Origin of the sequence: Bacillus sp. JJ1532, from assembly GCF_036965085.1 — a bacterium.
Taxonomy (GTDB): domain Bacteria; phylum Bacillota; class Bacilli; order Bacillales; family Cytobacillaceae; genus Cytobacillus.
The window spans coordinates 130,662-183,756 of sequence record NZ_JBALOW010000003.1 but is presented as its reverse complement, the minus strand read 5'-3'; the positions used below and the strand labels follow the sequence as shown (position 1 = coordinate 183,756).

Annotated in this window: 51 protein-coding genes and 1 riboswitch; of the genes, 8 read left to right on the top strand and 43 right to left on the bottom strand. The window is 39.8% G+C overall.

Annotation, left to right across the window (positions count from 1 at the left end):
* Positions 1 to 137: 137 nt before the first annotated feature.
* Together trxB and V7122_RS02245 are read right to left on the bottom strand one after the other, a co-directional pair.
* Positions 138 to 1,088 (bottom strand): thioredoxin-disulfide reductase, encoded by a 951-nt coding sequence (gene trxB, locus V7122_RS02250; protein WP_335525677.1) that lies wholly within the window; start codon positions 1,086 to 1,088, stop codon positions 138 to 140.
* A 116-nt stretch (positions 1,089 to 1,204) separates the two neighbouring features.
* Positions 1,205 to 2,707 (bottom strand): tetratricopeptide repeat protein, encoded by a 1,503-nt coding sequence (locus tag V7122_RS02245; protein ID WP_335525676.1) that lies wholly within the window; start codon positions 2,705 to 2,707, stop codon positions 1,205 to 1,207.
* Between the two features lie 272 nt (positions 2,708 to 2,979).
* On the opposite strand from V7122_RS02245, the gene V7122_RS02240 reads away from it, so the two are divergent.
* Complete coding sequence (locus V7122_RS02240) at positions 2,980 to 3,225, top strand: hypothetical protein (protein WP_335355286.1); 246 nt, start codon at positions 2,980 to 2,982, stop codon at positions 3,223 to 3,225.
* Positions 3,226 to 3,704: 479 nt separating this feature from the next.
* On the opposite strand, the gene V7122_RS02235 is transcribed toward V7122_RS02240, so the two are convergent.
* From V7122_RS02235 to hprK, 24 genes are all read right to left on the bottom strand, one after another.
* Positions 3,705 to 4,157 carry a hypothetical protein gene (locus V7122_RS02235; protein WP_335355285.1) on the bottom strand — a complete coding sequence of 151 codons (453 nt, stop codon included), beginning with the start codon at positions 4,155 to 4,157 and terminating at the stop codon, positions 3,705 to 3,707.
* Positions 4,158 to 4,285: 128 nt separating this feature from the next.
* Positions 4,286 to 4,735, bottom strand: coding sequence for a class I SAM-dependent methyltransferase (locus V7122_RS02230; protein ID WP_335525675.1), 450 nt, complete (start codon positions 4,733 to 4,735; stop codon positions 4,286 to 4,288).
* Positions 4,736 to 4,957: 222 nt separating this feature from the next.
* Positions 4,958 to 5,452 carry a DinB family protein gene (locus tag V7122_RS02225; protein ID WP_335344030.1) on the bottom strand — a complete coding sequence of 165 codons (495 nt, stop codon included), beginning with the start codon at positions 5,450 to 5,452 and terminating at the stop codon, positions 4,958 to 4,960.
* 259 nt (positions 5,453 to 5,711) lie between these two features.
* A complete protein-coding gene (locus V7122_RS02220; RefSeq protein WP_335344024.1) occupies positions 5,712 to 6,107 on the bottom strand; it encodes a hypothetical protein in 396 nt (131 codons plus the stop codon).
* Positions 6,108 to 6,359: 252 nt separating this feature from the next.
* Positions 6,360 to 6,545, bottom strand: a complete 186-nt coding sequence (locus V7122_RS02215) for a hypothetical protein (protein WP_335344023.1) — start codon at positions 6,543 to 6,545, stop codon at positions 6,360 to 6,362.
* Positions 6,546 to 6,789: 244 nt separating this feature from the next.
* Complete coding sequence (locus V7122_RS02210; RefSeq protein ID WP_335525674.1) at positions 6,790 to 7,854, bottom strand: cytochrome-c peroxidase; 1,065 nt, start codon at positions 7,852 to 7,854, stop codon at positions 6,790 to 6,792.
* A gap of 407 nt (positions 7,855 to 8,261) precedes the next feature.
* Entirely contained in the window at positions 8,262 to 8,903 is a 642-nt protein-coding gene (hisIE, locus tag V7122_RS02205; RefSeq protein ID WP_335344021.1) for a bifunctional phosphoribosyl-AMP cyclohydrolase/phosphoribosyl-ATP diphosphatase HisIE, read from the bottom strand.
* The gene (hisF, locus tag V7122_RS02200; protein WP_335344020.1) at positions 8,900 to 9,658 is read right to left on the bottom strand and encodes an imidazole glycerol phosphate synthase subunit HisF; all 759 of its coding nucleotides are present in this window, start codon (positions 9,656 to 9,658) and stop codon (positions 8,900 to 8,902) included. The genes hisIE and hisF overlap by 4 nt, the downstream gene beginning before the upstream one ends.
* A 1-nt stretch (position 9,659) precedes the next feature.
* Positions 9,660 to 10,388, bottom strand: coding sequence for a 1-(5-phosphoribosyl)-5-[(5-phosphoribosylamino)methylideneamino]imidazole-4-carboxamide isomerase (gene hisA, locus V7122_RS02195; protein ID WP_335344019.1), 729 nt, complete (start codon positions 10,386 to 10,388; stop codon positions 9,660 to 9,662).
* Positions 10,385 to 11,023: an imidazole glycerol phosphate synthase subunit HisH gene (gene hisH / locus V7122_RS02190; protein ID WP_335344018.1), complete on the bottom strand. Its 639-nt coding sequence runs from the start codon at positions 11,021 to 11,023 to the stop codon at positions 10,385 to 10,387. Before hisH ends, hisA begins: the two co-directional genes overlap by 4 nt.
* Complete coding sequence (gene hisB, locus V7122_RS02185) at positions 11,024 to 11,611, bottom strand: imidazoleglycerol-phosphate dehydratase HisB (RefSeq protein ID WP_335344017.1); 588 nt, start codon at positions 11,609 to 11,611, stop codon at positions 11,024 to 11,026.
* Between the two features lie 238 nt (positions 11,612 to 11,849).
* Complete coding sequence (gene hisD / locus V7122_RS02180; RefSeq protein WP_335344016.1) at positions 11,850 to 13,121, bottom strand: histidinol dehydrogenase; 1,272 nt, start codon at positions 13,119 to 13,121, stop codon at positions 11,850 to 11,852.
* A gap of 12 nt (positions 13,122 to 13,133) precedes the next feature.
* Positions 13,134 to 13,781: an ATP phosphoribosyltransferase gene (gene hisG / locus V7122_RS02175; protein ID WP_335344015.1), complete on the bottom strand. Its 648-nt coding sequence runs from the start codon at positions 13,779 to 13,781 to the stop codon at positions 13,134 to 13,136.
* Positions 13,778 to 14,962, bottom strand: coding sequence for an ATP phosphoribosyltransferase regulatory subunit (locus V7122_RS02170; protein WP_335344014.1), 1,185 nt, complete (start codon positions 14,960 to 14,962; stop codon positions 13,778 to 13,780). Before V7122_RS02170 ends, hisG begins: the two co-directional genes overlap by 4 nt.
* A gap of 188 nt (positions 14,963 to 15,150) precedes the next feature.
* Positions 15,151 to 16,050 (bottom strand): ABC transporter permease, encoded by a 900-nt coding sequence (locus V7122_RS02165; RefSeq protein WP_335344013.1) that lies wholly within the window; start codon positions 16,048 to 16,050, stop codon positions 15,151 to 15,153.
* Positions 16,051 to 16,062: 12 nt separating this feature from the next.
* Positions 16,063 to 17,070, bottom strand: a complete 1,008-nt coding sequence (locus tag V7122_RS02160) for an ABC transporter permease (protein WP_335344012.1) — start codon at positions 17,068 to 17,070, stop codon at positions 16,063 to 16,065.
* A 62-nt stretch (positions 17,071 to 17,132) separates the two neighbouring features.
* On the bottom strand, positions 17,133 to 18,773 hold the full coding sequence (locus tag V7122_RS02155) for an ABC transporter substrate-binding protein (protein ID WP_335344011.1): 1,641 nt from the start codon (positions 18,771 to 18,773) through the stop codon (positions 17,133 to 17,135).
* A gap of 44 nt (positions 18,774 to 18,817) precedes the next feature.
* The gene (locus tag V7122_RS02150; RefSeq protein ID WP_335344010.1) at positions 18,818 to 19,786 is read right to left on the bottom strand and encodes an ABC transporter ATP-binding protein; all 969 of its coding nucleotides are present in this window, start codon (positions 19,784 to 19,786) and stop codon (positions 18,818 to 18,820) included.
* Positions 19,767 to 20,780, bottom strand: coding sequence for an ABC transporter ATP-binding protein (locus V7122_RS02145; RefSeq protein WP_335525673.1), 1,014 nt, complete (start codon positions 20,778 to 20,780; stop codon positions 19,767 to 19,769). Before V7122_RS02145 ends, V7122_RS02150 begins: the two co-directional genes overlap by 20 nt.
* Before the next feature lie 469 nt (positions 20,781 to 21,249).
* Entirely contained in the window at positions 21,250 to 21,783 is a 534-nt protein-coding gene (locus V7122_RS02140; RefSeq protein ID WP_335488288.1) for an acyltransferase, read from the bottom strand.
* Positions 21,780 to 22,433, bottom strand: a complete 654-nt coding sequence (ppaX, locus tag V7122_RS02135; RefSeq protein ID WP_335344428.1) for a pyrophosphatase PpaX — start codon at positions 22,431 to 22,433, stop codon at positions 21,780 to 21,782. The genes V7122_RS02140 and ppaX overlap by 4 nt, the downstream gene beginning before the upstream one ends.
* Positions 22,417 to 23,370, bottom strand: a complete 954-nt coding sequence (locus V7122_RS02130) for a nucleoside recognition domain-containing protein (RefSeq protein ID WP_335525672.1) — start codon at positions 23,368 to 23,370, stop codon at positions 22,417 to 22,419. The genes ppaX and V7122_RS02130 overlap by 17 nt, the downstream gene beginning before the upstream one ends.
* A 108-nt stretch (positions 23,371 to 23,478) precedes the next feature.
* Complete coding sequence (gene lgt, locus V7122_RS02125; protein WP_335344426.1) at positions 23,479 to 24,297, bottom strand: prolipoprotein diacylglyceryl transferase; 819 nt, start codon at positions 24,295 to 24,297, stop codon at positions 23,479 to 23,481.
* Between the two features lie 148 nt (positions 24,298 to 24,445).
* On the bottom strand, positions 24,446 to 25,372 hold the full coding sequence (gene hprK / locus V7122_RS02120; protein ID WP_335344425.1) for an HPr(Ser) kinase/phosphatase: 927 nt from the start codon (positions 25,370 to 25,372) through the stop codon (positions 24,446 to 24,448).
* A gap of 414 nt (positions 25,373 to 25,786) precedes the next feature.
* Between hprK and nagB the strand changes: the two genes are divergently transcribed.
* Positions 25,787 to 26,512, top strand: coding sequence for a glucosamine-6-phosphate deaminase (gene nagB / locus V7122_RS02115; protein WP_335525671.1), 726 nt, complete (start codon positions 25,787 to 25,789; stop codon positions 26,510 to 26,512).
* A 200-nt stretch (positions 26,513 to 26,712) separates the two neighbouring features.
* Positions 26,713 to 27,414 (top strand): N-acetylmuramoyl-L-alanine amidase, encoded by a 702-nt coding sequence (locus V7122_RS02110; protein ID WP_335525670.1) that lies wholly within the window; start codon positions 26,713 to 26,715, stop codon positions 27,412 to 27,414.
* A 22-nt stretch (positions 27,415 to 27,436) separates the two neighbouring features.
* Here the strand turns inward: V7122_RS02110 and V7122_RS02105 are convergent, their stop codons facing one another.
* The 7 genes from V7122_RS02105 to V7122_RS02075 all read right to left on the bottom strand — a co-directional run bounded on the left by V7122_RS02105 (position 27,437) and on the right by V7122_RS02075 (position 35,876).
* The gene (locus V7122_RS02105) at positions 27,437 to 27,808 is read right to left on the bottom strand and encodes a phage holin family protein (RefSeq protein WP_335525669.1); all 372 of its coding nucleotides are present in this window, start codon (positions 27,806 to 27,808) and stop codon (positions 27,437 to 27,439) included.
* Positions 27,809 to 27,841: 33 nt separating this feature from the next.
* Positions 27,842 to 28,957: a DUF4097 domain-containing protein gene (locus V7122_RS02100; RefSeq protein ID WP_335344421.1), complete on the bottom strand. Its 1,116-nt coding sequence runs from the start codon at positions 28,955 to 28,957 to the stop codon at positions 27,842 to 27,844.
* Between the two features lie 35 nt (positions 28,958 to 28,992).
* Complete coding sequence (locus V7122_RS02095; protein ID WP_335488294.1) at positions 28,993 to 29,313, bottom strand: DUF4870 domain-containing protein; 321 nt, start codon at positions 29,311 to 29,313, stop codon at positions 28,993 to 28,995.
* Positions 29,314 to 29,520: 207 nt separating this feature from the next.
* Positions 29,521 to 29,865: a hypothetical protein gene (locus V7122_RS02090; RefSeq protein WP_335344419.1), complete on the bottom strand. Its 345-nt coding sequence runs from the start codon at positions 29,863 to 29,865 to the stop codon at positions 29,521 to 29,523.
* Between the two features lie 154 nt (positions 29,866 to 30,019).
* Positions 30,020 to 32,899 (bottom strand): excinuclease ABC subunit UvrA, encoded by a 2,880-nt coding sequence (gene uvrA / locus V7122_RS02085; protein WP_335525668.1) that lies wholly within the window; start codon positions 32,897 to 32,899, stop codon positions 30,020 to 30,022.
* A gap of 7 nt (positions 32,900 to 32,906) precedes the next feature.
* On the bottom strand, positions 32,907 to 34,886 hold the full coding sequence (gene uvrB, locus V7122_RS02080; protein WP_335525667.1) for an excinuclease ABC subunit UvrB: 1,980 nt from the start codon (positions 34,884 to 34,886) through the stop codon (positions 32,907 to 32,909).
* 312 nt (positions 34,887 to 35,198) lie between these two features.
* Positions 35,199 to 35,876: a GntR family transcriptional regulator gene (locus tag V7122_RS02075; protein ID WP_335344416.1), complete on the bottom strand. Its 678-nt coding sequence runs from the start codon at positions 35,874 to 35,876 to the stop codon at positions 35,199 to 35,201.
* A 449-nt stretch (positions 35,877 to 36,325) separates the two neighbouring features.
* Between V7122_RS02075 and brnQ (V7122_RS02070) the strand changes: the two genes are divergently transcribed.
* Complete coding sequence (gene brnQ / locus V7122_RS02070; RefSeq protein WP_335355522.1) at positions 36,326 to 37,672, top strand: branched-chain amino acid transport system II carrier protein; 1,347 nt, start codon at positions 36,326 to 36,328, stop codon at positions 37,670 to 37,672.
* Between the two features lie 51 nt (positions 37,673 to 37,723).
* On the opposite strand, the gene V7122_RS02065 is transcribed toward brnQ (V7122_RS02070), so the two are convergent.
* Positions 37,724 to 37,957 (bottom strand): CsbA family protein, encoded by a 234-nt coding sequence (locus V7122_RS02065; protein WP_335346367.1) that lies wholly within the window; start codon positions 37,955 to 37,957, stop codon positions 37,724 to 37,726.
* Between the two features lie 176 nt (positions 37,958 to 38,133).
* On the opposite strand from V7122_RS02065, the gene V7122_RS02060 reads away from it, so the two are divergent.
* Together V7122_RS02060 and V7122_RS02055 are read left to right on the top strand one after the other, a co-directional pair.
* Positions 38,134 to 38,406: an alpha/beta-type small acid-soluble spore protein gene (locus V7122_RS02060; RefSeq protein ID WP_335525666.1), complete on the top strand. Its 273-nt coding sequence runs from the start codon at positions 38,134 to 38,136 to the stop codon at positions 38,404 to 38,406.
* A gap of 157 nt (positions 38,407 to 38,563) precedes the next feature.
* The gene (locus V7122_RS02055; protein ID WP_335525665.1) at positions 38,564 to 39,118 is read left to right on the top strand and encodes a hypothetical protein; all 555 of its coding nucleotides are present in this window, start codon (positions 38,564 to 38,566) and stop codon (positions 39,116 to 39,118) included.
* Positions 39,119 to 39,431: 313 nt separating this feature from the next.
* Here the strand turns inward: V7122_RS02055 and V7122_RS02050 are convergent, their stop codons facing one another.
* The 4 genes from V7122_RS02050 to V7122_RS02035 all read right to left on the bottom strand — a co-directional run bounded on the left by V7122_RS02050 (position 39,432) and on the right by V7122_RS02035 (position 45,806).
* Entirely contained in the window at positions 39,432 to 41,009 is a 1,578-nt protein-coding gene (locus V7122_RS02050) for an acetolactate synthase large subunit (protein ID WP_335525664.1), read from the bottom strand.
* 138 nt (positions 41,010 to 41,147) lie between these two features.
* On the bottom strand, positions 41,148 to 42,737 hold the full coding sequence (locus V7122_RS02045; RefSeq protein WP_335525663.1) for an amidohydrolase: 1,590 nt from the start codon (positions 42,735 to 42,737) through the stop codon (positions 41,148 to 41,150).
* A 50-nt stretch (positions 42,738 to 42,787) separates the two neighbouring features.
* Positions 42,788 to 44,110 (bottom strand): branched-chain amino acid transport system II carrier protein, encoded by a 1,323-nt coding sequence (gene brnQ, locus V7122_RS02040; protein WP_335525662.1) that lies wholly within the window; start codon positions 44,108 to 44,110, stop codon positions 42,788 to 42,790.
* Between the two features lie 328 nt (positions 44,111 to 44,438).
* The gene (locus tag V7122_RS02035) at positions 44,439 to 45,806 is read right to left on the bottom strand and encodes a sigma-54 interaction domain-containing protein (protein WP_335355525.1); all 1,368 of its coding nucleotides are present in this window, start codon (positions 45,804 to 45,806) and stop codon (positions 44,439 to 44,441) included.
* Positions 45,807 to 46,347: 541 nt separating this feature from the next.
* Here V7122_RS02035 and V7122_RS02030 point away from each other — a divergent pair.
* Together V7122_RS02030 and V7122_RS02025 are read left to right on the top strand one after the other, a co-directional pair.
* Positions 46,348 to 47,097: a hypothetical protein gene (locus V7122_RS02030; protein ID WP_335346105.1), complete on the top strand. Its 750-nt coding sequence runs from the start codon at positions 46,348 to 46,350 to the stop codon at positions 47,095 to 47,097.
* 45 nt (positions 47,098 to 47,142) lie between these two features.
* Positions 47,143 to 48,384 (top strand): polysaccharide deacetylase family protein, encoded by a 1,242-nt coding sequence (locus V7122_RS02025; protein ID WP_335346104.1) that lies wholly within the window; start codon positions 47,143 to 47,145, stop codon positions 48,382 to 48,384.
* A 751-nt stretch (positions 48,385 to 49,135) separates the two neighbouring features.
* On the opposite strand, the gene V7122_RS02020 is transcribed toward V7122_RS02025, so the two are convergent.
* From V7122_RS02020 to V7122_RS02000, 5 genes are all read right to left on the bottom strand, one after another.
* Complete coding sequence (locus V7122_RS02020; protein ID WP_335525661.1) at positions 49,136 to 49,408, bottom strand: HU family DNA-binding protein; 273 nt, start codon at positions 49,406 to 49,408, stop codon at positions 49,136 to 49,138.
* Positions 49,409 to 49,519: 111 nt separating this feature from the next.
* Positions 49,520 to 49,732 carry a DUF2187 family protein gene (locus tag V7122_RS02015; protein WP_335348125.1) on the bottom strand — a complete coding sequence of 71 codons (213 nt, stop codon included), beginning with the start codon at positions 49,730 to 49,732 and terminating at the stop codon, positions 49,520 to 49,522.
* Between the two features lie 144 nt (positions 49,733 to 49,876).
* Positions 49,877 to 50,098 (bottom strand): hypothetical protein, encoded by a 222-nt coding sequence (locus V7122_RS02010; RefSeq protein ID WP_335355496.1) that lies wholly within the window; start codon positions 50,096 to 50,098, stop codon positions 49,877 to 49,879.
* A 149-nt stretch (positions 50,099 to 50,247) separates the two neighbouring features.
* Positions 50,248 to 50,331: riboswitch (cyclic di-GMP riboswitch) on the bottom strand.
* Between the two features lie 261 nt (positions 50,332 to 50,592).
* Entirely contained in the window at positions 50,593 to 51,096 is a 504-nt protein-coding gene (locus V7122_RS02005; protein ID WP_335348126.1) for an arsinothricin resistance N-acetyltransferase ArsN1 family A, read from the bottom strand.
* A gap of 341 nt (positions 51,097 to 51,437) precedes the next feature.
* Complete coding sequence (locus V7122_RS02000; protein ID WP_335348127.1) at positions 51,438 to 52,631, bottom strand: PDZ domain-containing protein; 1,194 nt, start codon at positions 52,629 to 52,631, stop codon at positions 51,438 to 51,440.
* Between the last annotated feature and the right edge of the window lie 464 nt (positions 52,632 to 53,095).

Sequence of the window (53,095 nt, the reverse complement as noted above, 5' to 3'; positions counted from 1 at the left end):
GGACAGGTTTTCTAGTTTCACGCATTTCCTGTCCAATAACCTCTCCTTGTTGGGAAGGTTCGTTTCCTGTCCAATAACCTTCCCACAAAAAAAGCCGCTCCCGGACATTCATCCAGAGGCGGCTTTTCCTAAAAAATTTATGCTTGTATCTTTAATTTTTCCCTTAGCTCTTCCACATAGTGCTGAACACTTTGTGCGGCGATGCTGCCGTCTCCTGTTGCGGTTACGATTTGACGGAGCTGTTTTTCACGAATATCGCCCGCTGCGAAAATGCCTGGAACCTTTGTTTCCATGTTCTCGTTCGTTTCAATATATCCGTTTTCGTTTGTAATCCCAAGATTTTCGAAAGGCTTCGATAGTGGAAGCATACCAACGTAAACAAACACACCATCTGCTTTGTATTCTTGCTCTTCGCCTGTTTTAGTTGACACAAGAGTAAGGCTTCCTACCTTGCCGTCCTTCTCGTTAATTTCCTTAACCGTATGACTCCAGATAAATTCAATTTTATCATTGTCGAAGGCACGCTTCTGTAAAATCGCTTGGGCGCGAAGCTCATCACGGCGATGGATAATCGTTACCTTTGTAGCAAAGCGAGTTAAGTAGACGCCTTCCTCAACCGCTGAATCTCCGCCTCCGATTACGACAAGCTCTTTCCCTTTAAAGAAAGCACCATCACAAACCGCACAATAAGAAACGCCGCGGCCGCCTAATTCCTTTTCGCCTGGGGCACCCAGCTTCTTATACTCGGCACCGGTTGTAATAATCACAGCGCGGGCTTTGTATTGCTTAGAGCCTGCCACAACAGTTTTATACTCTTCCCCATCGATAATTTCCTTAATATCGCCATATGCATATTCTGCACCAAACTTTTTAGCGTGCTCAAACATTTTCGTTGATAGATCTGGACCTAGAATATGATCAAAGCCCGGATAGTTTTCAACCTCTTCTGTGTTTGCCATTTGCCCGCCTGGAATACCGCGTTCAATCATCAGGGTGGACAGGCTGCCTCTAGATGTATATACAGCCGCGGTCATCCCAGCTGGGCCCGCTCCGATTATAATAACATCATAAATTTTTTCTTCAGACACGTTGCTTCACTCCTTCAATAAAATAGCCTACTTCGACATATATTCGGCTATATCAATTAGACATATTTTTATTATAGCCTTCCTACATTCATCCTATAAAAATTAGGAGAATATGTCTAAATATCTGCTCGTGAAGAAGTAATTGTTTTCAGAAGCTTCACATACTTGCCCAAAGTGGAGGACGAGATTCCGTACTTTTCAGCTATGTGCTGCTGAGATCCTTTTCCCTCTCTCGCTTTGATCCAAGTATATTCAACAGCTGCTGCCCATGCTGCATCATTTTTTATGAGCTGATTTTGATTAATGGCCTCAACAAAAACGGTAAACCACATTAGAAATAATCCTGCTTCGACCGTGCCAATCGGGTGGTAGTCCTTATACAATAACGCGGCAACATCATGAATGGGGGTTGATTTTCCTCCCTTACGGATAAAGGATACATATTCCCTCTCCAAATGGGAGAATTTAAAGTTTTGATTCATTTCCTTTGAAGCCAGCAGTTGTTCTTTTCCATCTGACATGGCCGTTAAGAACAGGGCCAATAGACGCTCTTCAATATGTTCACTATCCAGCTTTTTAAGGATGGAAGCATGATGATTTTCAAATCCGCTTTTTTGCGCCTTTTCATCATTCCAAGGCTCGAAGCCAGCTTTATCTGGATTTAATTCAACCGCTTTTTCCCAGGCTGATTTTGCGATTTGTTCTCTCCCGGTAAAATGGGCAGCATAAGACAGCCAATAATAAAAAGCCCCATCTCCATCAAAGCCTTTTTTCTGAAGCCTTCTAAGCCAAGAAAAAGCGGATTCGTACTCGCCAATTAATGCTAGTGTGGCCCCAAGCTTAAATTGGTGCTCAATGGATAAGGGATTAATTTTTTTCAGGACCTCTTTAAGCACCTTTACTTCCTTATAATCCCGCTCGTAAAAGGCAAAAACAAGCTTGTTACACAAAGCATGCAGGTTCCCTGGATTTTCTTCAAAAACCTTGTCTAGAATATCAGCAGCCCTTTGAATTTCACCGAGGTAAAAATACGCAAGGGCCAAATTGTTATAAGCCGACCAATATTCGGGATATTCGTCTATGACAGAGTTCAGAATTTCAACGGCTTTTGGAAAATGACCAGATTCCAACAGTTCTCTGGCCTCCTCCTGTTTCGTAATGAGATCATCCTGCTCGTAAAGCTTCTCATCCATATCTTCCGCTTCCATCGTCAGCAATTCGAGAAGATCAATCGTTTCCTCGGCAAATTCTCCATCCTCGTCTAAATCCATATATATATTCGCATGGTGATAAGCATCCTTAAAGTAACCTAGATGAGCATAGTTATTGGCAAGAAAATAATGGCATTCCACCATATCCGCATCAAGCTCTTCAATAATTTCCAGAAAAAGCTTATTCGCCTGCTGGTACTCACCTAATTCCGAACAAATAACAGCTAATTGGCAGACAATCATGGGCTCATAGGGCTCTAGCTGTACCGCGCGCTGTAAATATTTTTTTGCTTTGTAAAGATCCCTTTTGTGGTAAGCCTTCAAGCCTTTTGCAAAATAATACTCACCTGTCGGGTTAAATAATAGTAATTTTCCTGTTGTTTGTCTTGCTTTAGAGTCTTTGCTCATGAAATCCTCCACTTTCTTATTAACTCAAGTAGTATATCACAAGAACAAGCTGTTGGAGAAGGGATTGGAGAATATTAACTTATTTAGAAAGCCCCTCTTATGAAGTGCTTATTTAAGTACAACAAGGTAAACCTTTGCATACAAATAGCAATAATGCCTTATATGAAGGTAATAAATTGTAACATGCATTTTTTTGAAAATTTTAAAGTAATTTCTAATTGTATCTGTTATTTTATTTTTATACGAATGATCTAAACATGAGGTGTGACATCATGAAACGAAATGTAAGGATACAGGGAATCGGGTCCTATTTGCCGAAACGGTTAGTAACGGCTTCAGAAATTGATCAAATGATTGGTGCAGAGGATGGCTGGTCGGAAAAAAAATCTGGGGTGAAGAAGCGGCATTTTGTTAAAGATGAAACGGCTTCGTTTATGGGAGCGGAAGCAGCTAAGCTTGCTCTACAAGACGAACATATGTCCTTTTCCCAAATTGCGCAGGGCTATTCAAGACATTGAATACACGTTCTTCTATAATAAGCATCTTCCGCTGAAATCAAGATGGATTTGGGCATTTTTGAAAGGATTGATGGACTGGGTTGTCGAACCGATGGCACGGAGGATGAAATTTTAACGGTGCTTAAATTTGGAAATCCATCATATTAATGCGATATTTTCGTTAGAACCACCCCATTGTCTTGACTGCTAACCACTATTCATTAGGTTAATTGGAGGATAGATGGATGGATATACGGTTCCGAGCTATACAAGTATCTTCAAGTAAACGGGATGGACAGTGGAGGATTATCATCATTGCCTGAGGACGGAAACCAGTACGAAATATTAACGAACATTAGTGATATGATAGTATCAATATATCAACGACTTTCTGGATATTAATCTATTCAAGAATTAAATGAGGAGCAGACTTCACACCTGCTCCTCAACTGCAGATCCCTTTTCAGCATCTACTGCATTATACATATGCTGTTTTTTTGCTAAACTGAATCACAGGAGAGGACTCTTCCTGTATCAATGATAATATCACTTTCCTGAACAAACGTGTCTCCATCTTCATCTACTAGATTGATTCCTCTAATAAAAACATTGGCAGCACCGTCCACACCTAATCCAAACGAGGATAATACTGATTCCCCACTGAATGTTTCACCATCCGTTGTTCCTGTTGCGGAGGTTTGTAAAAACTCCGATTCTTCCCCAAATCTACAAGATGGGGCTGCAACAGGTTGAGATGTAAAGCTGAAATTATTTTCAACGTTTACATCATCCCTATATGAAAAATTGATAAAGCTTTCATTTAGTTGGCAGTTAGAACAAATATTTGCATTTATTGTTATCGTGCCTGTGTGCTCAACTCCGTTAATTCTAACATCTATAGGGATTATTGTAGCAGTCGCAACCCCATTGCAAGTACATCGCCGAATTCCCACCAATTCACCTCTTTTCTGTACAAGATGCTGTATGGTATTCAGAAACAAGTAATGATGATTGGACAAACTCTATACGGTTGAACTAATCCGGCCAGAATAACTTGCCCGTCCTTTATAATACTTTTACATTATCGCTTTGTTATGACTATTACTCCGCCACAGTGAGAAAGCGGATAAAATTCACAATTACAATCATTCTTTAATGATGAATGGATCTCATTAAACACAAAATAACATTCATCATGATCCCAGTAATCAATACTCTTTCGCCGGCATTCTTCAAGATTCTCCCTTGTTTCAAAAGATATATCGCCAATAAATAACTTACCATTTTCTTCAAGAACGGATAGCAGAGTTTTTATGAATGATATTTTTGCTTCGTCTTTTAAATGATGCAATGTATACGTGCTTACAATTGTTTCATATTTATTATTTTGAAACTCAGGAGGAATTCCATTTGAAATATCCCATTCTATTAAATTTGCTTTCGGCATTTTAGATTTAGCAATTGAAATCATTTTTGATGAAAAATCTAAGCCATCTATTTGATGTCCATTTTCATATAATTTACTTGTCAATACTCCTGTCCCAAACCCAATGTCTAAAACTTTAGAGTTCTTTTTTTCATGACTTCATTAAAAATAGTGTTAAGAATCTTTTTGTAGCCAGCGAAAGGATAGCGGTTAGTTTCTTCACTAGCCTGAACCGTCTTATCATAATTATCCACCCATAAATTAAATCCTTAATTGTTTAACATGAATGCCCCTCCAAAAAGTTTTATTAAATTACGAGCATTCAGTTTAATCAAATGGATTACTCGTATTAACCCCAGTGAAATTCAATTTCCTCCCAATAAAATTCGCTTGGACTGGAACAAAATTTAATTCCCTTGACCAAACAGAAAGTTGACCAATATGATGAATTTCGTGGGCGACAATATGGTGTAAAATTTCATCAGTTGTATACTTGTCATGGTCCCATGGAACACTCACAATATCATCCTTTATATAGCCAATATTTGTCTCTAAAAAATCTCTTATTTCCTTTCGCAGTTCATCCGAGAGAGATTTAACCTTTTGAAGGGTATCGTAATCACTAAACTTGAATACTCTATCCTCTTTTTTTTGAATCCCCCTTACCCAGCTATATTCCACATCAATAACGTGAAAAAGTGTATATAGTATACTTTCTACACCCCCAACACGTTTTTTATTTAACTCCTCTGCCGTCAGCTGCTCACACCAATGAAACCATTCATCTCTTATCTGCCAATTGTATTCAAAGAATTTCCTTATTTTAAACACCTCGATCTATTTCCTCGCTCTCTAATAGGGATTTGCTTTTCAATCAAAAATTCCTTCTTTTTGAATGTCATTCATTACGGCATAATTGCCCAGTTGCGTAGAATCAGCACTTTTCAGTAATTTTTTATTCAAACTTTCTAAACGACAAAAATCGTTCCCCAAAAAATTAAGGAAACGCCATTCTACACCATATATTATCTTGATTTATCTACAAACACTTTTTGGTGAGTGTGTTGAAAAAAGTTAAATCTTATTCAATAGAAGGTTTTGCTTTTCTCTCGAATATACTCGTAAAGTTTTTTCTATAATAAAACATCAAATAACCATGAGCGATGGTTAGCACTACTGCTAAAAGGAGTAACGAATGGTCCAGAAACAAATGAAGTAAGAAAATGTTTACTACGATTGGGGATAAAATTGCAATGGCCAATGGGGTGAATTGATTGAATAAGAGTAAAATTCCACATATAACCTCTAAAGATTTTTCCACAATTAAAAGATATTTAAATTCGAATAATGCCATGGCTTGAGGACTTGTTGGTACAATTGGATCTAATCCAAAGATAACAGCATAACCATTTAAACCTGCCCCCAAGAAAACAACACCTAAAAAATATCTGCTTACTTGCATAAGGATTTTATTCAATTTGCGCACCTCCTAGTAAAGTGTATTCGATTTAAAACAATATAGGCTTCACAGTTACCAAAAGACCGCCACCTATATAAGTAAACCGTTCAGTTTTGAGGTGCATTTCACAAAAATGACAATAAAAATAGGGTGAAAACTGACAACAGTTTTGACACACCTTTTTTATTGTTTATAGAGTTTTTTGACACTGTAAATCTAAAATGTCTTATTAAGCACTTGTGAATTGAACAAGACACATAAATAAAAGATTCAATTATTAACTTCGTTTTTGTTCTTTTTAGTCCTATATAATAGAATAGCTGAGAAGATGATTACAATTGCTCCGATTATCCCAACTAATATGGCTATCGGTTGCGACATAATAGGGAATCTCGATAATGCTACTAATATTAACCCTAAAACAAGCAAAATTACATTCTTTGTGTCTCTACTCATTTAATACACCCCCTATAATTACTATTTCGCAAACTTAATTTACGTTATATTTAATGTCCTATTTTACAATCATTATTCTTTAATTTTATTATGTCATTTCATCTGTCAATTTTCTATAAAGTTTTAAAAACCTTTATAGAAATGGAAATCGGCACAGGTTAAATCCTGTGCCAATTTCCATTTAATCAAAATGCACCTCAAAACGGAACCCTATACTATATAAGGATCCGTCTTTTTGTTCGCACTAATTTAAAGGAATCTCTGGTGTCTCAACTTTTGGAAGCTCGCCGCTCAAGCTCTCTAAGAAAGCAATAAGTGCATTAACTTCACTTTCAGTTAAATTTAAAGGACTCATTTGGACACTTTTATTCGGATGGTCCCCTCCGCCTTCATTATAGTATTGGACAACGTCCGTTAACGTTTCTAGGCTTCCGTCATGCATAAACGGTGCAGTATGGGCAACACCTCTTAAACCGGAAGTTCTAAATTTCCCTTTATCTTCTTCTTTCCCTGTTACATTGAAACGGCCATCATCGCCGGACATCCCTAAATTATAATAGTTATGATCTGATAATAATGGTCCTGCGTGACAAGAAATACATCCTGCTTTTCCGACAAATAATTTCATTCCATCTTTTGCATCAGCACTAATTGCATCTTCTTCCCCTTGAAGATAACGATCAAATGCCGTATCGGAAATAACAATTGTCCGTTCAAATGCAGCGATAGCCTTTGCAATATTATCAGCTGAAATTTTATCATTAAAAACCGTGTTAAATTGCTCTACATATGTAGGTACACCATTTAATTCAATAACTAATTCATCCAAGTTTTGGTTCATCTCGACTTCAGATTGAATTGGACCTAAAGCTTGTTCTTCTAAACTACCTGCTCGCCCATCCCAGAAATTAGCTGCATAATAGCCAGAATTGATGATTGTTGGACTGTTTCTTGGACCTTTAAAACCTTCAAAACCAATAAACTTTTCCATTTCATCCCCGAAGCCTGCTCCTGGAGCATGGCATGACATACAGCTCTGTACGTTGTTCCCGGATAGTTGTGGGTCATAATATAACGTCTTTCCTAACTCTACTTTTTCATCAGTCATTGGATTGTCTGCTGGAATCGGCATCTCACCTAATGGCTCGAACTTCGCTTTCGCTGCCTCTAGCTCTGGGTCTTTAACATCTTCTTTCACTATTGCATCTTTGTTAGTGTCTTCCGGTACTGCCGCACCTTCATTCTTGCTACAAGCGCCAAGGATTGCAAGAAGTAACATGACTAATAAAACATAGCTAACTTTTTTCATAAAAATGCCCTCCTATATTTCACTTTGCGAAATTGGAAGTTTAGGGTATTTTTTCCTCCAACTTCAAATTAATTATATTATTAAAATTATTCTTATTTACTAGTCATTTTCGAAAACATTGTGACATATTTCACAATGTTACGTTTGCCCGTTATTTATATTGAAAACATAATTAAATCAAAATTACTCTTAGTAGGTACAAATAATGCAAAGGGCAATAAATCTTGTGGAAAACGATTCTATCGTAGAAAAACACCAGTGACTTCGGAACAATCAAAGAAAAGCTCCTGCGATGACTAATCACAGAAACTTTCCTTTTTATCCACCCCCGAAGAAAAGCTATACTAAAAAAACCAAATCATTATGTGATTTGGTCTCCTCATTCATACCCTATATATGCGCTTCCTCTATTCAGCTGATTTCTTTTCATGTCTTTTATCCAAAACACTCAACACTTCTTTAAACGGAAGCTCCTGCTCTCTAAGTAAAACGAGTAAATGATAAAGCAGATCGGCCGCTTCCCATTTTAACTCTTCTTTGTCGCGGTTTTTCGCGGCGATGATGACCTCAGCTGCTTCTTCTCCAACCTTTTTTAAAATTTTATCTACGCCTTTTTCAAATAAATAAGTCGTGTAGGCTCCTTCAGGTCGTTCCGCTTCCCGCTCTTTAATCAATTTTTCAAGAGACAAGAGAATGCTATAATCTGATAGGCTGCCAGCAGATTCGCCCGATTGATAAAGGCTCTCCTCAAAACAGCTTACTGCCCCAGTATGGCAAGCAGGTCCAGCTGGAGCTACGAGCAACACAATCGAGTCTTTATCACAGTCAAATTTCATTTCAACAATTCGCTGGGTGTTCCCGCTTGTTGCTCCTTTATGCCAAAGCTCCCGTCTAGAACGGCTGAAAAACCACGTTTCACCTGACTCGATTGATTTTTCAAGAGATTCCCGGTTCATGTAAGCTAATGTCAAAACTTCGCGTGTAGTCGCATCCTGAACGATTGCCGGGATGAGGCCTTTTTCATCAAATGATAGCTCCTCGATATTCATCGGACAGGCACTCCTTTTTCCTTTAAATAAGCCTTCACTTCAGCTACTGACGTTTCTTTATAGTGAAAAATTGAAGCAGCCAACGCCGCATCTGCTTTCCCCTCCACAAAGGCTTCGGCAAAGTGCTCCGCGTTTCCTGCACCTCCTGAAGCAATAACCGGAATCGTCACCGCTTCACTAACGGCTTTTGTTAAAGCAAGATCAAACCCATTCTTCTCTCCATCTGAATCCATGCTTGTTAGCAAGATTTCGCCAGCACCAAGCTTAGCCACTTCCTTCGCCCACTCGATGACTTCCCATTCGGATGGCGTCCGGCCCCCGTGAGTATATACACGCCATGATCCAAGCTCTGGATCGTACTTGGCATCAATCGCGACAACGATGCATTGTGAACCGAAAAACTCGGCTCCCTCTGTAACCAAATTCGGATTGTTAACCGCAGCTGTATTCAGAGAAACCTTATCTGCCCCTGCTCGTAAAATTCTTTTCATATCCTCTAATGAGTTGATGCCGCCGCCAACTGTAAACGGGATCGCCAATTCAGAAGCAACCGCCCGAACGACCTCAACCATCGTTTTTCGGCCTTCAACGGAAGCAGATATATCTAGAAAAACAAGCTCATCAGCCCCTTGCTCATCATAAAAACGGGCAAGCTCCACTGGATCACCTGCATCACGAAGCTGCACAAATTGAATTCCTTTCACAACGCGGCCCTCTTTTACATCTAGGCATGGAATTATGCGTTTTGTCAGCATGTTACTTCACCTCTCCCAATGCTTCCTTCACTGTAAAGCGCCCTTCGTAAATGGCTTTTCCGACAATGGCGCCTGTTACCCCATCATCGTAAAATTCTTTTAAACTAGTTAAATCAGAAAGCTTACTGACTCCCCCAGAAGCGATAACACTTTTTCCTGTTTCTTTTGCCAACAGTCTGACTGCTTCAATATTTGGACCGGCAAGCATGCCATCTGTTGCAATATCTGTAAAAATAAACGTCTCTGCTCCGGCATCCGCGAAGCGTTTACCTAACTCAACCGCCTTCACTTCAGAAGTGTTCAGCCAGCCGTGCGTTGCTACATAGCCGTCCTTTGCATCTAAGCCTACAGCAATTTGATTGCCATATTTCCTGATCATTTCAATCGCGAAATCTGGTTTCGAAACAGCAACGCTTCCGATGATCACACGGGAAATTCCATTTTCCAAATAATGAGCAATATCGGTTTCGGTTCGAATGCCGCCGCCAATTTGAATATGAGTCTTTAGCTCCTTGGCTGCCTTTATAACAGAAGCGTCATTGACTCTTTTTCCATCCTTTGCTCCATCTAGGTCGACCATATGGATCCAGCTTGCTCCTTCATCTGCAAACTTTTTTGCCATATCAAAAGGAGAATCCCCATATACCGTTTCTTGATTATAATCTCCCTGTAGCAAGCGGACACACTTGCCGCCTCGCATATCAATTGCTGGATAAATGGTAAAGCTCATTTTTCGGTCATCCTTTCCCATACAATTCCAGTAAAATTACTTAAAAGCTCCATGCCTAATTGTCCGCTTTTTTCTGGATGAAATTGCATCCCATATATATTTTCTTTTCCGACAACAGCCGGGACTTTTACATCATAGCTGCTTTCCGCGATAACGACGCTCTTATCGTCTGTATCTACATAATAAGAGTGAACGAAGTATGCAAAATTTTCATGTACTGATTGAAGAAGCGGCGATGGCTGAACAAAAGTAAGACGATTCCAGCCCATATGCGGGACTTTATACGGCACTCCGTCCTCTGAAACTCCAGGAAATCTTCTCACAGAACCCGGCAGCAGCTGAAGCCCCTTTGTCAGCCCGTTCTCTTCACTTTCTTCAAATAATAGCTGCATGCCTAAACAAATCCCAAGCAGCGGTTTCCCAAGCTGTACGTATTCTTTTATCATGCTCGCTAATTCCAATCTTTCTAAAAGCTCCATCGCATCTTTAAAGGAGCCTACACCAGGAAGAATCAGCCCATCTGCCTTTTGCAGTTCTCCTCTTTTTTCAGAAATAAAGTAAGAGGTGTCTAATCGCTCAAGTGCCTTGCTGACACTAAAGAGATTACCCATTCCATAGTCAATAATCCCGATCATTTACAACAGCCCTTTCGTAGATGGCACTCCTTTAATGTTAGGGTCAATCGTTGTCGCCTCATGTAAAGCTCGTCCTAATGCTTTAAAAATCGCTTCAATTATATGATGTGTATTTTGACCATAGTGAACAATCACATGCAGATTCATTCTTGCTTCAAGGGCAAGCTTCCATAGGAATTCATGCACAAGCTCTGTATCAAAGGAGCCCACCTTTTGGCTTGGAAACTCCGCTCTCATTTCGAGGTGTGGGCGATTACTTAGATCAATGACCACCTGCGCCAGCGCTTCATCCATCGGCACAAACGCATTTCCATATCGTTTAATTCCTTTTTTGTCGCCAAGAGCTTCCCTTAATACTTGTCCAAGGCAAATGCCGATGTCTTCTGTTGTATGGTGATCATCCACTTCAATATCACCTTTTGCATCGACTGTTAAATCAAATTGCCCATGCTTTGAAAAAAGGTCAAGCATATGCGTCAAAAACGGGACTCCCGTTTCCAGCTTGCTAGCTCCCTGCCCATCAATATTAAAAGCCAAATATATGTCCGTTTCATTCGTTTTCCTTTTAATTTCTGAAGTTCTTGTCATGTTTTCTCCTCCTGGCGGGACTTGGGGTGATTTTATAACTACCTTCACGACTGACTTTCTGTGCGGAAGGGCGTTTTAAACCTTTTATAACTACCTTCACGATCAATTTTTTGTACGGAAGGGCGTTTTGAACCTTTTATAACTACCTTCACAACTCGTTTTCTATACGGAAGGGCGTTTTGAACTTCTTCTGTCCCGATTTGTGATAAACCTAGGACAAGGGACTCCCCCCTGACCTTTATTTCTTCAATCTTATATCAATTGCGCGTGCATGGGCTTCGAGGCCTTCAAGCCGGGCAAATGCCGAGATTTTTTCCCCGTTTTCTTTTAGGGCTTTTTCACTGTAATAAACAATGCTGGATTTCTTCTGAAAATCCTCTACATTAAGCGGACTGGAAAAACGGGCTGTGCCGTTTGTTGGCAATACATGATTAGGGCCGGCGAAGTAATCACCAACAGGTTCAGGACTAAAGCGTCCGAGAAAAATCGCTCCTGCATGTCTGATTTTTCCTAGAAGCTCGAGCGGATTTTCCGTTACAATTTCTAAATGCTCGGGAGCAAGGCTATTAATCGTTTCAACTGCTTCTTCCATTGTTTCTGCCACATAAATCGCTCCGAAATTTTCAATCGATTGTGCAGCGATTTCCTGACGAGGCAGTGAAGCCAATTGCTTCTCCACTTCAGCTGAAACAGCCTTTGCCAAGCTCTCTGATGGGGTGACGAGGACACTGCAGGAAAACGCATCATGCTCGGCCTGCGATAATAAATCGGCTGCCATTTCATCTGGTTTTGCCGTATCATCTGCTAAAATCGCAATTTCACTTGGGCCCGCGATCATATCAATATCGACATCGCCAAACACTTCCCGTTTCGCCAAGGCAACAAATATATTTCCTGGCCCCGTGATTTTATCTACAGGTGCAATCGTTTCCGTTCCATAAGCCAATGCCGCAACAGCTTGAGCACCGCCCACTTTATAAATCTCCTCTGCTCCAACCTCCTGAGCAGCTACTAGAACCGCTGGCGGAAGCTTCCCTGTTTTTTTATCAGGGGGAGAAGTGATAACAATTCGTTTGACCCCTGCAACCTTGGCAGGCAGCACGTTCATGAGCACTGAGGATGGATAAGCAGCTGTTCCGCCTGGCACGTATAGGCCAACTGAATCTAGCGGAGTTACCTTTTGTCCAAGAACCGTACCATTTTCTTCGGTTGTCATCCATGATGGGCGCAGCTGTTTTTCGTGAAAAGACCGAATATTTGCCGCAGCCTCTCGGATTATTCCCAAAATCCGATCATCTATTTCTTCATAAGCTTCCCTTTTTTCATCCTCCGTAACAGCAAAATGAGTTAAGGTGATCCCATCGAATTTTTCCGTAAAGGCTGATAATGCGGCATCTCCATCTGCTCGAACCTGCTCAATAATGCCCTTCACAATCGCCCGCTGTTCTTCTGTTCCGCTATCGACAGACCTTTTGATGGACACACCTTCATTTATTTTCAAAATCCGCATTCGTTTCACTCCTTAGAGGGCATCAAAGCTCTGCAATCTTTTCACTTCACTTAAACGTTCGACAAGCTCACTGATCCGATTATCCTTCATTCGAAAGCTTGCTGGATTGACGATTAATCTGGAGGTGATGTCGACTATCCGCTCATATTCAATCAGGCCGTTTTCCTTTAACGTTCTCCCCGTTGAAACAATATCAACAATCCGGTCTGCTAAGCCAATTAATGGCGCCAGTTCAATCGACCCGTTCAGCTTAATAATTTCAACCTGCTCCCCTTGCTCACGGAAATAAGCTGCCGCGACATTCGGGTATTTCGTTGCCACCTTAGGGGCTACGTTATTCATTTTCGTGTTTGGGACGCCTGCCACAGCGAGGTAGCACGCACTTATTTTCAAATCAAGCAACTCGTAAACATCACGCTCTTCCTCAAGCATGACATCCTTCCCCGCAATCCCAAGGTCAGCGACCCCATGCTCTACATAGGTTGGGACATCCATAGGCTTTGCTAAAATAAACCGAAAGCTTTCTTCCGGCACATCAATAATCAGTTTTCTTGAATCATCAAACTCTGGGGGGAGACGAAATCCAGCTTGGCGAAGCAGTTCAACCGCGTCTTCAAAAATTCTCCCCTTTGGCATAGCGATGGTTAAAGCATCCTTCATATTCCTGTCTCCCTCCCCGCTTTGCCGACTAAAAAGGTGATGTCTTCATATTGATTCGTACATTGATCAATGTCCTTCACCCCATTGATATCTTGTAAAACTACTCTTTTTCCAATGCTTCTCTGCTCCTTAGCAACTTGATAAGCTTCCTTCCGCCGTTCCGGACTAAATAATATACAAGTGGCTTGTGGCTCCATTTCTTCGTCCTTAAGGGCCTCAAGCAGGCGGTCAATTCGTATGGCAAAGCCAGTCGCTCCGGTTGCCTTCCCGAATTTTTGCAGTAATTGATCATAACGGCCGCCGCTAGCAATCGGAAAACCAACATTACCCGCATATACCTCGAAAAGGATTCCCGTATAATAGCTCATATGACTCACAAGTGTTAAATCAAATTTCACCTTTTCCACGAGCCCATAGTCATCCATCATTTCATATAACTGCTGGAGCTGAAGAACATCCTTTCTGCCCAAGTCATTCTCAAGGAGGCTATAAGCCATTTCAATCACTTCTGCTCCGCCTCTTAGCTTTAGAAAATCTAGCAGCCGTTGCTTATCAATCGATGAGAGACCGAGTCCCTTCACATGCTCCCGGTAGCCAACATAGTTTTTCTCATATAAGAATCTTGTCAACGCATCAACTCTTTCCTCTGTTCCTAAGATTTGCAGAAAAAGAGTGCGGGTCAATCCGATATGCCCAACAGAAAGCTGAAAATCCTCAAGCCCAGCTTCCTGTAAGGAACTTATAATTAAAGCGAGCCCTTCTGCATCAGCACTAATCGTATAATCGCCAATGCATTCTACCCCAATTTGTTCAAATTCCGCCGGCCGTCCGCCCTCTCTTTGCTGGGCGCGAAACACATTGGCTGAATAAGCAAGGCGGATAGGCAAATCATTTTTTAACAAACGCGAAGCGGCTACTCGCGCAATCGGAGCTGTCATATCTGGGCGAAGGACAAGTGTGTGCCCTTCTTGATCCAGCAGTTTAAATAATTGCTGATCTAATATCGCTGAAGCTGATCCTACTGTTTCATAGTATTCTAGTGTTGGAGTTTCAATAAACTGGTAGCCCCAGCGCTCCATTTCCTCTTCAATCGAAGCTCTTACCTTCCGTTTTCGATTAAACAAATCTGGCAATGTATCTCTCATCCCTAAGGGCTTTTCAAACATAAACAAGCGGCTCAAATCCGTTCACCTCGTATCTTAAATAGCTAAATGCTTTAGTTCGCTAATATGGTAGTAAGTTAAAGATTATTTTATCGCTTATAATTACTTACGTCAACCATTTAATAACTATAATTTTCGAGCAATATCGAAAATTGAAGCAGGATTTTTGTACAAAAAAATAGAGACTCTCTAATAGAGTCCCCATCTTATTGCTTCATTTTCGGATCGAGGGCATCTCGAAGTCCATCTCCCATCAGGTTGAATCCTAATACAGTCAGCATAATAGCCAGCCCTGGGAAAATTAATGTCCAAGGTGCTTGTGTGATATAGTTTTTAGAATCGGCAAGCATTTTCCCCCACTCCGGTGTTGGAGCCAGCGCGCCCATTCCAAGGAATCCTAATGCAGCAGCCTCTATAATAGCAGTGGCAATCGCAAGTGTTGCTTGAACGATAACAGGGGAAATACTATTCGGCAAAATATGACGAAAAAGAATTCGAGTATCCTTCATCCCTACTGCACGTGCTGCCATAATATATTCATCTTGCTTCACGCTTAGCACCTTTGACCGAACAAGTCTTCCGAAGTTCGGGATGTTAATAACCGCAATTGCGATTAGCGCATTTTGTAAAGATGGGCCTAAAATTGACACTACTGCAATGGCCAATAAAATGCTCGGAAACGCAAGCATTATATCAAAAATTCTTGAAATAATGGCGTCTACCCAACGACCATAATAACCAGCGATAATTCCAAGAATGGTCCCGAAAAAGACCGACCCTAACACAGAGAAAAATCCTACCCAAAGGGAGATTCTTGCTCCATATAGAACACGTGAAAAAATATCCCGGCCGAAATCATCAGTGCCAAACCAATGCTTGCTAGAGGGGGCTTGCATTCTCTCTGCTATAACCTGGTCCCTAAAGCTATACGGAGCTATATAAGGAGCAATAATCGCTAAAATAACAAAAAAGATAACAATTCCTAAACCAACTAAAGCCAATCGGTTTTTACAAAATGACAGCCAAGCTTCCTTCCAAGGAGGAATGAGCTTTTCTTCAGAAGCAACTGGCGTAGTATTTGCCGCATTTTTTGCAAGTTCAGCCATTAACAATCCCTCCTATTTGGTATATTTAATTCTTGGATCAACGACTGCATATAACAGATCAACGATTAAGTTTATCAAAACAAAAATGGCTGCAATCACTAATATACCTGACTGGATAACTGGATAATCTCTGTACCCGATTGCATCATATAAATACCGGCCAATGCCAGGCCAGCCAAATATCGTTTCCGTTAAAATCGCTCCGCCTAAAAGCAGCCCTGTTTGCAAACCAATTACAGTTAGAACTGGAATGACCGCATTTTTTAATGAATGCTTATAAACGACCCAGAACATTCTTAAACCTTTGGCTCTAGCCGTACGAATGTAATCGGATTTCATAACCTCAAGCATCGTGGCACGCGTCATTCTTGCAATAATAGCCATCGGTATAGTCGCAAGAGCAAGACTCGGCAAGGTTAGATGTTTTAAAACTGTTGTAAACTGATCAAATCTTCCTTGAATTAACGTATCAATTAAATACAAATTGGTAATGGAGGATACTGGGTCCCTTACATTCTCTCTTCCTGTTGTTGGAAACCATCCTAATTCGTTAGAAAATCCCCATTGCATCATTAACCCCAGCCAAAAGATCGGCATGGATACCCCAATAAGTGCAAAGACCATTGCAACGTAATCAAACCATGATTTCGAGAACCAAGCACTGATAATCCCTGCATTCACACCAATAAAAACGGCAATAATCATAGCAACAAGTGTTAACTCAAACGTCGCTGCCAAGAACGGCCATATTTCCTCGTTTATGGGCCCCCTTGTCCTTAGTGAGGTTCCTAGGTCACCATGTAACAGGTTATTAAGATAATCAAAATATTGTAAGTACCAGGGCCTGTCCAAGCCTAGTTCTTTCGTTAATACCGCGATTGACTCCTTCGTTGCCCTTTGTCCAAGAATGATTTGTGCAGGGTTACCTGGAATTGCATGAATAATGGCAAAAACAATGAGTGTCATTCCAAATAATACAGGTATTAATGAAAAAACACGGCGTACCGTATATGTAAGCATTTGTTGTCACCTCTTTTATTACTAAAATAAGGAGGGAAAATTCCCTCCCCATTTTATGATTATTATTTAAATTCCACGTTTGTTAATGCTTCAGAGCCAGTTGGATGCGGCAAGTAATTTGCCACGTCTTTCGCAGCTGCTAATAATGGCGTAGAGTGTACGAGCGGAACCCATGGTGCATCATCATGGATGATTTCTTGCGCTTTTCTGTATAATTCATTACGCTTTTCTTGTTCAGGCTCTGTTTGAGCTTGAATCAAAATATCATGAAGCTCATCATTGCTGTAATAAGAATAGTTATTGCTTCCGATGCTATCTTTGTCTAGCAAAGTATAAAGGAAGTTGTCTGGATCCCCATTGTCCCCTGTCCAGCCAAGCATGAACATATCAAACTCACCTTTTGACGCTTTGTCTAAATACGTTGCCCACTCAACAGATTGGATATTAGCTTTAACACCGATTTTGCTTAAGCTTTCTTGAATAAGCTCAGCAACCTTTTGTGCCTCAGGCATATATGGACGTGCTACAGGCATTGCCCATAGATCGATTTCAAAGCCATTTTCATAACCTGCTTCTTTCAACAAAGCTTTTGCTTTTTCTAAATCATATGGGTATGGTTCGATTGCATCATTGTAGCCTTCAATTGAAGATGGCATTGGATTAACTGCCGCGTCTGCCTTTCCTCCATAGAACGCGTCAATAATCGATTGCTTATCAACTGCATGGTTAATAGCTTGACGAACAAGCTTATTATCGAATGGTTTGCGATTTGTGGTTAAACCGATATACCCAACATTCATAGATGGGCGTTCGATAATTTGTAAATTGTCATTACCTAATACAGTTGCTTCATCTGAATTATTAAGACCATCCATTAAGTCAATCTCGCCTATTGCAAGAGCGTTCAGACGAGCAGTGTTTTCTGGAATTACACGGAAGATAACTTTATTTAGCTTTGGATAGCCATCTTTCCAGTATTCTGTATTCTTTTCAATTGTAATCCTATCATTTTGCTTCCATTCAACGAATTTAAACGGACCAGTTCCAACTGGATTTTCTCTGAATTTATCTCCATACTTTTCAACAGCTGCAGGACTCGCCATGCCAAACGGTGACATCGCAATGTTCTTAAGGAACGGAGCCTGTGGTCTAGTTAGATCAAATTGAACAGTATAATCATCAACAGCCTTCACTTCTTTAATAACATGTCCCTCTTCACCTTTATATCCGCCAAACATTGAGTAGTACGGGAAGCTCTCCTCATTCCCATTCATCCAGCGGTTAAAGTTAAATACAACCGCTTCTGCATTAAAGTCAGTGCCATCATGGAATTTTACACCTTTGCGAAGTTTAAAAGTGTAAGATAAACCGTCATCAGTAACTGACCATTCTTCTGCAAGCCCTGGATTAACCGTAGTATCTTGATCGCCATACTCCAATAATGTTTCAAAGATATTTTCTGTTACTTTGAATGTTTCACCTTCTGTTGTTGAGATTGGATCAAGAGAAGTAGAATCTCCGCTACGTCCATAAACGAGTGTGTCTTTTTTCGCGGATTCGCTGCTGCCGCTGTCACCGCTGTCAGTGCTGTTAGTGCTGTTAGTGCTTCCAGCAGGTTCATTTGATTTGCCGCTGCAGCCAACTAGAAACATACTAATGGCTAATATAGAAATCAGCAGCATTTTGAAAGTCTTTGTCCTCATGTGCATTTTCCCCCATTTTTTTTTTATATCATAAGTGCTGCTTGCTACTTGTTATACAAGTGACATGCAACATAATGACCGTTTAGATTGTGTTCCTCTGGTCTAGTCGTTTTACATATATCCATACACTGTGCACACCGAGTATGGAATGCACATCCTGATGGCGGATTTGAAGGGCTTGGAAGCTCACCCTGAATTAATATTGTTTCCCTCTTCATATCAGGATCCGGTATAGGAACCGCAGAAAGAAGCGCCTGTGTATAGGGATGCTTCGGATTCTCATACAGCTCTTCACTTTCGGCCAACTCTATTAATCTACCTAAATACATCACACCAACCCGGTTGCTAATATGTCGGACAACTCCTAAATCGTGGGCGATAAATATATATGTAAGCTGAAATTCCTTTTGGATATCTTTCATTAAGTTAAGAACTTGGGCTTGGATCGAAACATCGAGTGCTGAAACAGGCTCGTCTGCGATAATAAGCTTGGGCTTTGTCATAAGAGCTTTAGCAATTCCAATCCGCTGGCGCTGCCCACCGCTGAACTGGTGCGGGTATCTTTTCGCATGGTAGCTGCTCAAGCCCACAACTTCAAGCATCTCCTTAACTTGCTTTTTTCGTTCCTCTTTCGTACCGATGCCATGTACAATTAATGGTTCCTCTAATATCTGCTCAATTGAATGGCGCGGATTCAATGATGCATATGGGTCTTGGAATACCATTTGGATATCCCTGCGTGTCTTTCTAAGTTCTGATTTACTCATACTTGTAATCTCTTTATCTTCGAAAACAACCCTGCCGTCGCTTGCTTCTATTAATCGCATGAGCAGCCTTCCTGTTGTCGATTTCCCGCAACCGCTTTCACCAACGATTCCAAGAGTCTCTCCCTTATTCACATAAAAAGAAACATCATCGACAGCCTTCACTTCTCCCTTTTTCCTGCCTAATATCCCCCCCGTTATCGGGAAATACTTTTTCAGGCCATTTACCTCAAGAAGTAACTCCGACATGTTCATCACTCCTCTCCCTCAATGTATGTAGTAAACACCGGACCTTATGCCCATCCGTCTCCATTATATTTAATTCAGGGGATTCTTCATGGCAGCGGTCAAATACCTCCGAACACCTTGCCGCAAACCTACATCCTTTATGAACCGTTCCGGGTGTCGGTACATTTCCTGGAATACTATAAAGGCGATCTTTCTTTCCTCTTAAATCAGGCACTGATTTCAACAGACCCTTCGTATATGGATGCTGAGGATTCTTCAAAATCGTTCGAACATCCCCCTGCTCAACGATTTGGCCTGAGTACATTACTATCACTAGTTCACAAATTTCTGCAACTACACCTAAATCGTGAGTGATGAGAATGATAGATGTGTTAGTTTTTTCGTTTAAATCCTTCATAAGCGCAAGAATTTGTGCCTGGATTGTTACATCAAGAGCAGTTGTCGGCTCGTCCGCAATTAACACCCTCGGATTGCAGGCCATCGCCATCGCAATCATCACTCTTTGTCTCATTCCGCCAGATAACTGATGCGGATACTCAGAGATAATTCCTTCCGCTCTTGGGATTCCAACAAGCTTAAGCAGTTCTATGCTTCTAGCCTTTGCCGCACTTTTTGATGTTGCAGTATGTAAACGAATAGCCTCCATTAACTGGTTTCCAATTGTAAAAAGGGGATTCAGTGAAGTCATTGGCTCCTGAAAAATCATCGAAATTTGATTCCCGCGGATTTTTCTCCATTCTTTTTCAGAGATATTTTTTAAATCCTTTCCTTCAAAAATAATTTCGCCGTTTTCAATTTTACCCGGAGGAGAAGGAATCAATCCCATCGTTGTTAATGAGGTTACACTTTTCCCGCTTCCTGATTCTCCAACAATTCCTAAAATCTCACCCTCGTTCAATTCGAAACTGACTCCATCAATTGCTGGTACAAACTTTTTTCCTGTTTGAAACGATACCTTTAAATCCTTTATTTGAAGAATAGGTTTTTTACTCATATTCACACCTACTTTAAATTTCTTATTTTATTATAACGTCACAAATATTATGAATATGCCAAATCTTTTAATAATTATGACATATGTGAGTAAAATGGTTTGTCGAAATTTATCCTGCGAATAGATTTTTTTACTCCCTAAATTGAGAGCCTAGCTTTCTAACTAGGAAGGCGATTTTTTACACAAAACCAATAACAATACTTAAACGAATATATTTTCTTTTTTGCTATTCTATTACTCATCGTATAAAAAACTTTTTTAATTTATTTATTTAATTACCTTTTCCATTCATTAAAGGAGTCAATTTGATGCTTACAAACAGTTGTAAAAGCTTTCAGCTAATACCTTCATCGTTATCTCGGTAAAGCGTTAAAGTAGCGGTACATAGGACAATCTGGATTAAAGGCTGTTCTATTACTGACAATAAAAAGCTCCGGCAGCCATAAAGGCTTACCGGAGCATTTTTCACTTATTTTATTCCCCCATAGATCGGATCGTCTGCCCACCGTTTTTCCATTTCTTCCGGTGTATAGATAATCCGCATGGGATTTCCGCCGACGAAGGAGCCAGCAGGTACATCCTTGTGCACTAGTGTGCCGGCTGAGACGATGGCGCCGTCTCCAATTTTGATGCCAGGCAGGATCGTGGAATTGGCACCGATCATCACTTCACTGCCAATTTCCACCGGCCCCAGTCTATATTCTTTAATCAAATATTCGTGTGCGAGAATCGTTGTGTTGTAGCCGATAACCGTGTTCCTGCCGACACTGATTTTTTCGGGGAACATAACGTCAAGCATCACCATGAGGGCAAATGACGTCTGTTCACCAACCTTCATTTTCAGAAAGGTGCGATAAAGCCAATTTTTCATCCCCAAGAAAGGGGTGTAGCGAGCTAGCTGAATGACAGCGAAGTTTTTCACTACCTTCCAGAATGGAACGGTTTTATACACATGCCAAAGGGAATTGCCTCCCTCTACTGGAAAGCGTTCCGTTCTCCTCATCCTTTATTAACCTTTAAAATATCGAGTAAATCTTCCATATGATCTATTAGATAATCTGGATCAAATCCTTCTAAAAACTGTTTCCCTTTTAAACTCCACGCAACGCCAACAGTTTGGGTGCCCGCATTTTTCCCTCCTAAAATATCATGGGAATTATCGCCAACCATCATCGCTTCTTCTGGATTTGCTTGGAGCTGTTCTAATGCTTTTAAAATCGGCTCCGGATCAGGCTTCGGATTTTGAACATGATCTAAAGCAACGACCACATCGAAAAATTGATCGAGCTTTGTTAGAGCAAGGCCCATTTTTACCGTTATCATCCCCTTCGTAGTGACAATCCCGATTTTGTAGCCTGCTTCCTTTAAAGTGCGAATCGTTTCAAAGACGCCCGGAAATTCCTTTACAAGCAGGTCATGATTCGTGATATTGAAATCCTTGTAAGCTTCAATCATTTCCTCCACTTTTTCCGGATTAACCGATTCAAATGTTTCCCTAAGTGTCGGTCCCATGAAAGGCAATACATCCTCCCGCTTATAGCGATCCGGATAATAGCTTCCTAACACATGTAAAAAAGAAGATATGATTAGTTCATTTGTATCGATTAATGTCCCATCTAAATCAAATAAGATTGTATTAACTTGAGTGCTCATATACGGTTTCCTTTCTTTTTTCCAAATCTATTCGGTTCCAGATGAATGAAACAATTAATGTTAATAAAATGGCAACCCCTAAGCGAATGAGCAGAAGGGGAAGCACCGGTATGCCGAGCGGAACAAATATCAACGTATCTTCCACAACGGCATGACAGGCGACCAGGAATATAAATGCAATCGTTACATCCTTTTTGCTGACCCCGTCCTCTTTTACCGCCTGAATCATAACTCCCGCTCCGAAGGCAAGACCGAATAATAATCCAGCAGCTAGCGTGGTTGAGGTGTTTTCTTTCATCCCTAGCGCTTTCGTGACAGGCGCCATCCATTTTGAAAAAACAGCCAGCCAGTTTAAATCCTTCAAAAATTGAATAACAATCATGAGCGGAATGACAATGATGGCAAGCTGCAATATGCCTAGTCCCGCCTTTTGCAGGGCATCCAGCAGAATGGCTGTCCAGCCCGAAAGCTCCTCTTCCTTAACCGGAATCATCCCATATTTCGCTATTTCCGAACCACCATGCCAAACTAAATTAATGGCGATGGCAGAAATGATGGCTAATCCAACTCTAACAGCCACAATGATCCAGAGCTTCACACCAACTTTCGCCGCTACACTGGACTCAATCAGCAGGTTATGAGAAAAGGACAGCATTACAGCAATAATAAATACTTCCTTGACTGTTAAATCCAATGTTAATATGGCTCCAATTCCAGCGAAGAGATTCAGCATATTCCCCAAAACGAGAGGAATCGCTGCATCACCTGGCAAGCCAATAAGATTCATCAGCGGCGTAATCAGCTTTATGATCCATGGCAGGACAGGGGTGTGCTGTAGAATGGCGACAATTAATGTGACAGGAAAGATAACTTTCCCCAACGTCCAAGTTGTCTTTAAGCCGGCCTTTATCCCCTTTTTGGACGATTCAAGCAACATTTCTTTTCTCCCTTTTTCTTTAATATCGGTAACTTTCGCAAATAAATTGGTCGAATTAATACTTATAGCGTCAGTTCCGATTTTTTTCCGACTATACCTTTAATAACGTTATGCACCATTGTCTAAATAACGCACTTTTGCATAACCTTTCATCCGTCTTAATACTAGTAAAATAATGGCACCCACGATAAGGACAATGGAAATAGTTTGTGCCACTCTCAGCTGCTCAGTGAGCATTAAACTGTCTGTCCGCAGGCCCTCGACAAAAAAGCGGCCGATTGAATACCAGATGACATAGCTGAGAAAAAGCTCCCCGCGGCGCAGATTGACTCTTCTTAATAACAAGAGGATAGCAAATCCGGCAAAGTTCCAAAGCGATTCATATAAAAAAGTTGGATGATAGTAAGTTCCATTAATATACATTTGATTAATGATGAATTCCGGCAGGTGCAAGCCTTCAAGGAAAGATCGAGTCACTTCCCCGCCATGGGCTTCCTGGTTCATAAAGTTTCCCCATCTGCCAATAGCCTGCCCTAATATAATACTAGGGGCCGCAATATCCGCGAGCTTCCAAAATGAAACATTTCGCTTTTTGGCAAATACGTAGGCGGTGATCACAGCTCCAATCAAGGCTCCGTGAATAGCAATGCCACCTTCCCATATTTTCACTATGTCGCCTGGGTTTTGACTATAATAGCCCCATTGAAAAATAACATAGTAGATTCGTGCCGATATAATCGCAATCGGAATGGCAAAAAGCATTAAATCTGCAAATAGGTCCTTCTGCATTCCCCTTTTCTCTGCTTCCCTCATTACTAGAATTAAGGCTAAGGCAATGCCGACACCGATAATAATCCCGTACCAGCGAATCTCAAGCGGCCCTAGAGAAATCGCAATCGGGTTAAGCGGCTGTATCATTGATTCCATAGTCATTGCTCCTTTATAGTTCAATTTTTTCTAACCAAAACTTAATAAGTGCGGTAATCCTTTAGGTGGCGCATTTTTACAAACATGTCCACCCGAGAAAAAATACAAATCCATCAAATTGTCCACGAACGGTGCCTCGCACCTAAGCTTATTCTTTGCTGTCATCCATGACGTCTGCGAGGCGACTACTGAATTGCTCTGCGGCATTAACGCCCATGCGTTTCAAGCGGTAATTCATCGCTGCCACTTCAATAATAACTGCCAGGTTTCGTCCAGGGCGAACCGGAATCGTGATCTTGGGAACATCCATATCAATGATTTTCATTTTGTCTTCATCCAGCCCAAGCCGTTCATATTGCTTTTTTGAATCCCATATCTCTAGGTCCATCACGATCGAGATTCGTTTATTGCTTAGAACAGCCCCAGCCCCAAACAATGTCATCACATTAATAATCCCAAGACCGCGAATTTCCAGTAAATGCTCGATTAGTTCTGGTGAAGTGCCGACAAGGGTATATTCATCCTCCTGTCTAATTTCCACACAGTCATCAGCCACTAACCGATGTCCGCGTTTTACAAGCTCTAAGGCCGTTTCGCTTTTACCGACCCCGCTCTTCCCTGTAATGAGCACTCCGACCCCGTACACATCGACAAGTACGCCATGGACGGCAGTTGTCGGAGCCAGTTTACTTTCCAGATAATTCGTCAGCAAACTAGAAAATCTCGTTGTTTTTTGGGTCGTTCTTAAGAGGGGGACTGATTCGCGCTTTGAAGCGACAATTAACTCTTCAGGAACCTCAAGGCCTCTTGAGATGATAATCCCAGGTGTAATGTCGGTGCATAACCGTTCAAAGCGAAGCTGACGATCGATCACTCTTAACTTTTCAGTGAATGTGAGCTCTGTTTTTCCAATCAACTGTATTCTATCTGCCGGATAGAATTCGAAATATCCCGCTACTTCAATACCGGGCCTGGAAATATCACTCGTAGTAATCGGCCGGTTGATCCCCTCTTCCCCGCTAATTAACTCAAGGCCAAATTTATCTACAATGTCTTTAGTACAGACCTTTGCCATTCCCATTACCTCCTATTGAAAAGGGGTGGAGCTGGAGCTGCCATGCATGTAACCCCCATTACTACAATAAAAATTAGCTATCCTACATCGTCTTGTTCAGAAATTCAGTTACATATGGTGAGAAATTTTTAGCATATCATCTATTTTAGCACTTTTTAATAAAGAACCAAATTCTACAATCTGAAACACGAGAAAAAAATGCGCCTGTTCGCGCTCATTTTTCCATTTCAAAATAGACAGCATGATATAAATGATTTTATAATAAAATGAATATGATCCACGATAGATATATTGTTTTTCTATAAAAAATTTCAAAAAGATGATGAATGAAAGCTATTCTTGGTGGCAGCCTTCCTAGTAATAACAGAATCAAGAATATGGAATAAGAATGAATGACACCTAAGGAGGAACCGAATGAAAATTATCAGAACCACCAGCTATGAAGAAATGAGCTTGAAAGCAGCGGAAATCATGATTGACCGAATCCGAAATAATCCTGAAATCACACTTGGTCTTGCAACTGGCAGTACACCAAAAGGGGTTTACCAAAAGCTAATCGAGGACCATGTGCAAAACCAGACTTCCTATAAAAAAATTACAACCGTCAATCTGGACGAGTATGTTGGAATTGATGAACATGATCCGAATAGCTACCATTATTTTATGAAGGAACAGCTTTTAGACCATATTGACATCCCGCCTTCACAAACACATCTGCCAAATGGGATGGCAGAGAATTTGCATGAAGAATGTGCAAAATATGAGGCTTTGATTGAATCCTTTGGAGGAATAGGATTACAGTTGCTTGGCATCGGAGAAAATGGGCATATCGGTTTTAATGAACCCGGTACACCGTTTACTAGTAAAACCCATATGATTGAGCTTGAGGAAAATACGCGGCAAGCGAATGCAAGATTTTTTAATTCTCTTGAGGAAGTTCCTACTCATGCCGTTACGATGGGAATTGCTACGATTATGGCTAGTAAAGAAATTATTCTGCTTGCTTCAGGAAAGTCCAAAGCCAAAGCGATTAGCCAGTTGATAAGCGGGGAGATTGATGAAAGTATTCCTGCCTCAGCGCTTAAGAACCACCCGAATTTCACCATTATTGCTGATGACGAAGCATTAAAATTTGTATAAAGTAAAACTTCTATCAGTGGGGATTTACAGCTTCTTAATCTGTGATAAACATCTTGAAGAGATGGCATATGATGCTGTCTCTTTTTCTGTTTTCCCCTGCACCCATGTCCTTTTCAAGCTTTCATTCATATTATAAGGGTAGATAGCTTAATTTTTACAGAATGTAGCAGTTTCGAGAAAAAATAGAAAGGAGCAGCGAAATGAAAATAATGCTGGATGCTGGTCATGGATTTAATACGGCTGGAAAACGCAGCCCGGATGGTATGCAGGAGTATGAATTTACAAGGGCTGTAGCCAATTATGCACGGCCTCTGCTAGAAACCTATCAAAATACCACTGTTTATTTTGCACACTCAGACAATCTGGATGTCCCTCTTCAAGAGCGGACAGATCAAGCGAATGAGTTAGAAGTCGATGTATATGTGGCGATTCATGCAAATGCCTATGGAACGACTTGGAATGCAGCAAATGGGATTGAAACCTATGTGAATATTGGAAAGCCTAAGGATGCCTATGAACTCGCTCAGAAAATCCAACAGAATTTAGTGATTGCCACAGGATTAAGCGATCGCGGGGTCAAAACTGCCGATTTTCACGTTCTCAGGGAAACTAATATGACGGCTGTCTTAACGGAATGTGGTTTTATGACAAACCGTCAAGAAGCTTCCTTATTGCAGACCGAAACTTACCGGAAAACCTGTGCCGAGGCAATCGTAAAGGCTCTCACAGATCAATACAACCTTAAATTAAAAACCAGTGACAGCACCAATAAGGAACAGCCTTCAGCAAAAAATGGACTTTATAAAGTCCAGGTCGGTGCCTTCAAGGACAAGAAAAACGCAGAGGAACTGGCACAGGCTTTAAAAAAGCTTGGATATTCACCGTTCGTTTATTTTGAATAAAGAAAAGAGGCTGACAGATGAGTCAGCCTTTCTTTTTCTTATCTTTAGCAGGCTCAAGCACTGCTTTTTGAATGATTAAATTCGCTATGGACATGATCACTGCCATGAGTAAAGCTGTTCCAAAACCCTCGATTTCAAATGAACTTCCCATAATGTCGTCAGTAATCATCAGCGTGACCGCATTGATAACAAACAGAAACAACCCTAACGTTACTAAAGTGACTGGCAATGTTAAAATGATTAAAATCGGTCGAACGAGGACATTTAATATCGAGAGGATCGCACTTGCCCCAACAGCTGCACCGAAGCTTGATACATAAAAGGATTCATCTAAAAAACCTGCTATCGCCACAAACAGTATGGCATTAATTAGTACTCCTGCAACCCATCTCATATTAAAACACCCCGTCATTTAAGCTCTCTATGTTTAAAAATCAACTGATTTTGCTTTATTGATATGAATGGCACCTGTTTTCGTTTCAGCTTTTAGCCGTAAAGACTGCTCTGATTGGTTTACGGATTGGAAGCGAAGCACTTTTTGAATCACATCGCTTTTATCCTCAACGATTTGGATCCCGTCTAGATTGACATGCAAGCTTCCGAAATTTGTTTTTAACTCTCCATTAACTGTTAAATGATTCGGAACTTGCAATTCAATTTTCCCAGCCACAGCCTTCGCATCAATGACATCACATTTACCATCCTGAACAGCGCAGAAAACATCGCCATTAATAGAGTGAAGATCGATTTTTTCAAAAGCGCCATCCACATGGATTGCTCCATTCAGCGTTTCGACTTCAATTTGTTCAATATGGCTCTTTTGAATAGTAATTTGTCCATTAGCCGTTTCGACTTCAGTATACTTGCCATTCATATTTTGAATTGAAATTTTTCCATTAGCCGTTTTGGCTTTAAAGGTATTTGCCGTTAATTGCTGGCTGTCGATGGACCCATTAAACAGGCGAATCTTTACCTTATCATATTCCGTTTGAGGAATATAAATAACCGCATCTACTTTCATCCACTTTTGCTGTGTAGCAAAACGAAGCTTTTGACCCTCAACCGCAAAAGTAACATCATTTAAAAAGTTCCGTCGTGCTTCTTCCTGAGTTTCTACCCGGTACACCTTCGCCTTGCACTCAATTCGCACGTCCTTCTGGTCCCAAGGCAGAACCTCCATTTTTCCATTCGCAATATCCACATCTACATCCTTGAAGGAAACATCCCCTTGTTGGAATATATGTGTTATTTCTACAGATTGACCAAAGTTAAAGTCCAAATCCATGTCCTTGATTTTTTTAAAGGCCGAGTCTACAAAATCCAAAATTTTATCCTTTGCAGATTGAAACTTGTAATTGAATGGCTCTTCTTTTTTCGCTTCGTCAAATTTTACAGCAGTAGAAATCTCCTGAAAAAGGTCACCCTTCTTGCCTTCCGCTGATTTACCTGTTTTCTCAAGCTCTTCTAATAGAAAAAGAGCCTCATCCACAGTCAGCTTGCCATCTTCCACCATTTTAAGTATCCGTTTGCGTTCAGCTTGCATATCGATCCCTCCAGCTAAATATGTTTATTTTTATGCTAAAAAGTGTTTCCCGTAAAAATCTGGATGCCTTTAATTATATTCCAAACTGCTACAATGAGACTAAGAACAACCGTAAATAGGACACTCCCGATGAACAGGATTGGAAACTCTGAGTGATTCATCCCTATCTGTGTAATCGCTGCGTAAACAATCACTGGAACCGGGATCAGCAAAATGAGATGGGACAAAAACGCCTTTTTCGCGTGATACTTCGTTCTTTGATCCTCCGTTGCAAAAAATAAAACAAGCGGAAAAAGAATCCCTGCAAACAAAACACTTAAATAGCTTAGTCCTGATAATACTTTACTCGTCTCCATTGCCAACAGCTCCTTCCCCACTATTTACGAAAATAGATAGAGAAGGTTTCACTTTTTATAAACTCATTTATAAAAATTTTTCTATTTGTCCTTTCTATATGATTACATTTATGAAACAAAAAAAACCGTCTATAATTATGACGGCTTTCCAAATTCATGATAGCAGATTAACTTGCTGCAAGTATTCCCATTGATTGAGGTTTAACTTTATTTAAAGGCCGCAACTAAGTCGATTCGAGGGGCTTCCTTTCTTTTTACCTCATCAATCTTATGGACAAACATTTGAAACACCTTTCGTTTTTCATCTAGATCCTTTATGTACTCTCGTAGCTCGTTATATTTTTCTTCAAATGGCTTATGATATCTTTCACGGATATTTTCAATGATTTCATCGTTCACAGTCGATTGGATGACCTGCTTTGTGATGCCATATTTATACGTATAAACCTTTAATTCCTTCATGATTTCTTCATACTCTAGATTGATCTGGTCAAGAACTTCCGAAATATCCTCTTTCCACTCTTCTAAAGATTTCTCCAAATATGCTTCCAAGTTAACCCTCCTCAATATATTTTTTTACGGATAGAGTTGTCCTTGTCCCCATTATAACGGAATAGATTTACACGAACGTTTCTATTGGATTACAATGCGTTATCATTGGAATAAAAAACAGCACTGTTCACACAGTGCTGCATCCTAAATTATATTATACGTTCGATACACTAGCTTCCTTCTCTTCAATTTGCTTTTGCATTCTTAGTCGATCGCGTTCTAAGATGGGTTTTAGATATTTTCCTGTATAGGATGCTGGAACTTCGGCTACCTGTTCAGGAGTACCGGTGGCGATGATCGTTCCGCCTTTGTCTCCGCCCTCTGGTCCGAGATCGATGATATAATCTGCCGCTTTAATGACATCTAAATTATGTTCAATAACTAAAACGGTATCTCCGTTTTCCACGAGACGCTGCAGGACAACGAGCAAGCGAGAAATATCATCAACATGCAGACCAGTAGTCGGCTCATCCAGAATATAGAGCGATCGCCCAGTTGAACGGCGATGCAGTTCAGAGGCAAGCTTGACACGCTGAGCCTCACCACCGGAAAGAGTGGTGGCAGGCTGCCCGAGCTTTACATAGCCAAGTCCAACATCATAAATCGTTTGGAGCTTACGGCTGATTTTTGGTATATTTTCGAAAAACACGACCGCATCCTCCACAGTCATGTCGAGAATTTCAGAAATGTTTTTTCCTTTATATTGAACTTCCAGCGTCTCCCGATTATATCGTTTGCCATGACAAACCTCGCATGGGACATATACATCAGGCAGGAAATGCATTTCAATTTTGATGATTCCATCTCCACGGCAAGCTTCACAGCGTCCGCCTTTTACGTTAAAGCTAAAACGTCCTTTTTTATAGCCGCGGACCTTTGCTTCATTTGTTACTGAAAAGACATCACGAATATCATCGAACACACCCGTATAGGTAGCTGGGTTTGAGCGCGGTGTCCGGCCAATTGGCGATTGGTCAATATCGATGACTTTATCTAAGTGCTCAATCCCCTTTATTTCCTTATGCTCCCCAGGCTTTGTCTTCGCTCTATTGAGCTTTTGCGCCAAGGATTTATGAAGAATTTCGTTGATTAATGTACTTTTCCCTGATCCGGAAACACCTGTGACAGAAATGAAAGTACCGAGTGGAATTTTGACACTGACATTCTTCAGGTTATTTTCCTTTGCCCCTTTAATTTCAATAAAACGGCCATCATTTTTTCGGCGCTCGACCGGAAGCGGAATGAACTTTTTCCCCGAAAGATACTCACCCGTCAAAGATTGAGGATCATTCATAACTTCCTCTGGAGTTCCGGCAGAAATAATTTCTCCTCCGTGGACGCCAGCGCCTGGACCAATATCGATTAAGTAATCAGCCGCCATCATCGTATCCTCGTCATGCTCAACAACAATAAGCGTATTTCCGATATCACGCATATTTTTCATCGTGTCAATTAAGCGGTCATTATCACGCTGATGCAGGCCAATCGAAGGCTCATCCAAAATGTAAAGCACACCCGTTAATCGTGAACCAATTTGAGTAGCTAACCGGATTCGCTGGGCTTCCCCTCCTGATAGCGTTCCTGCAGCGCGGCTTAAAGTCAGATAATCAAGTCCTACATTGACTAAAAAGCCAAGACGTTCTTTTATTTCGCCAAAAATCAGATTGGCGATTTTCATTTCTTTTTCAGATAGTTTCAGATGTTCAAAGAAATGATAGGCTTCCTCTACGGACAGCTCTGTTATTTTGCCGATATGTTGATCAGAAATGAGAACAGCAAGTGTTTCCTTTTTTAAACGATAGCCTTTACATGCTGGACATGGCTTCTGGCCCATATATTTTTCCATTTGCTCACGAATATAGTCAGAGCTTGTTTCTTTATAACGGCGCTCGACATTTCTGATAACCCCTTCAAATTCAATGAGCCCTTCTCTAACTTGTCCAAAATCATTTTCGTAATGGAAAAATATCTTTTCTCCATTGGAGCCATATAAAATTTTTTCAAGGAGATGCTCAGGAATGTCCTTTACCGGAATATCCATTTCAATCCCATAATGGGTACAAACAGCCTCTAGCAGCTGAGGATAGTATTGTGAACTTGTCGGCTCCCATGGTGCAATAGCATGCTGGCGCAATGATAAATCCGAATTAGGAATAATTAAATCCACATCGACCTCGAGCTTAGATCCAAGCCCATCACATTCAGTACAAGCTCCAAATGGGCTGTTAAAGGAAAACATCCGCGGCTCTAGCTCCCCAATAGAAAATCCACAATGAGGACAGGCGTGATTTTCACTAAATAGCAGCTCTTCTTCGCCAATAACATCAATAAGCACTTTTCCGCTTCCAAGCTTCAAAGCTGTTTCAATCGAATCAGCCAGACGAGCAGAAACGCCGTCTTTCACAACAATTCTGTCTATAACTACCTCAATTGAATGTTTTTTATTCTTTTCAAGCTCAATTTCCTCGCCAAGATCAAGCATATCTCCATCAACTCTGACCCGGACAAACCCTTGCTTCTTTACTTCATCCAAAACTTTGACATGTGTGCCTTTTCTTCCAGAAACAATAGGGGCAAGCACTTGAAGCTTTGTTCGCTCAGGGTATTCAAGAATGCGGTCCACCATCTGTTCAATCGTTTGGGAAGAGATTTCAATCCCATGATTTGGACAAGTGGGACGCCCAACTCTTGCATATAATAATCTTAAATAATCATATATTTCCGTCACTGTTCCAACGGTCGAGCGGGGGTTTCGGCTCGTTGTCTTTTGATCAATCGAAATGGCCGGAGACAATCCTTCGATGGCATCTACATCGGGTTTATCCATTTGTCCAAGAAATTGGCGTGCATAGGCAGATAAGGATTCCACATATCTGCGCTGCCCTTCTGCATAAATCGTGTCAAAGGCAAGTGAGGACTTTCCAGATCCAGAAAGCCCTGTCAGCACAACTAATTTATCCCTCGGAATGGTGACATCAATATTTTTCAAATTATGTGCTCTGGCGCCTTTTACAATTATATTTTCCATCGCCATTTATACGTCATCCTTCCGCTTTCAGCTCTAAAATCAAATCACGAAGCTCAGCAGCACGTTCAAAATTGAGTGCTTTTGCTTCTTCCTTCATTTCTTTTTCCATTACTTGAATTAGTTTTTCTCTTTCCTTCTTATTAAGCTTGCCAATTTTTGCTGATACTTTATATTCTTCCTGATCCTCCGCAGCAATTGTGGCACGGATTACATCACGGATTTCCTTTTGAATCGTTTGAGGAGTGATGCCATGCTTTTGATTGTATTCTTCTTGAATGGAACGGCGCCGTTTTGTTTCGCTAATCGCTAATTCCATTGAATTTGTCATTTTATCTGCGTACATAATCACATGACCGTTTGCATTTCGCGCCGCCCTACCGATTGTCTGTATAAGTGAACGCTCAGAACGGAGGAAGCCTTCCTTGTCTGCATCAAGAATGGTCACTAATGAAACTTCCGGAATATCAAGCCCCTCTCTCAAAAGGTTGATTCCAACTAGAACATCATAAGTACCAAGGCGCAGCTCACGAATAATTTCAATTCGCTCTAAGGTTTTAACTTCAGAATGCAAATATTGCACCTTAATGCCGATTTCCTTTAAATAATCCGTTAAGTCTTCTGACATTTTTTTCGTCAAGGTGGTAATAAGCACACGCTCATTTCGCTTGATTCGGTCTTGGATTTCTCCGATTAAATCATCAATTTGCCCTTCAATCGGCCGAACTTCGATGATTGGATCAAGCAGCCCAGTCGGCCGGATAATTTGCTGAATCATTTCCGGTGTGTGCTCAATCTCGTATGGGCCAGGAGTTGCAGATACGTAGACAATTTGGTTAATATGCTTTTCAAATTCATTAAACGTCAAAGGCCGATTATCTAATGCTGAAGGCAGGCGGAAACCATGTTCCACGAGCACCGATTTTCTCGCCTGGTCCCCATTATACATCCCGCGAATCTGCGGAAGGGTGACATGGGACTCGTCAATAACGACAAGCAGGTCCTCTGGGAAAAAGTCCATTAATGTATACGGCGTAGAACCTGGAGGCCTTAAAGTTAAATGTCTTGAGTAGTTTTCGATCCCAGAGCAAAAGCCCATTTCTCTCATCATTTCAAGATCATACCGAGTCCGCTGTTCAAGGCGCTGAGCCTCGAGAAGCTTATCATTCTCTCGCATTTCCTTCAGCTTGACTTCCAATTCTTCCTCGATGCTTTGAATGGCCACTCGCATTTTTTCCTCACGAGTTACGAAGTGGGACCTTGGAAAAATCGCTACATGCTCGCGGTCCCCGATGATTTCGCCTGTCAGTGAATCCACCTCGCGAATGCGGTCAATTTCATCCCCGAAAAACTCCACACGAATACAGCGCTCATCCTTTGAAGCCGGGATAATTTCCACTACATCGCCGCGCACTCGGAAAGTCCCGCGCTGAAAAGCGATATCATTTCTTTCATATTGAATATCCACAAGTCTGTGGAGAAGCTGATTTCTTTCAATCTCCATTCCTGTTCGAAGAGATAAAACAAGCTCCCTGTATTCTTCCGGAGAACCTAAACCATAAATGCAAGACACACTGGCAATAATAACAACATCTTTCCGTTCAAATAATGAAGAGGTCGCTGAATGGCGAAGCTTATCAATCTCATCATTAATACTTGCATCTTTTTCGATAAATGTGTCGGTCTGTGGTACATAAGCTTCTGGCTGATAATAATCATAATAGCTGACGAAATATTCAACCGCATTATCCGGAAAAAATTCTTTAAACTCACTATAAAGCTGGCCAGCAAGTGTTTTATTATGAGCAATAATCAGAGTTGGCCGGTTGACCTCTTTGATCACATTTGAAATTGTGAAGGTCTTTCCAGTCCCAGTCGCTCCTAGTAATGTTTGATGCTTTTTGCCGGATCTGAGCCCCTTAACAAGCTGTTTAATCGCTTCTGGCTGATCTCCTTGGGGAGTATATTTTGAGACTAGTGTAAATTGGTCCTTCATAAGAAGCCTCCCATTTTTTCTTCTCTATTAAAAAACCTAACATCCTTTAAGCAGGTGTAGGGGATATGTGTTTTCTCAGTTGATTAAATATATGAATTTACGTAAAACATTCTATAAACATTCTACCACAAAGCAATGAAAACTAACCACTAATATACGAACGGATATTCGATTATTTTTTAAAATATATTAGGGAAGGTACTAATTATAGGAAAAGGGGAGGAATTTTTAGCGAGGATTTTGTTAATCAACGTATTAAATGTTTTCACCAAATACAAAAGCCTGCCAAAACAACGGCAGGCTAATATTTTTCTATTTATTATTTTTTTCATTCTCCTGTATTGAGTAGAATATCTCAATAGCTTTAACGACATTGTTTCGGGCAATGCGGGAGGCCTCTTCTTTATTTTTCTCTTCAAGGGCCTTCAATATGGCTTCATGCTCCTCAATAGACTCCGGAGTTAGAATAATGGAGTTGTGAAAATAAAGCCTGCGCACATGTGACAGAAGATTTGAAACGGTACTAGAGATATACGAATTGTCGGTTACATCGACAATGCTTTGGTGAAATTCTTCATCAAGTTTTAATGCCGCGTAAGAATCACCCGATTTTACAGCCTCTGCAAATTGATTATTAAGCTCACGAAGAGATTCAATCTGTTCCTGACTAATAATCGGTGTCGCTAATTCTGTAGCTAAAGCTTGCAGCGCTCCTAATGGCGGCAAGATTTTGCTAATATCCTCTTGGTTTACTGATGTAACTTGAGTTCCCACTCCGGGGTACATTTCAACAAACCCTTGAAAGCTGAGCAGCTGTAAAGCCTCTCTAATGGGAGTTCGGCTTACGCCTAAGCTTTTTGCAAGATCCGCATCATGCAACTTTTCTTTAGGATGCAAAGTCCCGTCAATAATCCATTCTAGAATTTGAGAGTAGGCACGCTTTTTTGCGGACATCCGAATAGGAGTGGAATAATTAGCAGGAATCGGCATATAATTACCCCCTTCGTCATTTTAGAAAATTTCATCATGCCTATAAGTTAAACGCTTACATTTTCAGATAATAGTTTTATTATATTAGACTAATAATAAGAATACAATATATTACAAATAAAATACAACCATTTCCCCTATCAATCTTGTAAAAAGTATTTTTATATAATTTTATTTTCAGAAATATATTGCATACACATAGTCCATATGATATATTTTCTTTAATAAAATTATCAGCCTTTGTATTTTGAGCAGGATGAAAAGAATATTCAAATAATTTTATCTCCTTTGAAAAAACAAAAATCAGACGTTTGCTTTTACTCAATTTACAATAATAAAAATATTATAATAACTTACTGATCTGATTTGGGATTCATAGATGAATAGACAAAAAAATCTCCCTATCAGAACTGCAGTCCATTATTTATGTAAACAGGAGGGAATTCATTATGTCATCAAGAGGGTCATTTTCATTTTTGATTGCTGCAGGTTTTATGCTATTTGCTTTATTCTTTGGGGCTGGGAACTTAATTTTCCCCGTCATGCTTGGGCAAATGGCAGGTGAAAATGTGTGGGCAGCTAATGCCGGATTTATCGTAACTGGCGTAGGCTTGCCATTTCTAGGAATATTAGCTTTAGGCTTTTCAGGTAAAAGTGATTTGCAATCATTAGCAAGCCGTGTGAACCCAGCTTACGGAGTTTTCTTTACAGTGGCTCTATATTTATCAATTGGTCCATTATTTGCTATACCAAGAACAGGCACAGTTTCTTACGAAATTGGCATTAAACCATTTATTGGTGAAACGAACAGTGTCCTGCCGTTAATCATTTTCTCCATTATCTTTTTCGGAGTTACGTTATTCTTTTCATTAAAGGCTTCTAAGCTTGTAGATATTGTTGGAAAAATATTAACGCCATTATTATTAATTTTTATTGCCATTCTTATTGTTGTAGTATTTATTAACCCAATCGGACAAATTCAAGCTCCTACTGAAACTTATATGGAAAATGCCTTTTTTAAAGGATTCCAAGAGGGCTACTTGACGATGGATGCACTTGCTGCGTTTGTATTCGGTATCATCGTCATCAATACAATGAAAGATAGAGGCGCACAAACGAAGAAACAAATTATGACTTCTAGTATGAAGGTTGCTTTCATTGCAGCTGGCCTATTGGCGGTCATTTATTCATCCCTTGCCTATATGGGCGCATCTAGCGTTGAAGGACTTGGGCATTTAGAAAACGGTGGGGAGATTCTTGCTGCAGTCTCTACCCATTATTTCGGTTCATTCGGGAAAGTGTTATTAGCGCTTATTGTTATTGCTGCGTGTTTAACAACAAGTATTGGTCTGATTACAGCATGTGCTTCCTATTTTAATAAACTAGCACCAAGTATTTCTTATACAAAGTGGGCTGTTATCTTCTCCGTTTTTAGCACGGCGATTGCTAACTTTGGATTGTCTACTTTAATTTCAATTTCCGTTCCAGTTTTAGTAGCGCTTTATCCATTAGCTATTTGCTTGATGGCATTAACGTTTCTACACCCTATTTTCAAGGGCAAAACAGCTGTTTATCAAGGCAGTATTTTAATGACCTTTATCGTTAGCTTATTTGACGGATTAAACGCGGCTGGCATCGAAATTAAAGCGATCAATGATTTATTTACAGCGATCCTTCCAGGATATTCTGTAGGAATTGGCTGGATCATTCCTGCCATCATCGGTGGAATTATCGGATATGCGTTTAGCTTTGGAAAAAAAGAAAGCTTAAAAGCATCAGCAATTGAAGGAAAATAAAAGATATAAAAAGGCGATTCTTTTGTAATGAAGAATCGCCTTTTTTTCATATTAAGATCTTTTGTGGATATTTTCCTTCATTCTATTTGCATACCAGAAGCCAGCAGTCAGTGAAAACGCATCGACAACAATGAGCCATATTGAATCTGTATAGCCTTTATAAACTGAAGCTGCAATTAATGCTACCGTCAATACAAGACCAATCACACGATTATATGCCACTCTCGTAAACAGCACCACTAGCAGTCCCGGCAGCAGCAGAGCTGATAGGTATTTTAATAACAATGATTACACCTTCTTTTTCAAAATGATCAATTAGAAAAGCCAAAGGCACCATTCTTTCCTATAAGATAACATAGAATCCCCTATTTCGATAGGTTTTACAAGATTATTCCACAGGATAAACCGATTAGATCCGCACACACTATTGGTAAATTCGCATATCAAGGAGGCCGGAAAACATGGCTAGAAGAAAGCGGCGCCCTCTCGTACCAGATTCAAGAGGAGCTTTAGATCAGTTCAAGAATAAGGTTATGGCCAATGAAGGATACCAAGTGGACAGAGAGAACCCCGACCATGTAAAGTTTGAAGTAGCGGATGAAGTGGGCGTGCCCCTGCAAAAAGGCTACAATGGCCGCCTTACCTCAAGAGAAGCTGGAAAGGTCGGCGGAAAAATCGGCGGGAGCATGGTGAAAGAGCTTGTCCGAATAGCACAGGAACAGATGAAAAAATAAGCGGACGGTTTGTAAAACTGCCTATTTAGGAATTTGCCTCCTAAATGGTCCTATTAAAGATATGATGGCAATTCAAGGTCGAAATCTTATTTACTAAAGGATATATATAATAAAAAGGATTTCCGTGAATATAGTGGATGGCATAGGGAGGTTTGCCATGCACTATTTTAAAAAAGATATGAACGAAATACAAGCTGCTTTTAAAAAATGGCCTAGGGCGAAAAAGATTGTGCTACTCTCTCTTTTGAGCAGCATCGGGGCCATTTTTCAATCGGCAGGAGGATTTTTACCGGGAGTTGGTTATTTCATTAGCCCCTTGGCTACTGCACCTATTATTGTTTGCTCTATTTTTTCGATTCCACTCGGTCTGGCTTCCTACATATTAACAGCTCTATTACTTCTGATATTACAGCCTGCCGAGTTAATTGTTTTTCCTTTTACAACGGGGCTATTGGGGCTATTAATCGGGATTTCCTTTCACCTGTTTCGAAAAAGGTGGATTCATATTTTGAGCGGGGCGGCAGGCCTAATGATTGGAATCTGCCTATTATTATACGGATTGAAATTCCCTGTATTAGGGCCAGCCATTTCCCATCAATTTAGCGTTTCGATTATCGGCTTGATTTTTATTTTCTCTACTTTTTATAGCTGGATCTGGGTTGTTTTAAGCACTAGGCTCATAAAAAGAATCCGAGGTATACTATTTTCGTAAGCTTTCAGATGATACCTGTTTCAGGGAGTTTTTCTAATAGACTAAAGTCAGTGATAAACTCCCCAGTTGATGACCGTTCGGAGCGATTTTTTACGGTGATGGTCATCAGATTACCAAGCTGATGACCGTCCAGAGCGTTTTTCCGCGGTGTTGGGCATCAGGCTGCACAACTGATGACCGTTCGGAACAATATTCAACACCAATGGGCATCAGGCTCCCCAGCTGATATCTGCTCAGTATAATATCCACGATGACTGGCTTCGTTTGTCCAGATTGATGAACTCCCAGAGGGGATATTCCCCAGTAACAGCATTTATCCTAAATTAATTTCAATCAGAGTTAGTTCGCCCTGCTTTAACGCCTCATTGAGTATGCCCTCGAATTCGAGTATATCCGCAGTCCGCACTCCTTTAATACCAAAACTTCTCGCAAGCTGTACAAAATCAGGGTTTCCAAAAGCAGTTCCAAAATCATTGCCCAGTTTTTTCATCATCATTTGTTCTTCCAATTTCAGCTTCGAATCGTTAAGGACAATGATCACAAAGGACAATCCTAATCTTGCCGCTGTTTCGATTTCTGCAAAGTTCATTAGGGCTCCCCCGTCACCCGCTATGCAAATGACCGGATCAGTTGGGCATGCCAATTTGGCTCCAATGGCACCTGGAATGGCTATCCCCATTGAAGCCAGTCCGTTGGAGATAATAAGCTTATTCGGCTTCTTCGGCTGATAAGTCCGGGCTATTGATACTTTATGTGAACCTACATCCGATAGGATAATCGTATTTTCACATGTACGCTTTTCAATGGCTTGCAAAATGGATGTAATGGATAAAGAAGAATTGGCTTCTTCATTCAAATGGTAGGCCCGTTTTATTTGCTCCCGTAAATTCCCAGATGGCTCCCACGGCTTCGGCTTGATTTCAAACTCGTTAAAAGCCTGCAAAGTCCTTTTAACATCTCCAACCAATTCGCTTTGAATAGGATAATATTCATCCGATTCAGCCAGAACGGCATTAATATGGATAACTGGCACCTTCTTTTTATTCCATTCCTTAGGAAGCCGCTCCACAAAATCATATCCGATAACCATAAGCAGATCAGCCTCCTCGATCCCCGGCAGCACCTCATCCTGCTCGCTGAAGCCAAACGTAAAATAATTTAGCGAATGATCTTTAGGCATAATCCCTTTTGCTTTCATGCTATGAGTAACAGGTGCCTGAAGATGGTCAATGAATGCTTGCACCTCTTTCACGGCTTCACCCCTAATCACCCCATGCCCGATGATGATAAATGGCCTTTGGCTATTGTTGATTTGGTCAATAGCTGCTTTGATCTCTTCATTTACGGGCGTATAGACTGGCAGCGGTTTGACAGTCATCGCATTGCCAGGAATTTTCTGAGCAGCAAAATTTTCCGGTAATTCCACGATGACAGCGCCTGGCTTTTCCATTTTTGCCTTCTGAAAGGCTTTATTTACTACCTCTGCAATCGTTAGGGAATCCTTAATTTGAATGCTCCATTTCGTTGCCGGCTCGAATATTTTGACCAAATCCAAATATTGATGGGATTCCTTATGCTGTCTTTCCAATCCAGCCTGTCCGATGAATGCCACGGCAGGTGAGAAATCAAGAGTTGCACTCGCAATCCCCGTTAATAAATTCGTTGCCCCTGGCCCCAATGTAGACGTACACACCCCTGCTTTTCGAGACAGCCTCCCGTAAACATCAGCCATAAAGGCAGCTCCTTGCTCATGCCTCGTATTCACAAATTGAATTTGCTTAGATCGGGAAAGGGAATCGATGAAATCCAGCGTTTCTTTTCCCATGATTCCAAAAATATATTCCACTCCTTCATTTTCTAAACATCGAACAAGAACATCAGTCGCTTTCATATGATCCTCCTAAATAGATTTACCACTTGCATGAATAGATTGGTTATTTGTAGTTTTGCCTATTATTCTGGAATCATTTATCGTGACTGAATGAAAAAAGGAGGAAGCAAATTGTCACCAACTCGCTTCCTCTCATTATTATTTTTCAAATACCTTTTCCCCGCCCATATAGGTCGCTTTTACCCTAACCTCATCAATCTGTTCAGTGCTCACTTCAAGAATATCCTTATTCAATACGATAAAGTCAGCCTCATACCCTTGCTTTAATTGGCCGATTGCCGGAATACGTGTGATCTCCTGAGCGGCACGTGTGTAAAGCTCAATTGCCGTTTCCACATCTACGCGCTGATCCTTGCCTGTGTCTGTTCCATCATACGCCACACGTGTAACAGCTGCCTTGATGCTGACAAAAGGATCAACCGGATCTACCCATGCCGTTGCTGGCGCATCAGAAGAGAAGGCTACCTTAATGCCTGCATCCAGCATCTTTTTAACTGGGTAAGTCGTTTTTGAACGCTCTGCCCCAAGATTATTTAAATAGCTTTCGATTTCAGCAAAAAGGAAAATCGGCTGCGGAACAAAGGCAATGCCCATTTCAGCCGCACGCTGAATCGCCTGTTCTGTTGGCATTGCCGCGTGCTCGATGCGAATAGAAGGCGCATCCTCCAGCCAGCCCTTTTTCCCGTAAAATGTATCAACGATCAAGTCGATCGCTTGCTCACCCATCGCGTGAACGACTAATTGCACACCATACTTTTCTGCCGCCTCAGCCGCTTCAAGCAATTCTTCTCTAGAAGTTGTAGAAATGCCGCAGTTTTCATCATCACCTAGGAACGGAGGGTTGACCCAAGATGTTCTGCCAGACACACTGCCGTCTGCAAACAGCTTAATTCCGCCTATATGAATGGGGTTTTCTCTATTTGTCTTATATTCGTCCAAGATCATTTTCTTCTTTAAATCCTCCCACATATAGTAGAGGACAGTCCGCTGTTTCAGCCCGTGATCTCGCGCTTCATTATACATGTCTAAGTAGTCAATAGGCTTGTTTAATGCCATAAGATCCGTAATGGCCGTAATCCCCCGCTCGAATAAAAACGGACTTAACTTAGCAAGAAGTGTTGCATTTTCTTCTATCGAGCGAGCTGGCATCGCATTTAAGACAATATGCCTTGCACTTTCTCGTAAAATACCTGTCGGTTCACCTTTTACGTCGCGATCAATTTGTCCTCCTGGAGGATTTGGTGTGTACTTCGTAATCCCCGCCATCTCCAAAGCCCTGCTATTGACGGAGATAATATGGCCGCATGTACGTGTTACTACAATAGGAATATCAGGAGCCGCTTTATCTAAATCTGAACGAAAAGGCGCGCGCCCATCCCTTAGCTTTCCTTCATCATAGCCCCAGCCTTCAATCCATTCGCCAGAGCCTATAGATTCACTCCGTTTGCGAATCGCTTGAACCATATCATCAATGGAATAAACAACTGGAGCCATACAGGCAACCTGCTTAGCGGCATTCGCTAAATAAAGTGGATGTAAATGCGCATCAATAATTCCAGGCATAACACGGCGATCTTGAAGATTGACACGCTCTCCTTCCAGTTCAACCAAATCCCCTTCATTGCCAATCCAAGCGATACGCCCTTCGCTCACAATCATTGCGCTAGCATAGGGCTGATCTGGATTTGATGTGAAAATTCGCCCATTATGAAAAATTGTTTTATTCATAACTCCCTCTCCTTACCATTAATGTCTTCACTAGTTGAACGTGATCCACATTATTCATTTTCTAAAAGTTCTATCGTAGGGTCCTGATCTTTTTTTACAGAAATAGTTTTATAGATAAATGTTCCTAAAATAAATCCAATGATGGCGGGTACAAGCCATGAAAAACCGTTTGCACTCAATGGAAGCATAGAGATAAAGCTTTGTACCGCCGAAATATGAATGCCGATCGCTCCTAATGTTTCTAACACACTAACAATAAATGTTAAAAGAATCGCTCCACGATAGGAACCAGGATTCGGGATTACTTTTCGGAATAAACCAAGGAAAACTAGAACAATGGCTACTGGGTATAGTGCTAGGAAGATTGGCAGGGTATAGTTAATAATTTTTTCTACTCCCATTGTTCCGATCGCAATTCCTGTTAAACAAACAACTAACGCCCAAACACGATAGCCAAATTTATTTTTCGTTAAATCATTTAGAAATTCAGCTATAACAGCAATAACACCGATGGCAGAGGTTAAACATGCTAATGCGATGGCGATTGATAGGGCAACTGCACCGCTACTCCCTAATAGGTGGTTAACTAATTCAGATACGAGAGCTGTACTATCCATATCATTTGGGAACATTCCGCTGCCGGAAGCCCCAATGTAAAGCAACCCGCCATAAACAATCAAAAGGCCGGCACCCGCAATCAATGTTCCAGTAATCGCAATTTTGCGCATCCCTTTTCCTTTATAGCCATAGCTCAAAATCGCAGCGATAAAAATAGGGGCACAAAAAATCCCAGTAACAACATCACCTGTCTGATAGGCACTAATAAAGGCATTGGAAAATGGCGATTTCAAATCTGTTGCAACAGGAGTTCCAATTGGATTAAATACTCCTTTTCCAACAATATATAGAAGAATTAGCACTAATAAAGGCGTTAAAAACTTCCCGATTTTTTCTATAACATTAGATTTATCCATGGCAAAATAAAAACTTATTGCAAAAAAGACGATAATTGTAACAATGGATGGTACTTGAGGAAATAAAGTGTAAACACCAAGCTCATGAGTAGTAGCTGCCATGCGAGGAATGGTGACAAACATACCAATCCCAACCATGAGCAACAGATTAAAAGCTTTATAGAACCACGGACTGATGGGTCTCGTTAATTCTTCAAACCTGCCTCCTGCGTTTAAAATGGCGATGACAGCTAATAATGGGAGTGCAATTCCCGTAACACAGAAGCCAATCAGCGCAGGAATCCAATTCGTGCCCGAGGCGTTGCCAATAGACGGAGGAAAGATTAAGTTTCCTGCACCGAAGTAAATGGCGAATAAGGCAAAACCTAATATAAGACTATGCTGGACCGTTTTATTCATATTTCTCATCCCTTTCTTTTACCAATAGAAATCGTTTTCATTTTCCTTTTTGCCTTTGCTCTAGGAAGTTCTTCCCGAGCAAGATATCTTTATAAATGCAATTTGCATGCCAACTTTAATTTTAGTAGCTGTCGTTTTAGATTTTTTGAAGATTCTATGACAAGAAAAGTCTTAAACTGACAGGTTTTTCGACAATTTTCTTTCCATTATAATACTTTTCATTATTTTAAATCATGGAAATATTTATTCAGCCAGCATCATTGGTTTCATTAATGGACAAAAAAAGAGGGGGAAAATTTTCTCCCCCTCCGTAAAAAAATCTTTACTATTACCTTAATTGATACTTGTCCAATTTGTATTTTAAAGATTGCTTGGAAAGCCCTAAACGCCTCGCTGTTTCTGCTATTTTTCCGTTCGTTTCATGCAGTTCATTCATGATGATTGTTTTTTCATAGCTTTCAACTGCATCCTTCAACGGCAGCATCTTCGTATGACTAACGTTCACTTTTGCTTCTTTTTCGGAATAATTTCTAATTCGATCAGGAATATCATCGATGGTAATGAGATTTGAACTCACGTTGTTAAAGGCGTTCTCCACCGCGTTCTTCAGCTCTCTAATATTTCCCGGCCAGCTGTATCGTTTAAAACATTCAAGTGCTTCCTCCGTTATGCCTTCCACATATATATTCATATTGTTGGTGTAAAATTTCACATAATATTGTAGAAGTACTTCAATGTCATCAGGTCTGACTGAGAGCTTTGGCAGATTGATTTGCACGACCCCTAAACGAAAAAATAAATCCTGTCTTAATCGCTTTTCAGCAACGAGAATATCCGGATCCTCATTGGTCGCGGAAAGCACTCTTATATCTAATTGAATATTTTTTTTACCGCCAATCCGGCGAATAGTCTTTTCCTCAATCGCCTTTAGCAGCTTCACCTGAAGATTAATATCAAGCGAGTTAATTTCATCTAAAAACAGCGTGCCCCCCTCTGCCTGTTCAAACAGACCAGGCATATCCTCCGAACCAGTATAGCTGCCCTTAGTTGTGCCAAATAACGTGCTTTCCATCAGGCTCGCTGGGATCGCTCCACAGTTGAAGGAAATAAACGGATTGCCAAATCGCTCACTCAAATTATGTATAGACTGGGCCACAACCTCTTTGCCTGTACCGGTTTGCCCATAAATTAAGATCGTAGAGTCCGTTTTCGCTACTTTTTCAATCTTATTTTTAACAGCTATCATCTGCGGATTAACCGTCACAATATCATCAATTGTATAAATGGTATTATTTTTTCGATATATTTTATGCCCAGCATACTGATCAAGAAATTGAATATCTTCTTTCGTAAAAAAATGCTTTGAAAACTCTATAGCCCCAATTACTGTGTTATCCTGCTTAATCGGATATGTAGAGCTTTTCGATACGAACGTACTCCCCGTTTTCGTGATCATTTGCTGCTCAACTTCACATAAAGCTTCCCCTGTTCTTAACACATTCATAATCGTGCTATTTTCAACAGTCAAATTTTTATAAAAAGACGTAATGTTTTTTCCAAGAAACTCCTCTGGCTTTTGACCAAGCTTCTTCAAAATATGCAAGTCTGCTAAATCATAAAAAATCGTTTTCCCCGTTTTATCAACAACAAGAACATTGTCAAAATCAGATAAATGCTTCAAATTGGGTACATCCATATTCACATTTATCCCTCCCATCGAAAAGCAATATAATATATAAACAGTATACAGACACTTTGAACGAAGACAAATTTTTTTATAGCTTGCCCTAGCTATTAGCAAAAAAATATGAGAACCGACTGATGCCGATTCCCATTGTTTACATTTCCACAAGGCCAGGTGATTTGTGATTTTCCATAATTAGTGAGAATGGCATCCAATATTGACAAATATAATTACTAGCATTTTTTCATAATTTATGAGAATTAATACAATTTCAATTAGATTCCTTTACTATTTGAAGTTGAGTCACATCTAACTATTACTGCCCATTTCTATAATATTGTTATCCCCCCTCTCCTCCCCTAATCAATGCTTTTTCACTACAGTAAATAAAACAGCCCTTTTATTAAACAACTAATTATCCAATAGATTACATCTTTCGACATAGATATTATAAAATTGGGCCTTTTTTAATATTTTATAGTATTTTTTGTATGTTAATATTTAGTATAGATAGGTCTTTGATCTTAAATATACAAAAATAGGAGATGAGATTTTGGCTAGTGAAATAGATAAAAAAGGAATTAGTTGGTTTAAAGGGGTACTTTCTTATCAAAACCAAACGGAGAAAATTAGTGCAGAACAGCAAGAAGTAGTAACTGATATGATTGTAGATGAGTCGGCTAATACTATTAAAGAGTATGAGCAGCCAGTTTTAAATAGTAATAACAACTTATTTTCAAAGGATGACCAGGATAAAATAGCATTGGATGTAATTGTTTCTATAGAAAACATGCTTAAGGAACGCCAATTGCAGTTTTATAAATACAAAGGGCTTGAGGATCAATTATTTACAGCAAATGAAACGATTAATCGTTTTAAGCATGATCAAATAAAGAAAGACCAACTTTTACAAGAAAAGAATAAGGAAATTCGTGATTTAGAAAATAACCTAACTAACAAACAAATGAGGTATGATCAGCTCCTTGAGGATTATAAGGAATATCAGCTTACATCAAACATGGAGTATGAAAAGATCTCAAATCAACTTGAAACCGAAACGGCTAAATACAACAAACTTAATGAAGAATCAACGAATGCTCAATATCAAAGTATGTTAAAAATCAATGAGCTTGAAGATAAAATTAGAAACCTAGAAATAGAAAATCAAAAATATACTGAACAATATCAAAAACTTGTAGATGATAAGGCTCAGTTAATGCAAACCATTAATGATTTTACCGAGAAAATGTCCTTCTCTTTCTCAACAAAGGCAACTGCTTCTAATCTATCACAATCGGAATAAACAGCTAGAAGTTAGTTAATTACAACTAGAGAAGGAAGTGCAACCATGGCAGTCTACCACGGAAAAGTACTTGAACTAGTATCTATTGAAAAGAGTAACGAAAAATCATATTTACGCATAAAGTTATCCTTTGAGCAAGAAGATGTACTGTTTTGGGAAGTTGACAGTGATACTGCAAAGAATTTAATGACAATATCTGAATTTGATAAAAAACATAAATACAGATTATCATTACATACAACATTAGACACAATCAAAAAGCAATACATAAGTTTTATTACAAGAACATACCGTGATAAAAGTGACCGAATTTATTTTGCTTGTTCAATGGATTACAAAAACAATTTAGATTCTATTAAAAACACACAAAATGTTAACGATTTTAAAAAACTACCATTTTTATCTACTAATCTATCAGCAATTGATGAAAAAACAATTGAACAGAAAAATAAGCAAAATGAAGAATTGATTTCAAAAGGATACAAGATTCCGCTTAAATGGGTCAGTGTTGCCATGATTGGTGCTATTTTTTCCATACTGTTTGGATATTCAAATCACTCGTATGTAAATACGCCTACCATCAAAAATATCACTATTCCAATCGCAGAAGCTAAAACTGCCGAAGTCAATTTAATAAATAAAAAAAACGTTGTTACACCAGCTACAAAATTAGTAAAAGATGAATCCACGCAATCTAGTCTTCCTTATATTAAACTAGATGACTCCATAACATACAGCATTCCAGAAGGCTATGTGTCCCTTACATTCGATGATGGCCCTTCTAAATATACAGTGGAGATCGTTGATATATTAAAGAAATACAAGGTTGGTGGTACTTTTTTCTTTATAGGAACTAATGCAAAAAAACATCCTGACTACGTTCAATATGTTCAATCAAATAAATATTCGATTGGTAGTCATTCTATGAATCATTTAAAATTGTCGGATCTTTCTTATGAAAAACAAGAAGATGAATTTATTCAAGGTACTAAAGCAATAGAGGAAATTACGAATGAAAAAGTAGTCCTCTTCAGACCACCTTATGGAGCGTTTAATGAACAGACAAAAGATACAGTGCATAATTACCAAAACAAAATGATACTTTGGAATAGGGATCCGAAAGATTGGAAAACTCGTGATACAGATAAAATATATAATTTTATTCGTAACACGGAAGCATCGGGATCAATAATCCTTTTGCACGAATCTCAAGCTGTCATTGATGCTTTACCCAAAATAATTGAGCACTTGCAGGAACAGAATCTAAAAATCATAAATTTACAGTAAATGATCTCAAGATAATTTTTCCAAAAAATAAAAAGCAGATCCTCTAGATCTATAAATTACTTCGTTCTATAGGATCTTTGTTTTTAGGTTACGATATGCTATTAAAAAACTCGTTTATTCTTCGCTGCCACGAAACTAAATATATGCTACTATTAGAAACTTCAAATCAAGAAATGTTTTATCGTTTTGTACATACTCTAAAAAGCTCTACCATTATCGATGCAGTAATATGGGGCAATTTTTACCGATAAAAAAATTGAGGATTATATTACTGCTTTTAAGAAACTCAAAAAACGGTAAAATATACAGTTCTTACAAAATCCTTGGCAGTAACAGAGAAAAAGGGAATTATATATTTAGATGGCAAGTAAGAGTATTATAAAGAAAATGAAGACGATGTGTTTAAGAAAACATCGGGCTTCTCTATGCCAATCGTATTAGAGTTAAGCAATGGTGAGGAGTTAAATATTAAAGATTAAAAGTCACTAAGAGATGGGAAAAATTACAATAAAGATATTGAAAAGTTAATTCCTAAATATGTAAGGTAAGAAATTAGCACAAATAATAGTGATAAGCTTTTTAAAGAATTAGATAAAAAAGCCGGACTGTAGAATGCTGAGACTGCCAAATAGTGATGAGTGACAATAAAGTTGTTTAGAAAAACAGAACTAGAAATAATTATGCATTAAAATAAAAAATACTCTGGAGACTAACTAATCCAGAGTATTTAAACTATTTTAAAAATAAATATTTATTTAACCGCTTCTTTTAATTCCTTACCCGGTTTAAAGGCCGGAACTTTAGAAGCTGCAATTTCTATTTCTTCGCCTGTTTGTGGATTACGACCTTTTCTTGCAGATCGTTCACGAACTTCAAACGTTCCAAATCCAATTAATTGGATTCTATCTTCTTTAGCAAGTGTGTTAGTAATTGTTTCAACTATCGCATCAACTACATTCCCAGCATCTTTTAATGTTAACTCTGTCTGTGTTGATACAGCTTTCACTAATTCTGTTTTATTCATTTTTATACACCTCAATTTTTATATACATGTAGCAATAAAAAACATATCATAATTTCTTCTTTTTTTCTATTTTAAGTATAAACTAATTAGATAAAAATTTGATTTTCAAACTCACACTAGAGTATATTTCCCATGCCGAACAACTGTATTTGGCATTTCGTATCCTAAAGCTTTTGCATCCTTACTTGAAATTTCGACTAATACACTATTAGTCCGAACAAGAAACACTCTACCTTTATATGTATTACTTCTTCTTTCAAAAAGGATAGCATCCCCTGCATTTGCTCTCTTTTTACCAGAAAATTCACTCTTTTCTTTTTGCATTTTCTGTTATTACGCTCCTATTAATATTATTCAAATGGCTGATTTCTATTGACTATAAGGAAGATTATTCTGTTTAGATGAATAAAATCAACATTAAAAAGATATGATACTTAAAAAAAACCACCTTTCTAAAATTATCTAAACTCAGATCGCTTCCTTACTTTGTGTTATCTTACTAATTGCATATTTAAGGTTTTCTAAACATTCTAACCGAATTCTTTCATCGCAAACAAAATCATATAATAATTCTTTTTTTAGTTTTGAAGTAATGCCATATAGGAAGTCTTCACTTAATTCTTTTAATTGATTCTCATTCAGATAGTTGTAAATTTCTCTTTCAAAGTATTCAACTGTACCAAATAACACAGTCAATTAACATTCCACCTCCTTTTTTATTTTTTTACATTTACTCGATAGCCAAGCTTCGCCAAAACTATCTCAAAAAAAGCCCACCAAAAAGATTGGTGGACTTGTATGATAAAGGCTATTCTATCATAGGTAACAGTATCCAATCATTTGGTAACCCGACTATCATAGCTAATCACCTTAGACTCGTGGCTTTGCGTCCTTATCTTTCAATAAGTTTGCCTTTATCAAACTGATACTTTTATAATAATACTTTAGCATGTAATTTCCAATAAAATTCGTCATTTTCCAACATGTTTTTACAAAAATAGTAGTTTTTTACCATTTAGAATATAAATGAAATGATGCTAAAGTCCTTTTGAAATTTTTTTCTCTTCTTAAATCGTGTGTATGCTGAAATAAGACTTTAATACGTTTCCTGATCACAATGCAATAAATCACCTTTTTTTAAAAATTTTCAAACTATACACGCCTGTCACAAGTCCAAGCTACCTTTACTTAGTTTGCACGAATAGCTTCTCCATTGCCATAACGTCAACATATTTTCCGTCCAGAATACCCTGATTCTTAAAAGTACCAACCTCACGATATCCTTTCTTTTGATATAAACCCTGACCAAGCTTATTGAATGGAAATGTAAAAAGAACTATTTTATGAAAATAGTTTTCTATGGCTATATTTTCTATAGCTGCTAGCAACAAACTTCCTATGCCCTTCCCTCGGTACTCCCTAGCAATATACACAGATAAATCTGCTACTCCAGCATAAGCGCAACGGCTATTATATTGATTTAACGAAGACCACCCTACTATTTGTCCTTCTTGTTCAGCAACAATAACCTTGTACCGTCCTCTATGCTGTTCAAACCACACTTTCATGTATTGTAAATCTTTTGTTTCGGTTTCTAAAGTTGCTATTTTGTCTTCAATTCCTTGGTTGTAAATATTTAAAATGGATTCAATATCATTTAAATATGCTTTACGTATTACCGCTAACATCTTGTCACCCCTTAACAGCAATTATCAATATTTTCTTTAACAAAATACTGTTATTCGGTAGAAACAAAGAAAATCCATTTTGAAAAAAGCGTGATAAAAAATGGATTCTCTTCCCAAGCCCTATTTGCCCCACTGGATTATTATCCTCCTACCAATAGCAAAAAAAATTAACCTAAATGCAGATTCATTCCGGTTAATTTTTTTCAAAACAGTACTACTTTCTTATAAAGAGTTCAACATTATTCAAAACGACATCTATTCTTTTCACTCTTCTTGTAAAATTAAAAATTATTCCAGTGAAATATGACTGTATTCCAAGTTATTTTGAAAAATCACATTAATTACACTGCCTCACTGCCCTTTTTCTTATCATCCTGCACAAAGAGAATCCCAAGCTCATGGTGGTCCCCTTCATATAAGGCCCTTTGCGCAAAGCGGATTTGATCATTCACATCGAGCACCTCCAGCTTACAATGGGCACGGTTTTTCAAGAGTGCCTGATAGAAGCTGTTTCGGTCATGGACAGCCAAACCGTTTACCTTCGTTATGATCTCTCCAACCTGTAGAGCCATATTGTTGGCTGGAGATCCAGGAATGATCCCAAGGACAAGAACACCATGATTTCTTTTTGAAAAATAGAATGGGAGATTCTCCTCCGCTATTCTCTGTCTTAACGTAATCATTTCACGTCCAATAATTGCAAGCGCCACCACCGCAATGGAAGCAAGGGGATACCAGTAACCTGAAATGGATGCAAGCGCGGTGAATATGCCAAGAGCGATTACCCTTCCACCGACTGCCTTCACAGCTTCAGCTGGCAGCTTGCCCTGAATCTGCTGGAAAAAGCCAATAGCAAACGGTACGAGAATCAGAGAATACGTGCTGCCGCCGAACGTAAAGACTGGCCACCATTCAAAAGGAGGCTGCAGCACATCTCCCGGAACGAGAAGAAACATCGGCAGCATCCAGAGCCGCTTCACCTCATGAATGCCAACCCTCTGACCGCGTTTGCTATTGATCAGCTTAGGTGATGACCCCTTTCTGCCATTCCTGGAAATAAGGATGCCTTCCCCGATCAGAAGAAGCGCAAGCAGAGCAGCAATCGATGGAAAAATCGTCTGTTCTGAATCCGTTATGGAAGTTAAAAACGCCGGCAGCTTCCATGGGAGTTCTGCCGCAAAAATAGTCACAAAAAAAGCAAAGCCAAGCGTATAGGCCGGCGACATCCAGCGTACTTTAGTCGTTAAGCTCCAAACGACCGTTAGGATCGCCGTAAATAGGATTGTTTCCATCGGAATTACAAGTCCTGCCACAACCGACACGAGCGACAGCCCCAGTCCAGCTAAAACGCCCAACGGAAGCAGTTGCCTCAGCTCAAAATAGGCATTCTCCGCGCGAACATGGAAATTCCTTCTCTCCCGCTTCACCCGAGAAACGCCCAATACCGCAGCCATAAAGAAAAGAAAATAGAAAACAGGGTGAAGAAAAAGCTTACCCATCCCCTTCAATATTTCAAAAAGCCATTCCAGAGCCACCTTTGCCACCCACCTCTATTAGAAAAATACTTAAGAAAGTATGAAAAATAATCATTTGTGTGAATGCATCTCATCCGAAATATAGGAATGAAATGAACTTATTAGTTAAAAAATTGCTAAATTAACCTATTACTCTATATTCTATCAAAATGTCCTCTTAAAGCCTATTGCTATATTTTTGAAAAGGGAATCTGGTGAGTAATTTTATTTAATAAATTTAGGGGATTGGGCGGATCTATTTAGAAAAGTCCTTGCCGCAAAAAGCTGGACGGACTTTTCATGTGGCTGAAGCTCTCCAAATGTCCTTGCAAGAAAGCCGGACGGACTTTTCAACTGGCTGAAGCTCTCAAATTGTCCATGCAGAAAAGCTGGATGGACTTTTCAACTGGCTGTGGCTCTCAAAATGTCCTTGCAGCACAGCTGGACGGACTTTTCAACTGACAGAGGCTCTCAAAATGTCCTTG

Excerpts from the sequence above, each read along its gene's own strand:
- V7122_RS02025 (WP_335346104.1), top strand. The coding sequence starts at position 47,143 with ATGGCAGTCTACCACGGAAAAGTACTTGAACTAGTATCTATTGAAAAG.
- V7122_RS02055 (WP_335525665.1), top strand. The coding sequence starts at position 38,564 with ATGCACTATTTTAAAAAAGATATGAACGAAATACAAGCTGCTTTTAAA.
- hisD (WP_335344016.1), bottom strand. The coding sequence starts at position 13,121 with ATGCGGATTTTGAAAATAAATGAAGGTGTGTCCATCAAAAGGTCTGTC.
- V7122_RS02165 (WP_335344013.1), bottom strand. The coding sequence starts at position 16,050 with ATGGCTGAACTTGCAAAAAATGCGGCAAATACTACGCCAGTTGCTTCT.
- V7122_RS02015 (WP_335348125.1), bottom strand. The coding sequence starts at position 49,732 with ATGCAAAAAGAAAAGAGTGAATTTTCTGGTAAAAAGAGAGCAAATGCA.
- hisG (WP_335344015.1), bottom strand. The coding sequence starts at position 13,781 with ATGAAGGATGCTTTAACCATCGCTATGCCAAAGGGGAGAATTTTTGAA.
- hisH (WP_335344018.1), bottom strand. The coding sequence starts at position 11,023 with ATGATCGGGATTATTGACTATGGAATGGGTAATCTCTTTAGTGTCAGC.
- V7122_RS02105 (WP_335525669.1), bottom strand. The coding sequence starts at position 27,808 with ATGAGATGGGTTGCAGGAGTACTAATTAATGCCATACTGTTTGTGGCG.
- hisA (WP_335344019.1), bottom strand. The coding sequence starts at position 10,388 with ATGAGCTTTACCATTTATCCAGCAATTGATATGCGAGGCGGCAAGTGT.
- brnQ (WP_335355522.1), top strand. The coding sequence starts at position 36,326 with ATGTCATCAAGAGGGTCATTTTCATTTTTGATTGCTGCAGGTTTTATG.
- hisB (WP_335344017.1), bottom strand. The coding sequence starts at position 11,611 with ATGACAAGAACTTCAGAAATTAAAAGGAAAACGAATGAAACGGACATA.
- V7122_RS02140 (WP_335488288.1), bottom strand. The coding sequence starts at position 21,783 with ATGAGGAGAACGGAACGCTTTCCAGTAGAGGGAGGCAATTCCCTTTGG.
- hisIE (WP_335344021.1), bottom strand. The coding sequence starts at position 8,903 with ATGAATATCGAGGAGCTATCATTTGATGAAAAAGGCCTCATCCCGGCA.
- V7122_RS02145 (WP_335525673.1), bottom strand. The coding sequence starts at position 20,780 with ATGAGTAAAAAACCTATTCTTCAAATAAAGGATTTAAAGGTATCGTTT.
- V7122_RS02110 (WP_335525670.1), top strand. The coding sequence starts at position 26,713 with ATGAAAATAATGCTGGATGCTGGTCATGGATTTAATACGGCTGGAAAA.
- V7122_RS02020 (WP_335525661.1), bottom strand. The coding sequence starts at position 49,408 with ATGAATAAAACAGAATTAGTGAAAGCTGTATCAACACAGACAGAGTTA.
- V7122_RS02075 (WP_335344416.1), bottom strand. The coding sequence starts at position 35,876 with ATGCCGATTCCTGCTAATTATTCCACTCCTATTCGGATGTCCGCAAAA.
- nagB (WP_335525671.1), top strand. The coding sequence starts at position 25,787 with ATGAAAATTATCAGAACCACCAGCTATGAAGAAATGAGCTTGAAAGCA.
- V7122_RS02100 (WP_335344421.1), bottom strand. The coding sequence starts at position 28,957 with ATGCAAGCTGAACGCAAACGGATACTTAAAATGGTGGAAGATGGCAAG.
- hprK (WP_335344425.1), bottom strand. The coding sequence starts at position 25,372 with ATGGCAAAGGTCTGTACTAAAGACATTGTAGATAAATTTGGCCTTGAG.
- ppaX (WP_335344428.1), bottom strand. The coding sequence starts at position 22,433 with ATGAGCACTCAAGTTAATACAATCTTATTTGATTTAGATGGGACATTA.
- brnQ (WP_335525662.1), bottom strand. The coding sequence starts at position 44,110 with ATGAATAAAACGGTCCAGCATAGTCTTATATTAGGTTTTGCCTTATTC.
- V7122_RS02215 (WP_335344023.1), bottom strand. The coding sequence starts at position 6,545 with ATGAGTAGAGACACAAAGAATGTAATTTTGCTTGTTTTAGGGTTAATA.
- V7122_RS02005 (WP_335348126.1), bottom strand. The coding sequence starts at position 51,096 with ATGTTAGCGGTAATACGTAAAGCATATTTAAATGATATTGAATCCATT.
- V7122_RS02095 (WP_335488294.1), bottom strand. The coding sequence starts at position 29,313 with ATGGAGACGAGTAAAGTATTATCAGGACTAAGCTATTTAAGTGTTTTG.
- V7122_RS02060 (WP_335525666.1), top strand. The coding sequence starts at position 38,134 with ATGGCTAGAAGAAAGCGGCGCCCTCTCGTACCAGATTCAAGAGGAGCT.
- V7122_RS02160 (WP_335344012.1), bottom strand. The coding sequence starts at position 17,070 with ATGCTTACATATACGGTACGCCGTGTTTTTTCATTAATACCTGTATTA.
- V7122_RS02245 (WP_335525676.1), bottom strand. The coding sequence starts at position 2,707 with ATGAGCAAAGACTCTAAAGCAAGACAAACAACAGGAAAATTACTATTA.
- V7122_RS02130 (WP_335525672.1), bottom strand. The coding sequence starts at position 23,370 with ATGTTGCTTGAATCGTCCAAAAAGGGGATAAAGGCCGGCTTAAAGACA.
- V7122_RS02045 (WP_335525663.1), bottom strand. The coding sequence starts at position 42,737 with ATGAATAAAACAATTTTTCATAATGGGCGAATTTTCACATCAAATCCA.
- V7122_RS02150 (WP_335344010.1), bottom strand. The coding sequence starts at position 19,786 with ATGTCGGAGTTACTTCTTGAGGTAAATGGCCTGAAAAAGTATTTCCCG.
- V7122_RS02240 (WP_335355286.1), top strand. The coding sequence starts at position 2,980 with ATGAAACGAAATGTAAGGATACAGGGAATCGGGTCCTATTTGCCGAAA.
- V7122_RS02155 (WP_335344011.1), bottom strand. The coding sequence starts at position 18,773 with ATGAGGACAAAGACTTTCAAAATGCTGCTGATTTCTATATTAGCCATT.
- hisF (WP_335344020.1), bottom strand. The coding sequence starts at position 9,658 with ATGCTGACAAAACGCATAATTCCATGCCTAGATGTAAAAGAGGGCCGC.
- V7122_RS02035 (WP_335355525.1), bottom strand. The coding sequence starts at position 45,806 with ATGGATGTACCCAATTTGAAGCATTTATCTGATTTTGACAATGTTCTT.
- V7122_RS02050 (WP_335525664.1), bottom strand. The coding sequence starts at position 41,009 with ATGAAAGCGACTGATGTTCTTGTTCGATGTTTAGAAAATGAAGGAGTG.
- uvrB (WP_335525667.1), bottom strand. The coding sequence starts at position 34,886 with ATGAAGGACCAATTTACACTAGTCTCAAAATATACTCCCCAAGGAGAT.
- V7122_RS02210 (WP_335525674.1), bottom strand. The coding sequence starts at position 7,854 with ATGAAAAAAGTTAGCTATGTTTTATTAGTCATGTTACTTCTTGCAATC.
- lgt (WP_335344426.1), bottom strand. The coding sequence starts at position 24,297 with ATGGAATCAATGATACAGCCGCTTAACCCGATTGCGATTTCTCTAGGG.
- uvrA (WP_335525668.1), bottom strand. The coding sequence starts at position 32,899 with ATGGCGATGGAAAATATAATTGTAAAAGGCGCCAGAGCACATAATTTG.